Genomic DNA, 56690 nt, shown 5'->3' on the forward strand with positions numbered 1-56690 from the left:
GAGCGCCGGCCGTACGACCATCACGGTCGCCCACCGGCTGTCCACCGTCCGGGACGCGGACGAGATCATCGTGCTCGACCGGGGCCGGGTCGCGGAGCGCGGCACCCACGACGAACTCCTCTCGCTCGGCGGCCAGTACGCGACGCTGGTCAACCGGGACACCGAGATGGCGGTGGCGCTGCGCTAGGGACGCTCCCAAACACAAGCGGAACAGGATTGGCCGGAAACCTGCAGCCGAACTCGAGTACGGCGTGAGCGGACGTTCCTAGCTTCCCCGCATGGAACCGACACATCACGAAGGAATCGACCTTCCCGGACCGAACCGGCGTACCGTGCTCCGCTACGGCTCCGTCGCCGGCCTGGCCGCGATGGCCGCCGCGGTCCCCGCCTTCACCAGGTCGGGGGCCGCGGCCGTGGCCGCCCCCGGCGCGCCCGAGCCGTCGGCCGCCGGGCTGATGCTGACCAAGTTCAGGGACCCGCTGCGGATACCGCCGGTGCTCCGGCCCCGCGAGCGCGGCGACCACGACGAACTGACCGTGCGCATGCGCACCGCCGACGTCACCCTGCACTCCGAACTGCCGCCGGTGACCATGTGGACGTACGAGGGCGTCTACCCGGGGCCGACGATCGAGACGGTCAGCGGCCGGCCGCTGCGGGTCGCCTGGGAGAACCACCTGACCGGCGACATACCAGTGACCGCCGTCGACTTCGGCCAGGCCAAGGGCCCGATGACCGACCCGCTGTCCAACTACCCGGGGGCGGAGGGCTGCCAGGAGGTTCCCGGGGTGGCCGCGATGCCGCCGTGGGGCGCCGCGCACCTGCACGGCATGCTGACCGGCGGCGGCAACGACGGCTGGATGGAGAACCTGATCGGCCCGGGTGACGTCCAGCTGTCGGCATACCCGAACGACCAGGCGGCCACCACGCTCTGGTACCACGACCACACCCACCACCTCAGCCGCTTCAGCGTGTACGCGGGGCTCGCGGGCCTGTTCGTCTCGCGCAACGCGGAGGAGAAGGCGCTCGGCCTGCCCAAGGGCGCGCACGACGTGCCGCTGGTCCTCAGCGACCGCAACTTCGTGACGGACGCGTCGGGCGCCCTCACCGGCCGGCTGCTCCACAAGGTGGAGATGGTCGGCGCGCAGCGGCTGATGCGCCCCCACGCGGCCCCGTACACCCTGGTCAACGGCGTGATCTGGCCCTATCTGGAGGTCGATCCGCGCTGGTACCGCTTCCGGATCGTCAACACCGCGAACTCCCGGATCTACCGGCTGATGCTGCTCGCGGACGGCCTGCCCGTGCCCGGCGCGCTCCAGGTGATCGGCACCGACCACGGGCTGATCGACCGGCCGGTGGCGGTCGACGGGGCGATCAACCTCTCCCCCGGCGAACGCGTCGACGTGCTGGTCGACTTCAGCGCGTTCCGCGGGCGGGCGGTGAAGCTGGTCAACACCCTCCAGGGCGTCACGCCCGGCGCCCCGGACCGGCGCAACGACCTCCTCGAACCCGACGTCATGCAGTTCCGCGTCGCCGACCGGAAGCCCTCGAAGCGGTTCGCGCTGCCCGAGGTCCTCTCCCCCACCTTCAAGCGCCTCACCCACGACGACCTGCCGCACGGCCACCGCCCGCGGTGGATCGTGACGGTCGGCCCCGGCACGGGGAACATGCCGGAACTGTGGGAGATGGAGGAGACCGACCCGGCGGGCCTGTCCTTCCCGGCCGCCGGCGTCGTCCAGGTCCGCGACGCCGGGGGGACCGTCACGACCCTGCGCAGGACGTCGATGGCGTACGACGACGGCAACACGATCACCACGGCGCACGGCGGCACGGAGATCTGGAAGTACCTCAACCTCACCGCCGCGCCCCACCCCATGCACATCCACCTGGCGCACTTCCAGGTGATGTCCAGGGAGAGCTACGACATCACCGGCTTCGACCGGATCGCCCGCGGTTCGGCCCGGCCCATCGCGTTCAGGGCGGCGTCGGCCCTGGAACCGCACGAGCTCGGGGAGAAGGACGTCGTCCGGGTCGGCACGGCGGGCCAGATCGTGCCGGGGCCGAACGGCACCCCGGGCGAACTCGTCACCGTCGCGGTCCGGTTCCCGGTCGTCGGCAGGGGCGTCCACCACTGCCACATGCTGGAGCACGAGCAGCACATGATGAGGCCCCTCGTGGTGACCCCGGCCGCGCACCTGCACGGCGGCGGCCACCACTGAGGAGGCACCGCCCGCGGGGGCGGGGGGACATGCCGGTGCCCGCGCCGGGGGAAGGACGCGGGCACGGGCGGACGGGGACGGCTCAGGGGTTCAAGACCCAGGCCGACTGGTGGGCGGTGAAGCCGATGTGCGGGTAGTACTCGGTCGCCGCGGGAGCCGACAGCAGGACGATCTTGGCCTGCGGCGCCTCCTTGCGGGTCGCGTCGATGAGCTCCCGGCCGATGCCCGAGCGCTGGTGGTCGCGGACGACGGCGATGTCGGACAGGTACGTCACGTAGGAGAAGTCCGAGATGCTGCGGGCGATGCCCACGAGCTCGCCGTCGACGCGGCAGGTGACGACCAGGTTGGCGTTCCGCACCATGGCCGCCATGCGCTCGGTCTCCTCGACGGGCCGGCGCTCGCCGAGGCCCGACTCGCGGTAGACCCGCAGAACGTCCCCGAGGTCGAGGTCGGGGCCGTTCTCCCGCTCAATGCTCCAGCTCACGAAGGTTCTCCAACCGCTTGTAGATGACGTCGTGGTGTACCAGGTAGCGCTCGGGTCCGACGGGATCGGCGTCGATGCCCTCGGTCCTGAGCAGGGTGAAGAAGTCCTCGCCGTTCGCGGCGTCCTGGATCATGCGGTAGGTGCTCTCCCGCTCGCTGCCGCTCTCCAGGAGGTCGGCGAGGACCGCCGAGCTGTAGGCGAGGCCGTTGGTCTGGTCGATCGCGGACCGCATCCGGTCCGGGAACACCTGGAGGTCCCGGACGAGGTCGGCGGCCGCGGTCACCTGGTAGTGCGCGACGGTGAACGCGTCGGGCAGGACGACCCGTTCGACCGACGAGTGGGACAGGTCCCGCTCGTGCCAGAGCGCCACGTTCTCCAGCATCGTCCCGGCGTGGCCGCGCAGCAGCCGGGCGAGGCCGGAGAGCCGCTCGCTGGTCGTCGGGTTCCGCTTGTGCGGCATGGCGCTCGACCCCTGGTAGGCGGCCGTACGGGGCTCCTCCACCTCGCGGACCTCGCTGCGGGACAGCAGCCGGACCTCGACGGCGATCTGCTCGACGCAGGCGCCGAGGGTCGCGATCGCCTGGACGAGCTGGGCGTGCCGGTCACGGGCCACGACCTGACTCGGCGCCGGCTCCACGCCCAGGCCGAGCGCGGCGCACACGTGCTCCTCGACGAAGGGGTCGATCAGCGCGTACGTGCCCACGGAACCGGAGATGGTGCCCACCGCGACCTGCTCACGGGCGTCCACGAGACGCCGGACCGAGCGGTCGACCGCGAAGGCGAAACCGGCGAGCTTGTGGCCGAAGGTGGTGGGTTCGGCGTGCATGCCGTGGGTGCGGCCGATGCACGCCGTGTCCCAGTGCTCGACCGCCTTGTCGACCAGCACCCCGCGCAGTCGCCGCGCCGCGCCGATCAGGAGGTCGCAGGCCCGGGCCAGGGTGTGCCCGAGCGCCGTGTCCACCAGGTCGTAGCTCGTCATCCCGAGGTGGACCCACCGGGCGGAGTCGTCCGGCAGGTCCTCGCAGAACGCGGCGAGGAAGGAGAGGATCTCGTGGTCCCGGTCCCGCTCCAGTTCCGCCACCCGCGCCGCCGCCGGCACCCTGGCCCGCCGGATGTCCTCCAGGGCGGCCTCGGGGACCCGCCCGAGGAGCGCCTGGGCCTCCGAGGCCAGCACCTCGACCTCGGTCCAGGTGGTGTAGCGGGCCTGGTCGGACCAGAGTTCCGCCATCTCGGGCAATGAATAACGGGCGATCACGACCGTCGTACCTCCTCAGGATCGGCCGCGGGCCCGCCGGGAACGACGGCGCGGCGCACCGGATTTCAGGCGACCTTGCGGACGATCTCCACGACGCCGGAGTCCACCAGGGTCCGGATGTCGGCGTCGCCGCCGGCGAGGGCGAGGTCCATGTCGTGGAGGCGCTCGACGATGGAGTGGACGACCTTCTCGGTGTGGGTCTCCTCGGTGCCCTCCCAGATCAGGTCCGGGAAAACGGTGAGATACACCTTGTCGTTGCCCTGCGTGTAGATGTTGACTTCCATGATGTCCCGGAGAGCCATACGGGCGTTGTAGATCAGCGTGTTCATCTGGGCCACCGCTTTCTGTATCCGCTTTAAAGAGGCTTTCTCGCCTGCACGTCCTGACCATATGGTGGTCAGGACCCGGTGCGGCGGCAACAGGGTCGAGTGTTCACCGTGTTCAACTGCGCGGAATCCGCAATCGAACGCCCTTCTCCTTTTCGCGGTCGATTGACAGAAAAAGCGCGCCCTGGGGAACATCGGTGCTGTTCACAAATACGTCAGGCCGCGTCTCTCGAAAAGCATCCGGAGTGCCATGAAAATCCTGTTCATCACCACGGGCAGCCAGGCCACCTTCTACGCCGCCGCACCGCTGGCGACGGCCGCACGGAACGCGGGTCACCAGGTCATGCTGGCCGCCCACGAACCGTGGGTGGATACCGCGGAGGCCATCGGAATTCCCACCTTCTGCTACACGGTCGACCCGATCCGGCACTTCATGCGGATCACGAACCCCGGCAAGGGCCTGCGGTTCCCCCGCGAGCTCGGTGACGAGGAGATGTTCGGCCAGGGCCGCGGCTTCGCCCGCATGGGTCTGGCCGGCGTCGAGTCCCTCCTCGAGCTGTCGAAGGACTGGACCCCGGACGTCGTCGTCGGCAGCTCGCAGAGCTACGCGGCGATGCTGCTCGCCGCGCACCTCAAGGTCCCGTACGTCCGCCAGGTCGAGTACCTGGGCATCCCCCTCACCGGCATCGACCCGGGTGCGGAGGAGGAGCTCCGGCCCGAGCTGGAGCGCCTGGGCGTGGACGGGCTGCTCAAGCCCGACCTGCTCCTCGACTCCACCCCGCCGTCGCTGCGGCCGTCCCACGACCCCACGGCCCAGCCGATCCGCTGGATCCCCAGCAACCCGCAGCGCCGCCTGGAGCGCTGGATGTACACGAAGCCGGAAGGCCGTCGTCGTGTGCTGGTCACCTCGGGCTTCCGCAGCCTGATGTTCCGCGACCCGGGCTGGTCCATGCCGCTGCTGGTCAGCGAGCTGGACAAGCTGGGGGCCGAGGTGCTCATCGCCGCCTCCCCCGGTGCCGCCGAGCGCTTCGGCGGGCAGCTGGGCGACGCCCGCGTCGGGTGGATCCCGATGGACGTCGCCGCGGCCACCTGTGACCTGGCGGTCCACCACGGTGGCGCGACCACGGCCACGACCCTGATGGCCAACGGCGTGCCGCAGCTGATCATCCCGGAGAACCCCCCGGAGTTCCCCCCGAACTACCACCGGGAGTCGATCGCCAAGGCGATCACCGGGTTCGGCGCCGGCAAGACGCTGTGGCCGGTGCAGGAGCAGCCCGACCAGGCGCCCGGCGCGACGATCGCGGCCGCCTGCAAGGAGCTCCTGGAGAACCCGAGCTACACCGAGCGGACGCAGTTCCTCGCCAAGGAGATCTCGACGCTGCCGACGCCCGCCGAGATCGTGCCCAAGCTGGAGGCCCTCGTCTCCCGCTGAGCATGCCCCCGGCCGGCGCCCGTCGCCCCGGGACCACGGAGAGCCCCTCTCCTCGGTCCCGGGGCGATCGGCGTTCCCGGGCACCCGCCGCCGGGCCGCGCGGACACACGGAAACGCGGCCACGCGGAATGCGGGCACACGGGCACACGGGCACACGGCCCACACGGCCCACACGGACATGCGGACACACAGGCACGCAGACATGCGGGCACACGGCCGCGCAGACAGACGGGCACGGGCACTTCGCTGCGCGGACACACGGAAGGGCCGGACGGTCAGCAGACCGGCCGGCCCTTTCCGGTGGGGGGTCAGGCGGCGACGAGCGCCTCGAGTTCGCGCAGCACCTCGTCGGGGGTGGGGAGCGTGGCGGCCTCCGCGGCCAGGAGCCGGGTCCGCTCGGCGTAGCCGGGGTCCGACAGGATCGTCCGGCACGCCTCGACGATCACCTCGTCGGCGTCGCGGCCGGCGAGGCGGTGCTTGTCGACCATCAGGGCGGCGCCGAAGCCCGCCACCGACTCCGCGACGGCCTTGCCGTAGCCGTTGTCGGGGATGATCACCTGCGGCACGCCCGCGTTGACCAGCGACATCGCGGTGGTGGCGCCGCCGTGGTGGACCGCCAGGTCGCAGGTGGGGGCGACGACGTCGAGGGGCAGCCAGCCGATGCGCACGTCGCCGAGCTCGGCACCGTACTTCTCGGCGGCCTCGGGGAGCGCGGCGATGAGCACCTCGGCGCCGGTCCCGGTCAGTTCGTCCACCAGCTTCCGCAGCGAGCTGCCGGGGGTGTCGAGCATCAGGTTGCGGGTGCCGGCGGTGATGAGCACGCGGCGGCGGCCCTCGGGCTTCGTGTACATCCACGGTTCGAGGCGGCGCTGGCTGACCCGCGGGACCCAGCGCATCGACCGCGCGGCGGGGGCGCCCTCGGGGCGGACCGGCGGCGGGCAGAGGTCGATGAAGAGGTCGGGGTCCGGCAGCGCGGTCAGGCCCAGGCGCTCCAGCTCCGGCTGGAGTTCCGCGACGGCGGTGCGGTCGCGGCGCGCCATCGGGGCGATGTGCCAGATGTGGCGGACGTACGGGACCTTCAGGCGGGCGGCGAGCAGCCGGGGGACGTGCGAGAGGCCGCCGACGACGAGGTCGGGGGTCCAGGACCCGGCGAGCTCCAGGAGGGCGTCGAGCCGGACGGTGGCGGTCATGGACTCCTGGCCGTACCGCATGCGTTCGGGGGTGATGCAGACGGCGGGGAGGCCGACGGAGGCCGCGGCCTCCATCAGCGGCTCGTCGGCGGCGAGGAGGATCTCGTGGCCCGCGTTCCGCGCGGCCGAGGCGAGAGGGGCGACGCCGAAGACGGCCGCCTGGCTGCCACCGACGGTGAACAGTATTTTCATGGAGGTCGTACCTCTTCCGTGAGAATGCGGATCAGTTGATTCCGGTGCTCGTCAGGGGTCAGCCCGCCTCGGCCATTTCCATGATGTATCGGCCGTAGGACGACTTCGCGAGGCGGCTGCCGAGCCGGTAACAGGTCTCGCGGTCTATGTAGCCCATGCGCCAGGCGATCTCCTCGAGACAGGCGATGCGGACGCCCTGCCGGTGTTCGAGGACCTGGACGTAGTCGCCGGCCTCCATGAGCGCGTCGTGGGTGCCGGTGTCGAGCCAGACGAAGCCGCGGCCGAGCGGGATCAGGGTGGCCTCGCCCCGCTCCAGGTAGACGCGGTTGAGGTCGGTGATCTCCAGTTCGCCGCGTTCCGAGGGCTTCAGCTCCCGGGCGATGTCCACGACCTGGTTGTCGTAGAGGTAGAGCCCGGTGATGGCCAGGTTCGTCTGCGGCTTGGCGGGCTTCTCCTCCAGGCCGATCAGCCGCCCCTGGGCGTCGAGCGTGCCGACGCCGTACCGCTCGGGGTCGCGCACCGGGTAGCCGAACAGGACACAGCCCCGCAGGTCCTGGGAGGCGCGCTGGAGCATGGGGCCGAACTCGTAGCCGTGGAAGATGTTGTCGCCGAGGACCAGGGCGACGGAGTCGTCGCCGATGTGGTCGGCGGAGACGAGGAAGGCGTCGGCGAGACCGCGGGGCTTGTCCTGTTCCGCGTAGGTCAGGTTGATGCCGAGCCACGAGCCGTCGCCGAGCAGCCGGCGGAACATCTCCTGGTCCTCGGGGGTGGTGATGATCTCGATGTCGGTGATCCCGGCCAGCATGAGGGCCGACAGCGGGTAGTAAATCATCGGCTTGTCGTAGACCGGGAGCATTTGCTTTGATACACCGAGGGTGATCGGGTGGAGCCTCGTACCATTGCCGCCGGCCAGGATGATGCCCTTCACCGTGGCGCCTCCTCAATCTATTCGGTGCCAATGTGGCGGATGCCCGCACTTTATAGCGGAAGAACGCGCCGCCGAAAGTCACCTCGCTCGCGGGCGGGAAGAGCGAATACCGGCGGCATTGACGAACAATGCACCCCCTCTCCATCCTTGCCTCATCCCGGTTCAGGCACGCGAATTCCTCTTGTCGTTTAGGTGGATCTGTGAAAATGGAAGCTCTGACACCCCTTCAGGAATCCGACCGGAAGCCCGGCGTCGGCATCGGCGTCATCGGCTGCGCCGACATCGCCGTACGGCGGGCCCTTCCGGCCGTCCAGGAGTCGCCGTTCCACCTGGTGGCGGTCGCGAGCCGGGCCCTGGAGAAGGCCGAGCGCGTCGCGGCGCCGTACGGCTGCGAGGCCGTCGCCGGGTACGACCGGCTCCTCGAACAGCCGGGCGTCGACGCGGTCTACATCCCGCTGCCCAACAGCGAGCACGCCGAATGGGCGCGCCGGGCACTGAAGGCGGGCAAGCACGTCCTGATCGAGAAGCCGGCCGTCTCCACCGAGGAGACCGCGCGGGAGCTCGTCGCCCTCGCCGAGGAGCGCGGGCTGCTCGTCATGGAGAACTTCGCGTTCCTCCGCCACCCCCAGCACGATCTGGCCCAGTCCCTGGTCGCCGACGGGGCCATCGGTGAACTCCGGGCCTTCAACGGCGTGTTCGGCATCCCGCCGACCGACCCGAACGGGATCAAGTACCAGGCGGAGCTCGGCGGCGGGTCCCTGTGGGAGGTCGGCTGCTATCCGGTGCGCGCGGCCCAGGCGTACCTGGGCGCGGCGCCGACGGTGCTGGGGGCCGGTCTGGAGTTCGCGCCGGAGCTCGGCGTGGACGTGTCGGGCGTGGCGCTGCTGCGCGACGACGCCGGCGTCACCGCGAACTGTTCCTTCGGTCTGTCGCACAGCTACCGGTCGACGTACGACCTCTGGGGCACCGAGGGGCGGCTGACCCTGGAGTGGGCCTTCACCCCGTCCCGCGAGGCCCGCCCGGTGCTGGCCCTGGAGCAGCGGGACCGGGTGACCAGGATCGCGGCGCCTGCCTCGGACCAGTTCCTGGGTGTGTTCTCGGCGTTCCACGACGCCGTCGTCGATCCGGCGGCGCGCGCGGCGCACCACCAGGACCTCGTGCGGCAGGCCGAGTTGATGGCCCGGATCCGCGCCCACGCCACCGCCGCCGCCACCGCTCGCTGAGCGGGGGCCGGCGGAGCCGGCGGGGGCCGGAGGACGAAGGAGCGGCAGCCGGTGTCCGAGGACACCGACTGCCGCTCCTTCGTACGAGCCGCCTTACCGAGGGATCATCTTGACGATCGGGTACTGGCGCTCGGACTTGCTCTGGTACTTGATCATCCGGGGCTGCGCGGTGGAGATGAGCTTCCACGCCGCCTCGCGCTCCTCGCCCGTGAGCTTGACGGGCGTGATCTTCACCGGGTCGCCGCCGGGCAGCTCGACCGTCGCCCGCTCCGGGTTGGCCATCAGGTTCGTGTACCAGTCGGGGTTCTGGGTGCCACCGCCCGAGGCGATGCTCAGCCAGGCGTCCTTCCCGTCACCGAACCAGGCCACCGGCGTGACCCGCGGCTGGCCGCTGCGGCTGCCGACCGTGTTGAGGATGAGCACGTCCATTCCCATGAACGTGGCCTTGCCGTCGCGAACCTTGCGGATCATCCGGGCGTTCATTCGCTTCTGCATCCACCGGGAGAACGCCCCCGGCGTCCCCGGCTTGCGCTTGGTCTCCGCCATCGCCACCTCCACACATTTCCCGCGCCTCACGGCGCGATCATCAAATCCGAATTCTTGCGTTCATCCGCCGCGCACGCCACCCGAATCCGATGTTCACAGGGCGAGGAAGGGTCGCGGCAGGCACTGCTCGTAGGTCGGCAGCAGGCCGGCGGCCGCGGCCTCGGCCAGGGTGGGGGCCACCGCGTCCTTGTCCGAGCGGATGGGGGGTTCCGTCAGGTTCCACGGCAGCGCCAGCTCCGGATCGAGCGCGTCGACGTCGATCATCGTCCCGGGCACGTACTCCTGCGAGCAGAGGTAGCTCATGCACGTGTCGTCGGTGAGGGCGAGGAAGGCGTGGCCGACCCCGTCGGGCAGGTAGACCGCCGTCCCCGACTCCGGGCTCTGGTAGGTGACGTCGTAGTGGCCGAACGTCGGGGAGCCCACGCGGAGGTCGACGGCGATGTCGAGCGCGCTCCCCCGGACGCACGTGACGAACTTCGCCTGGCCGGGCGGGACCTTGGTGCCGTGGATGCCCCGCAGGGTGTTCCGCCTCGACACCGAGTAGTTGACCTGGCGGACCGAGAACTCCCAGCCGCTGTCGGCCAGCAGGGCGCTGGTCTTCACCGACTCGAAGAAGTACCCGCGCCGGTCACTCAGCGGCTCGGGCTCGACGCGGTACGCGCCGGGGACCGCCATTTCCGTGATCAACACCGCTTGCTCCTCGCTGACTCAACCGGCGGAGACCGGGCCGGCTCCGGCCGCCGCGGCGATCCGCTGCCGCATGGCCGCGGAGTCGTTGGCGTGCGGGAACTCCTCCTGGGGGACGTCGACACCGAGGAAGGCGCACAGCGGCTCCCACCCCTGCCTCACGTCGTAGACGAGGACGTTGTCCGCGCCGAGGGCGCGCACGACCTCCTCGTTGTGGCGGTGGTACGCCGCGATGGCGTGGTCCTTGTCCTCGAACCGGCCGTCGAAGACGCCGTCCCACACCATGGTGCTGGTGAGGTCGAGCAGCCGCGCCTGGCGGGAGCCGGGCTCCGGCGGGTGCTCGGCGCTCTTGAGCACGAACTGGTAGAGCGTGTCGTACGTGCTCCGGTACCAGCCCTCGGCGTCGCGCACCGTGAGGATCACCTTGGCCTCGGGGAACGCCTCGCTGATCTGCCGGTAGTAGACCGCGCAGGGCCCGTCCACCGCGGAGGTGTAACCGTCGTACAGGGCGGCCCAGTCGGGCTCCTCGCCGTCACAGACGATCTTCGCCCACTGTTCGAGGCGCTGCCCGTCGCCGACGATGTCGAACATGTGGAAGCAGGTGCCGAGACCGAGCCGGTCGAGGGCCACCTTCAGGGACGTCGTGCCGGTCCTGCCGAGACCGGCGTTGATGAGCTTCAGCACGGTGCCGTGTCCCCTTCCTCAGCGAAAGGCCGCGGGTTCCTGGTGGGTGGCCACGTTCACGCGGTTCCAGAAGTTGACCAGGCCGATGTGCATGACGATGGCGCCGAGCTGCTCGTCGTTGTAGTACTTGGCGGACTCCTCCCAGACCTCGTCCGGCGCCATGTCCACCGGGTCCGTCATCAGGGTGACGGCCTCGGCCATCGCGAGGGCGGAGCGCTCGGCGTCGTCGAAGACGGTCTGGTTGCGCCAGTCCGACACCTGGGCCAGACGCTTGTCCGTCTTGTCCGCGATGTCCTCAAGGGTGTAGACGCGGCCGTTGATCTCGCTGACGAGCAGCCGGACCAGGTCGAGCGTCGTCTGCGGCACGCCGACCTTGCCGATGACCTCGGTCAGGTCGAGCAGGGGCTGCAGGGCGCCGGGAACGACCAGCGAAGGGTTGTCCATCCGTGGACTCATCGGGTCTTCTCCTGTGCGATTAAGTAGCGAGTGAGTACGTGTCAGTACGTTGAATTACCTCGGAAACATGCTGCTCCCCGCCCTTCCCCTTCGCAAGAAATCCCGTTCAAGTGCGGAATGCAGCAGATGCAACGCGGCGACAATCCATAAGTTGCCAGAAATTCAACCGATGACTTGTAGTGGTCTCGTGTCTGAGTCCACCGCAACGAAGAGCAGGCAGCCGATCTGCCTCGGCATTCAGGAAACACGCCAATTACTTCTCGAAGGTCATTCCACGGTCTCCGGGCACGTCGAGGACGTGCTCGGCGCCATCCGCGGGACGGACCCTGAGCTCGGTGCGTACGTCGAGGTGGCCGAGGCCCGCGCGCTGCGGGAGGCCTCGGCGGCCGACCGGCTGATCGCCCGGCTCGGCCCGGCCGCCTTCCGCGGCCGGCCGCTGCTCGGCGTCACCGTGTCGGTGAAGGACCTCATCCAGACCGAGGAACTCCCCACCCGGCGAGGCTCGTTGCTGCCCAACCACCGTACCGCCGCCGACGCGCCCTCCGTGGCGCGACTGCGTGCGGCGGGCGCGATCGTGGTCGGGAAGACGACGACCTCGGAGTACGGCTGGAGCGCGAGCACCGTCGGACGGCTCGGCTCCGCCACCCGCAACCCCTGGGCGCCCGACCGGACGGCCGGCGGGTCCAGCGGCGGGTCCGCCGCCGCGGTGGCGGCCGGTCTGTGCACCGCCTCGCTCGGCACCGACGGTGCCGGGTCGGTGCGCATTCCCGCCGCGTTCTGCGGCGTCGTCGGGTTCAAGCCCTCCTACGGGCGGATTCCCTACGTGCCGGCGTGTGCCGAACGGCTGTCCCACGTCGGGCCGTTGGCCCGGAGCGTGGCGGACGTCGCCGAACTGATGGCGGTGCTCGCGGGACCCGACCACCGCGACCCCGACTCGGGCGTCGCTCCCCCGGGCCCCGCCGCCCCGCCCGTGCCCGCGACGGCGCTCGCGCCGCTGCGCGTGGGCTGGATCGAGTTCCCGGGCACGTCCGGGCCCGTCCGTGACGTCACCGAGGGCGTCCTGCCGGTGCTGACGGCTCTCGGGCACCGCGTGGACCGCATCGAGGTCCCGTTCCCCGACCCGTACGGCGCGCTGGTCGACATCCTCGCCGCCGCGGACGCGCACGGCACGGCGCCGGAGGACGAACCCTGGTGCGACGAGGGCCGGCTGGCCGTCGTGCGGTACGGACGCTCGCTGAGCGGCGCCGCCGTGGCACGCGCCGAGGCGACCCGGCTCGCGCTGCGCACCCGGCTCGCCTCGGTGATGGAGACGTACGACCTGCTGGTCATGGCGACCGTGCCGATCGAGGCGTTCGCCGCCGACGCCATCGCCCCGCCGTGGGCAGCCGACCCCGCGGACCTGCGGTGGCTGTCCTGGGCCCCGGCCGCGTACCCCTTCAACCTCACCGGTCAGCCCGCCCTGTCGCTGCCCGTCGGCCTCACCCCGGCCGGGCTGCCGGCCGGGCTCCAACTCGTGGGCCGCGTCGGCGACGACGGCCTCGTCCTCTCGGCCGCCGGCCTCCTGGAGACCGCGCTCGGCCTCACCCTCACTCCCCCCGGCAGCACGACGGAAGGAAGACGACCATGACGCCCAGGACGCTCGACGACGACCTGATGTCCTCCGCCGCCGCACTTCTCCGGACGGCCCTCGCCTCGCTCCCGAAGGACGCCGGGCGGCCCTTCCCCGCGCCCGCCCCCGTCCCGGCCCCCGCGCCCGCGGACCCGGCGGACGACGACCTCTTCGCCCTGTCGGCCGCCGGGCTCCTCTCGACGGCGCTCGGCCTCACCCTGACCCGTCCCGGTGTCACAGCGAAAGGCAACTGATCATGGCTTCGAGATCGTGGTCCCGGATCGGCGGTGAGAGCGGCGTCGGACGCCCCTCGTTCGTGGCCGAGTTCGGGCTCTGGGACGACCGGCAGGCCGCGGCGGCCGAGCAGGTCGAGCTCCAGCTGGACGAGGTCGACCTCGTCCGGGTGGTGTTCTGCGACCCGCACGGCCTGGCCCGCTCCAAGACCGTGCCGGCCGACGTCTTCCGCTCGGTGCTGCGCAACGGCATGGACTTCAGCGCCGGGCCGTTCCTCTTCGACACCGGCCACGCCGTCGCCGTCGACTTCCTCGCCGACGCCGGCGTGGGCGTCGGCGAGCTCCTCGGCGCCGGCGACTTCGTCCTCGTCCCCGACCCGCGGACCTTCCAGGTGCTGCCCAGGGACGGGGCCAGGACCGCCTGGGTGGTCGGCGACGAGTACCTGCGCGACGGCACCCCGCACCCGCTGTCCGCCCGCAACGTCCTGCGCCGGGTCTGCGCCGCGTACGAACGCGAGGACCTCGCGCCGGTCATCGGACTCGAACTCGAGTGGTACCTCACCCGGCTGACCGGTGGAGGCCCGGTCGGGAACGCCGGCAACGGCTTCGGACTCCAGGGCGCGGCGCCCGAGGTGACGGCCGTGAACCCCGGCTACCAGTTCAACCTCGACAGCGCCTACGACTCGGTCGCCGACATCGCCGACCCGCTGGCCGCGCTGCTCATCCGCCTCGGCCTGCCGCTGCGGTCCTTCGAGCACGAGTCGGGCCCCGGCCAGCTGGAGACGACCTTCAACCCGATGCTGGCGCTCGACGCCGCCGACGCGATGCTGCTGCTGCGCACCCAGCTCAAGCAGGAGTGCCGCCGCCGCGGCCACCACGCCTCCTTCATGACCCTGCCGCGGCTGGAGAGCTTCGACCCCAGCGGCTGGCACCTCCACCAGTCCGTCAGCAGCACCAAGACCGACGTCAACCTGTTCGCCGAGGGCGACGGCCTCCAGGACGCCATCTCCGCCGAGGGTCAGGCCTACATCGGCGGCCTGCTCACCCGGGCCCGCGAGCTCTGCCTGCTGTCCGTACCGACCGTGAACGGATACCGGCGGCTCTCCCCCGAGTTCACGCTCGCCCCGACCTCCGTCGACTGGCGCTTCGAGGACCGCAGCGCCATGGTCCGGGTCCTCAGCGGCGGCAGCTCGACCCACGTCGAGAACCGCATCGGGGAACCCTGCGCCAACCCGTACCTCGCCATCGCCTCCCAGCTGCACGCCGGCCTCGAAGGGCTGCTGTCCGGCGTGCCCGCCGACCGCGTCCCCCGGCCCCCGCTGCCCGGCACCCTGCCCGAGGCCATCGAGGCCTTCCGCGCGAGCGAGAGCGCCGAACGGCTGCTCGGCGCGCCGCTGAAGGAGTGCCTGGCGAAGCTCAAGGAGAGCGAGGCCGCCCGGTTCGACGCCTGGTGCGCGGCCGAGCTCCCCGACGGCCCCACGGCCGAGGTCACCGAATGGGAGCACCGCGAGTACTTCGGCGCCTTCTGACCGGCCACCCCACGGACATCCCGCACGCCCTGCCCGCACGCCCGACATCCCGCCCCGATCCGATCCGATCCGAAGGAGAAACGCCATGTCGCGCTACGAATGGGATGGCACCCACCCGGCCATCGAGACCCTCAAGGGCGCCATCGAGCCGGCCCGCCTGAAGGTGCTGAGCCACCCGGTCTACCACCAGTTGGACTCGGTGGACGCGGTCGTCACCTTCATGGAGCACCACGTCTTCGCGGTGTGGGACTTCATGTCCCTGCTCAAGTCCCTCCAGCGGCGGCTGACGTGCGTCGAGGTGCCGTGGCTTCCGTCGGCCTCCACCGGCAGCCGCCGGCTCATCAACGACATCGTCCTCGTCGAGGAGAGCGACGAGCTCGGCGAAGGCTTCATCAGCCACTTCGAGCTGTACGTGGACGGCATGCGACAGGCGGGCGCCGACACCACGCGCATCGACGCCTTCATCGGCCTGCTGCGCGCGGGCCGCCCCGTCCCCGCCGCCCTCGACGAGGCGGGCGTGCCGCGCTCGGTCGCCGAATTCGTCGGAACCACCTGGGACTTCATCGACAACGCGCCGGTGCACTGCCAGGCCGCGGCGTTCGCGTTCGGCCGCGAGGACCTGATCCCGGACATGTTCGACCAGGTGGCCGCGCTGGACGCCGGCCACGGCACGCTGTCCACCTTCGTGGACTACCTCCGCCGCCACATCCAGGTGGACGCCGAGGAGCACACCCCGATGGCCATGCAGATGCTGGCCGACCTGTGCGGCGACGACGCCGCCAAGTGGGCCGACTGCGAGGACACCATCGACCGCGCGCTCGCGGCCCGGACCCGCCTGTGGGACGGGATCTCCGACGCGATCGCCGCGAACACCCGTTGAGGACAGCACTCTTGTGAGGGGAGCACATTCATGGCGAGGGTGAAGGAAACACCATCCGTCACCGGTACCGGACGCGCCGAGCGGATCGCTTCGCGGACCCGGGACGAGAACTGGAAGAAGGCTCCGCGTCGCATCGAGACGTCGGAGTGCATCACGTGCGACACGTGCCTGCGCAGCTGCCCGTCCGAGTTCGGGGCGATCTTCGACGACGGGCTCAACGTCGTCATCGTGCCCGAGCTCTGCTCCGGCTGCCCGGTGTGCGTGATGGTCTGCCCCGTCGACTGCATCTACGTGGACGAGGAGTGGACCGCGACCGAGGCCCGCATGTGGGAGCACATCGACCTGACCGCGGGGGGCACGGCATGACGTTCCCCACCGAGCGGGACGGCACGCTGCCCCGCCGGGCGGCGCTGGCGAAGGCGCGGCAGAGCCGCCGGCCGAGCCGGCTCGGCCGGCCGGCCGGGGCAGCGGACGAACCCGACTACAAGGTGCCGCGGGACGCCGGCTTCCCGGGGCTGCTGCGGCAGACCTGGCAGCGGGCGGTCGACGCCCCCGACCTGGCCACGTCCGTCGACACGCTGCTGACGCTCGCCGGGCACGTCCCGGCGGACATCCAGCTGCGGGCGCTGCCGGTGGCGGACGAGACCGCCCTGAAGGTGCTCGTCGGCCGGTCGTGGCGGGACGACGCCCGCACCACCGACCGGGCCGACGGCGCGGCGACCGCGTTCCTGGGCGAGATCGGCCTCGACCGGAGCGGCCGCCTGGTCGTCCGGGTCCCGTCGAAGGGCCCGCTGAGCGGCGAGACCGACCTGGTCGACGGCGTCCTGCGGGTCCCCTGGTCCGCCGAGGACCTCGCGGACTACCAGGTCGAGCTGGCCCTGGCCGAGGAACGCTGGCACGCGTCGGTGGCCGACTGCCGCCAGTACCTGCTCGCGGCGGGCTCCGAAGGCCGTCGCGGGCTGCTGGAGGACCTCACCGAGGCGGCGCTGCGGACCGCGCCGTTCATCCTGTACGCGGGTGAGCGGCAGTACACCAACTTCCGCGACCGGAACACGCTGACGGGCAAGACGCTGCGGCCGGGGCACCCCGACTGCGCGCTGAGCACGCTGGCGTCGGTGCCGCTGGAGCTGTGGTCGGACAGCGACGTGCTGCTCGTGGTCTGCCTCACGCTGCTGGTCCGCTCCTCCGGGTACGGACGGATCGAGGAGGCCAACGGGACGCAGCTCACGCTCGACCACGTGGCGCTCCTCTTCGAGCGGACGCGGACCGCGTACAACGCGGCCGACGCCTCCCTCCCCCCGGTGCCGGCCCCGGCCTCGCACGGGGTGGCGGCACTCGGCGAGCTGGCCGACGCGCTGGCCGCCCGCCGCCGCGAACTCATGGCGACCGGCACCGTCCGGCTCTACCGGGAGATCTACGGCCCGCTGATGCACAAGATCGAGCGGGTCGCCGGCCCCGTCAAGGACGACGCGGAGCAGCTGGAGGCCGCGCTGTGCGCCCGTCTGCGGGAGCGGCTGCCGCTCACCGGCGACACGCTGGCCGGGCTGGGCGCGGACCTGGAGGCGGCGCCCGGCTGGCTGGCCGAGCCGCACGGCGGCTTCGGCTCGGGCCTGGAGTCCCTGGTGTACGAGGCGGTGCGGGCGGCGACGGCGGTGTTCGACGCCGACTTCGCGATGAGCCGCGGGATGCGTTCGCTGCCGGCGCTGATCGAGGCGCTGCGCGCCGAGGAGTACCCGAAGATCGCCGCGTGGGAGATCCCGCACTTCTTCTGCTGCGTCGTGCCGTCGCCGGAGTCCCGGCGGCTGTTCGGCGGTTCCGCCTCGCACCTGGCGGACACCGCGTGGGCCATCTCCTCGCGGATGCAGTACAACTCGTGGCACTTCCTGGTGGGGAACCTGCCGAAGGTGCCGGAGATCGCGGCCCGCGACCACTTCGTGCCGCCGGCGATCCCGGACATCGCGTACTACTCCGACCAGCACCACAACGGCCACGTCGCGGCCAAGGTGCGCTTCACCGTCCGCAGTCCGCAGGCGGTGGAGGTGCTGGGCCGGCGGTTCAACGGGTTCATGGACCTGCGGCTGCTGCGCTGCGAGGGGCTGCCGTTCGACGAGCAGGACCTCCTGGCGGCGGACCGGGTGTCGGCGTTCATCGCGCGGGCGACGAGCCTGGCGGCCGCGCTGGTCGCCGGGGGCGCGCACATCGAGGTGGCGTCGTTCGACTCGCAGTGGCACTGGGACGAGATCGCCTCCTGAGCCGGAGAGCGCGGACACCACGTGGGGCCCCTGGCGAAAGCCAGGGGCCCCACGTGGTTGCGGCGTCCGGGAGGTCAGACCGTCGCCGGCTCGGCGGAACGGGTGTGGACGGCGCGGTAGCTGTTCCAGTCGATGCTGGTGATCAGGGAGTACTGCTTGCTCTGGAAGGCGCTCCGGGCGGCGGACCAGTCGGCCTCGGCCTGGTTGCGGTGGGCGTCGTAGGACGCCTTGTCGGCCCACTGGGAGTAGGCGATGACGAAGTCGTTGTCGGTGCCGACGGTCGCCAGGGTGCCCTCTCCGCCGTCCAGGTTGCGGGAGCGGATGCCGCGCAGGATGCTCTGCGAGCGGTAGCCGGGGACGTCCACGAGCCAGTCGTGGGCGGTGCCGAGGGCCTTGACCAGGGCGCCCTGCTGGGCCGGCTTCACGCCGAGGATCTCGACGACCGTGTAGTCGTCGCGCTCGGGCGAGACCTCGGTGACGTCACCGAGCTCGGGGTGGCGCTGGGTGAACTCCACCTCGTTCTGCATGAGGCGGACGTAGGTGGTGATCTCGCGGAAGACCGGGACGGTGTGGTGCTTGAACTCGCTGTCGTTGTAGCGGGACTCCAGGTCGTCCATGCCGCGCCACTGGATGAAGTTCAGGGTGCCGGGGTTCTGCTCGCCGCGGTGCACGGTGCTGGAGATCCAGCCGGGGTAGGCGGCGACGTCGACGATCTTCTTCATCTCCGTGACGAGCGTGTCCACGCGGTCGCGGGAGTCGGTCTTGAACAGGTTGAGGACGGTCAGGTGCCCGGCCTCGGGGCTGATGATCGGCATGGTCGCTCCTTGGGTAAAAGGTGGACGCCCCGCGGTGGCGGGGCGCCGGGGTGGCTGTCCTAGAGGTCGTCGCCGGGGGCGCCGAACCAGCGGTTCAGGGCGTCGGTGAGGCCGGCGGCCCCGTCGGTGGCGATCCACGCGGTGTAGCCGTCGGGGCGGACGAGGACCGCGTCGACGTCCGCGAGCGCGCCCTCGGGGCGGACGGCCGCGGTGACGGTGTCGACCCGGTCGCGCCACGGCCCGGCCGCGGCGGTCACGGCGGCGTCGCCGCTCAGGTCGAACAGGACGGCGCGTCCGCCGTGCAGGGACTTGTACGCGGTCGCCCCGCCCTCCGCGGCGTCGAGGGGGAAGTCCGGCAGGCGGCGGCCGAGCAGCGGGTGGTCGCCCGCGCCGGCGTCGTAGGTGATGTCGAGGCCGGTGACCATGCCGACGAGGTGCTTGCGGACGTCGTCGTACGCGAGGAGCTCGGCGAAGACGGCCCGCATCGGGTCCATCTCGGGGCCGCCGAGGTACAGGCTGCGCTGGGTGAGCGTGTTGGCCAGGATGCGGGCCGCGACGGTGTGGCGCTCGGTGTGGTACGTGTCGAGGAGGCCCTCGGGGGCGGTGCCCTTGATCTCCGCGGCGAGCTTCCAGCCGAGGTTGACGGCGTCGCCGAGGCCCGCGCTGATGCCCTGCGCGCCGATCGGCATGTGGGTGTGCGCCGCGTCGCCGGCGAGGAAGACCCGGCCCTTGCGGTACTGGGCGGCCTGGCGGCTGGAGTCGGTGAAGTAGCTGAGCCACACCGGCTTGCCGGTGCTGATGTCGTCGCCGGTGACCCGCTTGAAGGCGTCGGCGACCTGCTCGAAGGTGGGTGGCTCGGTGGTCGGGCGGACGCCGGCGCCGCGCTCGAAGACCACCACGCGCGTGGTGTTCGGGCCGACCGGGAGGACGACGACCATGCCCGCGTCGCCGAGCTCGCCGGTGGGGCGCAGCCGGACCTGGACGTCGGTGACGTCGGCCATCAGCATCTCGAGGGTGGCCTCGTGGCCGGGGAAGTCGATGCCGGCGAGCTTGCGGACCGCGCTGCGGCCGCCGTCGGCGCCCACCGCGTAGCGGGCGCGCAGGGTGCGCGGGCCGTCGGGGGTGTCGGCGGTGACCTCGACGCCGTCGGCGCCTTCGGTGAGCCCGGTGACCTCCCAGCCGCGGCGGACGTCGGCGCCGAGGCCGGTCGACCACTTGTTGATGATGGCCTCGGTGAGGGCCTGCGGCACGCCGCGGACGCCGAAGTTGCCGCCGGGTATGACGGTGTAGTCGAGCGGCATGCCGCCGAAGTGCCCGAACGGGATGACGCCCATGTCGCCGAAGGCGCCGAGGAGTCCGCGCTGGTCGAACTCCTCCATGGTGCGGGCCGAGAAGCCGAGTGCGCGCGACTGGCGCATCGGCTCGGTGAGCCGCTCGAGGACGATGGCGTCGATGCCCGCGAGGCGCAGTTCGCCCGCGAGCATGAGGCCGGTGGGGCCGGCTCCCACGATGATCACGTCAGTGTCGAAGTCGTGCGCTGTCACTGTCTTTCCCTGCCTTCCATGCGTGTCCGTACTTCCCGTGTGTTCTTCAGGTCCGGTGGTCGAGGTTGCTCGCCCTGGCGGTGAGGTGGGCGCGGACCCGGTCGAGGCCGATGAGTTCGGAGAGCACCGTGCGCAGCGGCTCGATCCCGGGGCCGTCGAGCATCAGCTGTTCCTGGGCGGCGACGTGCCGGAGCACCCGTGCGCCGACGGGGTGCCGGGTGTCGTGGTAGGGGTCGAGGGTCCGGGGCGCGGTGCGGTCGCGGACGGCCGCGGCGAGTCGGGGGCCCAGGTCGGCGGCGTCCTGGAGCCCGGTGTTGAGGGCCTGGCCGCCGACGGGCGGGTGCCAGTGCGCGGCGTCGCCGGCGAGGAGGACCCGGCCCTTGCGGTAGGTGTCGGCCTGGCCCTTGGCGTTGTCGAAGGCGTCGAGCCAGACGGGGGTGCCGTGGGAGACGTCCTCTCCGGTGACCCGTCGCCAGGCGTCCACGACCTCCTCGAAGGCGGGCGGTCCGGAGCGTGGGGTGGGCTCCGTGCCGAACGCGTGGACCATGAGGCGGGTGACGCCGTCGCGGGTGGCGGCGACCGCGAAGCCGCCGGTGAGCCGTTCGAACCGGCGGTCGCGGACGGTGAGTCCCGTGATGTCGGCCCGGAGGAGTTCCTTGGTCGCCGGTGTGGAGGTGGCGGGGATGCCGGCGAGGCGGCGGACGGTGCTGTGGGAGCCGTCGCAGCCCACCACGTAGTCGGCGCGGAGGGTCAGCGGCCCGTCGGGGCCCTGGATCCCGCAGCGGACGTGGTCCTCCTCCTCGGTGAGTGCGGTGAGTTCGTGTGCGCGGAGCACGGTGGCGCCGAGCTCGGCCGCGCGTTCGCCGAGGGCGGCCTCGGTGCGGTACTGCGGGACCTTCCAGTTGCCCGCGTACGCGCTGTCGACGGGGGTGAGCGCGAACCCGAGCCCGCCGAAGTGGGTGCGCGGCTCGTGCGCGGCCCCGGCGAGCAGCGCGTCGAAGCCGCGCTCGTGGAGCAGTTCGGCGGTGCGGGTGCTGAGCTGGCTCGCCCGGGACTCGGTCATCGGACGGGCCAGCCGCTCCACCACGACGGTCTCGACCCGGGCCCGCCTCAGCTCGCAGGCCAGCAGGAGCCCGACGGGGCCCGCGCCGACGACGACGACCCGCGCGTCCGCCCGGGACGGGCTCACTGTGCCGTGCGCCCGCCGCCGACGCCCTCGGCGTACGCCTTGGCGAGGCGCAGGGTGGCGAGGCTGTTGCCGCTCAGGGCGTTCTGGACGTACTCCCGGGCGGTCCGGACGGTGACGCCCTCGCCGAGCACCGTGGTGATGTTGTCGGTGTTGATCCGCACGGTGTGGCGCGAGGTCACGCTGACGCCGCCGCCGGGGCGGTCCTCGATGAGCCAGCGGCCGGTGTGCAGGGTCATGAGGGCGGGCAGGACGATCTGCTTGTACACGATGGTCGTGGCGCTCTTGCAGACGCGGACGGACCGGGTGGTGTGGGTGGATCCGTCCTTGGTGCGGGTGTCCATCTCCAGGATCTGGAGGCCGGGTTCGTCCTCGTCGAGGGTGACCCGGGCGACGTGCGGGAGCCGCTCGCGCCAGAACTGGGCGTCGTTGAGGAACTCGTAGACGTCCTTGCCGCTGCCCTCCACGGTCACGGTGTCGTCGAAGGTGAGGAGGTCGTCGGGGCCGGCGGCCTCGGCGCTCGCCTTCAGGGCCTGGAGCTCGGAGGCGCTGTTGCGGTCGACGGCCTGGCTGATCCAGTCGAGGTCGGCCGGGTCGTCGGTGGCGGCGTGGAAGTCGTGCAGCAGCCGGACCCGGCAGGAGTCCGCGGTGACGGGTTCGACGATCCAGGCGCCGCCCATGGCGCCGACGGGGTGCTGCGAGCGCTCCTGGCGGAAGGTCACGCTCTTGTTCGCGGCGTCGTGGACGCGGCGGGAGGTCCAGGTCTTGGCGGTGCCGTTGGCGGTGGCCCAGAGCTGGATCAGCTCGTCGTCGCCGTCCCGCTCGACGACCTCGGCGTGGACGGTCGGGGGGAAGGTCTCCGGCCACCTGGTGACGTCCGCGATCAGTGCGTACACCAGTTCGGCGGGGGCGGAGACGTTGATCTCGTGTTCCGTTTCACGTACCGCGTTCTCGGTCACGTTTCTTCTCCTCTCGGTAGACGGGGCCGCTAGCCGGCGTCGCCGAACCAGTGGTGCAGGGCGTCCTGGAGGTCGCCGCCGTCGGGGGCGGTCCAGGCGATGTATCCATCGGGGCGGACGAGGACCGACTCGGTCGGGGCGTCGCCCTCCTCGGGACCCGCGGGGAAGCTCTTCACCCGGACCACGTCGACCCGGTCGGACCAGCCGGCGGCGGTCCCGGCGGCCGCGCCGGTGGGGTCGGCGGTGATGAGGACGCCGCGGGCGGTGTGCAGCAGCCGGGCGGTCCGGTCGTGGCCGCCGTCGGCGAGCTCCAGGTCGCGGTCGGCGAGGCGGGTGCCGAGCAGCGGGTGCCCTGCGCCGCCCTCCGCGCCGATGGCGTACCGGATGTCGAAGCCGCTGACCATGCCGGACAGGTGCCGGGCCACCGGCCGGAGCGCGATGAGCTCGGCCATGACGGCCCGCATCGGCTCGACCGACTTGCCGGTGAGGTTGAGCGTCCCCTGGGCGAGGGTGTTGCGCAGGAGCCGGGCCCCGACCGGGTGGCGTTCGGCGTGGTACGTGTCGAGCAGGCCCTCGGGGGCGGTGCCCCGGACGGTCGCTGCCAGCTTCCAGCCGAGGTTGAAGGCGTCCTGCACGCCGACGCTCAGCCCCTGCCCGCCGGCAGGCAGGTGGATGTGCGCGGCGTCGCCGGCGAGGAGCACCCGGCCGCGCCGGTACTCGGTGGCCTGGCGGGTGGCGTCGGTGAAGGCGCTGACCCAGCGGGTCTCGCCGTGGTGGATGGAGTCGCCGGTCAGCCGCTGCCAGGCGTCCGCGACCTGGGGGAAGGTCACCTCGCGGCCGCGGTCGGGGGACGCCCCGTTCTCGCAGACGATGATCCGGGTGTAGCCCTCTTCGAGCGGCGCGGCCATCACCATGCCGTTGGGCCGCAGTTCGCCGATCATGCGGGGCTTGATGTCGCAGCCGCGGACGTCGGCGAGGTACATCTCGCGGGTGGCGTCGGAGCCGGCGAACTCGAAGCCCGCCTGGCGCCGGACGGTGCTCCGTCCGCCGTCGCAGCCCACCAGGTAGCGGGCGGAGTGCTCCTCGAAGCCCTCCGGTCCGCGGACGGTGACGGTGACGCCGTCCTCGTCCTCGGTGAAGCCGGTGAACTCGTAGCCGCGGCGCAGGTCCGCACCGAGCTCGACGGCCCGGTTCTCGAGCATCTCCTCGATCTTGTACTGGGGCGCGCCGCGCACGCCGAAGTGCGAGCCTTCGAGCACCCCGTAGTCGATCGGGATGCCGCCGAAGTGGCCCTGTCGGGTGACCTCGATGTTCTCCAGGCGTTCGAGGATCCCGCGCTGGTGGAACATCTCGGTGGCGCGCGCGGTGAAGCCGATGCCGCGCGACTCCCAGCTCCGCTCCCCCCGCTGCTCGAAGACGACGACATCGGCGCCGCCTAGGCGGAGTTCGGCCGCGAGCGTCAGTCCCGCGGGCCCCGCACCGATCACGATCACATCGGTTTCCATGTTTTCCTGTCCTGAGCCTCGGCCTCTGCGATGGGGGAAGGGGGCGGTGCGCGGAATCAGACCGCGATCGCCTCGATGATGGAGATCGGCGCGCTGGTGGGGACGGCGCGGGTGACCTGGAAGCCGGCCTTGGCGAAGAGCTCGGTGTACTCGGCGAGCGTGCGGTCCTGGGCACCGAGCATCAGCATCAGCCAGAGGTCGATGGTGTGTCCGAGGTGGTTCTCGTTGTTCTCGGGGAGCACGTACTCGATGACGAGCAGCTTGCCGCCGGGGGCGATCGCCTCGCGCGCGTTGCGCAGGGCGGTCACGGCGTCCTCCTCGGAGAAGTCGTGGATGATGTGCTTGAAGACGTAGGCGTCGGCGCCCGACGGCAGCTTGTCGAGGTATCCGCCGTGCTCGATGGTGAAGCGGTCGGCGACACCGGCCTCCTCGAAGAGCGACTGCGAGTCGACGGTGGCGACCTCGGAGTCGTACAGCACGCCCTTGACGTCCGGGGCCTGCTGGAGGATGCCCGCGAGGAGGTTGCCGCGGCCGGCGATGACGTCGACGACGGTGGAGAACTGGGTGAAGTCGTAGGCGTCCAGGATCGGGCCGGTCTCCGAGAGGGAGAGGCCGCCGAAGGCCTGGAAGAAGACGTTCGCGTACTCGGGGGTGGCGTGGAAGAAGTCGAGCGCGCCCATGCCGCGCAGCTTCGGAAGGTTGGGCTCGCCGGTCTCGACGGTGGCGGCGAGGTGGCCCCACTCCTCGTGCAGGAGCGGGTGGCTCATCAGGACGGCGAAGCCGCGCATCGAGTCCGGGGCGTCCTCGCGGAGCTTGTCGGAGAGCGGGGTGTTCTCGTAGCGGCCGTCCGGGCCGGCCGCGAAGACGCCGTGGCCGGCGAGCGCGCGCAGGATGCGGTGGGTCGCCTTGGCGTCGGCGCCGACGCGTCCGGCGATGTCGGCGGCGGACAGCGGCCCGTCGGCGAGGACGTCCGCGACACCGAGCTTGGCCGCGACGGAAATGGCCTGGGTAATGACGGCACCCTGGATCAGGTTGAGCAGGGCATACGAGTCGGACTGGTCGCGGACCTCGGTCTTTTCGGACATGACTTTCCTTCCGGAGCGCCTTTTTCGTGGATTTCCCGACGATAGGTCGGCGCTTCTCGGACCCGCAACCAGACACTTTTGAAATTGTTGACTCGAACGTTCAACCGGCGAATCTGTGCGGTTGAACGGCGAGGAACCTCCACTGCTCCTCGACCGGGATTCCGGCCCTCCTTGTCAGATTGTCACGGCCCCACATACATCCCGAGAAGGAGCAGGCGGAATGGCCGACAACGGACAGCAGGTAGCGCTGATCACCGGCGGAACGAGCGGCATCGGCCTGGCCGTCGCCGAGAACCTCGCGAGCCAGGGGCACAAGGTCTTCCTCTGCGCGCGCAGCGAGGAGAACGTCCAGGAGACGGTCGCCAAGCTCCGCGCGGCCGGTCACGACGCCGACGGCCTGGCCGCCGACGTGCGCAAGCCCGCCGACGTCGAGCGCCTCGTCGACGAGGTCGTCGAGCGGTACGGCCGGATCGACATCCTGGTCAACAACGCCGGCCGCAGCGGCGGCGGCGAGACCGCGGAGATCGCGGACGAGCTCTGGTACGACGTCATCGACACCAACCTGAACAGCGTCTTCCTGATGACGCGCGCGGTCCTGAAGAAGGGGGACCCGGTCGGGCGCGGCTGGGGTCGCATCGTCAACATCGCCTCCACGGGCGGTAAGCAGGGTGTCGTCCTGGGCGCCCCCTACTCGGCGTCCAAGCACGGTGTCATCGGCTTCACCAAGGCGCTCGGCCTGGAGCTCGCGAAGACCGGCGTCACCGTCAACGCCGTCTGCCCCGGCTACGTGGAGACCCCGATGGCGCAGCGCGTGCGGCAGGGATACGCGGCGCACTTCGAGACCTCCGAGGCGGAGATCCTGGAGCGCTTCGAGGCGAAGATCCCGCTGGGCCGCTACTCCACCGCCGAGGAGGTGGCCGGCCTCGTCTCGTACCTCGTCTCCGACGCGGCGGCCCCCGTCACCGCGCAGGCCATGAACGTCTGCGGCGGCCTCGGCAACTACTGACCGAGCCGACGGACACGAGCACGGACACACCGAGGAGCCGACGTTGCCGCACCCCACCCCGACCCCGGTCGACTTCTGGTTCGACCCGACCTGCCCCTGGGCGTGGCTGACCTCCCGCTGGATCCACGAGGTCGCGCGGCACCGGCCCCTCGACGTGCGCTGGCACATCATGAGCCTGACCGTGCTCAACGAGGGGCGCCCCGACCTGCCCGAGCGCTGGCACCGGGACCTGGCCCTGCGCATGGAGCCGGTCAGGGTCCTGGCCGCGGCCGAGAAGGAGTACGGCTCCGAGGTGCTCGGCCCGCTGTACACCGAGCTCGGCACCCGGTTCCACCTCGGGAAGGCACCCAAGGAGCGGGCCACCTACGAGGCGGCGCTGGCCGCCGCGGGCCTCGACCCGGCCCTCGCCGAAGCGGCCGGGTCCGACGCGTACGACGCCGCGGTGCGGGCCTCGCACCAGGACGGCATCGGCCGCGTCGGCACCGATGTGGGGACCCCCGTCGTCGCGGTGGGGGACGTGGCGTTCTTCGGCCCCGTGGTGACCCCGACTCCGCGCGGCGAGGCCGCCGTGCGGCTCTGGGACGGGGTGCTCGCGGTGGCGGGGACCGACGGGTTCTTCGAGCTCAAGCGCACCCGTACCCGCGATCCGATCTTCTCCTGAGAGCTCCGCGAGCCATGTCGTCAGCGTCGGGCCCCCGCGAGGGGGGCGGTCCAGTTCTCGCTCAGCCATGCCTCCAGGGAGACGAGGTTCGGCCTGATCCGGCGCAGTTCCGGCAGGTCGGCGTGGTAGCCGTCGCGCTCGAACCAGTCGAACATGTTGGCCAGGTCCTCGCGGTGGGCGCGCAGCGGCTCGATGGGCAGCTGCCGGTAGCGGGTCGGCACCCCGGACGCGGCCTCGAACGCGGCCGCCATCTGCGGTCCCGTCAGGGACTCGCCGGCGATCTCGACCACCCGGCCGAGCCAGGCCTCCGGGTGCTCGAAGGCCTCCGCGGCGAAGACGCCGATGTCGCTGGTGGCGATGAGCTGCACGGACGTGTCCGGGTCCAGCCACATGGACAGGACCAGCTCGCCCTCGACCGGGCGCGGGGCGATGTCGAGGAGGATGTCGTGGAACATGACGGGCCGCAGCACCGTCGTCGGCAGGTCGAGCGTCCGCAGGTACTCCTCCACCTCCAGCTTGCTCTCGAAGTGCGGGACCCGGGTGTCCCGGTCCGCGCCGCCGACCGAGCTGTAGACGAAGTGCCGCACCCCGGCCAGGACCGCCGCGTCCGCGACCGCCTTGCCCTGCCGGACCTCCGCCTCGCACCCGCCGGGGCCGCGGAAGGTCTGGACGCTGAACACGCCGTCGACGCCCTCCATCGCGGCGGCCAGCGACGCCGGGTCGTCCAGGTCGCCCCGGACGAGGACCGCGCCCGCCTCCGCCAGGGCCCGCGCCTCCTCCTTGCCCGGGTCGCGGACCAGGGCGCGCACGCCGGCGCCGCGCCGCAGCAGTTCGCGGGCCACCGCCCCGCCCTGCCGGCCCGTACCGCCGAGCACCAGGATCGTTCCTTCAACCGCCACTGTCTTCCTCCGTGTGAGTCGCCCGCCGGGCGCCCGCCCGCCGTGACGTTCCGATGTGGTGGCCGCGAGCGGCCGCGATCCCCCGCGGGATCAGGCCGCCGACATGACCTTCAGCTGGAGCAGCGAGTTCACGAACTCGACGAGGTCCCCCGCGGTGTTGATCAGGCCGATCTCGTCCTCGTTGAGCTCGATGCCGAAGTCCCGCTCGATCCGGCTGTACGTCTCCAGGAGCGCGAGGGAGTCGTAGCCCAGCTCGTCGAAGGGGCTGTCGGGCGCCTGGTCGAGGGGAAGCGCGTCCTCGGCCTCGCCGGCGCACTGGCGCATGATGGTCTGGAGGTCGCCGATCGTTATCTGCAGCACAGCCGTTCCTCTTTCTCTGTGGGTGACTCTCGGTCGGAGCCGCGCCGCGTTACCACGGCACGGTTCCGTCGTCCGCCAGGCAGGCGCCCGACGGTCCGGTCTCGTCGAGCAGGGCGAGCCGGACCGCGATCCCCGCTCCCTCGGCGGGTGTGCGGTGACCGCGGTGATGGTTGATGTCGGTCGCCACCACTCCGGGGAGGGCGGCGTTGACCTTGATCGGGGTGCCGCGCAGCGCCTTCGCGTAGGCGACCGTCAGCGCGTTCAGCGCGGTCTTCGAGGACTGGTAGGCGATCATGTCGAGACCCGCGAGCGGCGAGCCCGGAGCGGAGTTCAGGGTCAGCGAGCCGACGTGGCTGGACAGGTTGACGACGCGGCCGGCCTCGGAGCGGCGCAGCAGCGGCAGCAGCGCGCGGGTCACGGTGACCACTCCGAAGACGTTGGTCTCGTAGACCTCCCGCAGGTCGTCCGCGGTCGCCTCGTCCGCCGTGCCGGTGAAGCCGCCCGCGACACCGGCGTTGTTGACCAGGATGTCGAGGCGTCCGTACCGCCGCTCGATCTCGCCGGCGGCCTCGGCCGCGGAGGCCGGGTCCGTCACGTCGAGGCGCAGCGGCACCGCGGTGATCCCGTCGGCGGCGAGCGCGTCGGCGGCCTGCTTGCCCCGCACCTCGTCCCGGGCGCCGACGAGGACGGTGACGCCCTGCTCTCCGAGCTGCCGCGCGACGGCGAACCCGATGCCCTTGTTGGCGCCCGTGATGAGCGCGACCTTCCCGTCCGGCACGTCGTTTCCTTTCCTCAGGGGCGTTCCACGAGAGGCGCGCCGAATTGCCGATGACCCGACGTTAGTAAGAGGCAAAAGCCGGGAGCACCTCCGACATTGCCATTCGATTCCGGTGTTCAAGCGTTCAATGGCGGCGTTCAAGCACGCCTATTCCTCGGTTGAACGCCGCTCCGGCGCGCCCGCATTCTTTTCATTGCAGTCGAACACGGCGCTGAGTAGCTTCACCATGGCCAACCGTCGCCACAGCGCAGAGGGTCCTAATGATGAAAACAACCGACGTCATCGTGGTGGGTGCCGGGCCCGTCGGCCTGTTCCTCGCCGGAGAGCTCCGGCTCGGCGGCGTGGACGTGGTCGTCTACGACAGGCTGCCCGCGCCGAGCGGCGAGTCCCGCGCCCTCGGGTTCAACCGGCGCGCCGCCGAGACCCTGGGGCAGCGCGGGGTGCTCGACCGGCTCGGCGAGTTCCGGTGGGGCCCGATGGGGCACTTCGGCGGCGTCCGCTTCGACCTCGGCATGCTCGACGAGGACCACAGCGGCGTCCTCGGCCTGTCCCAGGCCAGGACCGAGGAGGCGCTGGGCGGTTGGCTGGCCGAGCTCGGCGTCCCGGTGCGCCGCGGCCGCGAGGTGACCGGACTCCGCGAGACCCCCGACGGCGTCGTGGTGGCGTACGACGGTCCCGAAGGCCCCGGCGAGGAGACGGCCGGTTACGTGGTCGGCTGCGACGGCGCGGACAGCACCGTCCGGGCGCTCGCCGGCATCGCGGCCCCCGGCCACGAGGCCACCCGCGGCATGTACACCGCCGAGATCACCGGCGTCGCCCTGCGTCCGCGGCCCATCGGCGAGCGACTGCCCGGCGGCTGCATGGTGGTCTGCACCCCGGTGGGCCCCGGCCGCCTCCGGATCGTCGTCCACGACCCCTCGCTGCCGGCCCGCCCGGAGCCGGGCGCGCTGACCTTCGCCGAGGTCGCCGCCGCCTGGAAGCGGCTGACCGGCGAGTCCGTCGACGACGCCGAGCCCCAGTGGGTGTGGGCCACCGGCAACTCCACCGCGCACGCGGAGGAGTACCGGCGCGGCCGGGTGCTCCTGGCCGGCGACGCGGCGCACGAGATCCCGCCGCTGGCCGCCTGGGGGCTCAGCGCCGGACTCCAGGACGCCGCGAACCTCGGCTGGAAGCTGGCGGCGACGGTCAGGGGCTGGGCCCCCGAGGGGCTGCTCGACACCTATCACGCCGAACGACACCCGGTCGGCGCCGAGTTGATCCGCAACGCGCGTGCCGCACAGAAGGTCTACCTCGGCGACGACGCCATGGACCCGATCCGCGAGGTCATGGGCGAGCTGCTCGCCCACAAGGACGCGGCGGAGCAGGCCGCGGGCATCGTGAGCGGCCTCGGCATCCGTTACGCGTTCGGCCCGGGCGGCCATCCGCTGCTCGGCCTGCGCATGCCGCCGCACCGCGAACTCGCCCTGGCGGACGGGACCCGCGCCCGCGTCGGCGACCTGCTGCGCACCGGCCGCGGCCTGCTCGTCACCACGGACGGCGGCACGGCCGCGGAGCACGCGGAGGGCCTGACCGACCGGGTCGACGTCGTCACCGGCACCTGGGTCACCGAGCCGGACGCCGACACGGGCGCCGACGCCGTCGCCTCGCTCGACGCGGTCCTCGTCCGCCCCGACGGCTACGTCGCCTGGACCTCCCCCGGCGGCGCCGACGGCCTCGCCGAGGCACTCGGCCGCTGGTTCGGCACCGCCCGCGTCCCCCAGACCGCCGGCCGTTGACCGGCCCCCTCGAACCAAGGAGCTCAGGTATGCCCAGGGACACAGCCCGGGATGTCATCGTCGTCGGCGCCGGGCCCGTCGGGCTGATGCTGGCGGGCGAACTCGGCCTGCGCGGCGTGGACGTCGTCGTCTACGAGCGGCTGCCCGCCCCGGCGCGCGAGTCGCGCGGCGCGAGCTTCACCCAGCGCACCGCCGAGTGCTTCGACCAGCGGGGCCTGCTCGGCGCGCTCGGCTCGACCGAGCCGGCCGACAGCCACTTCGGCGGGGTCCCGATCGACCTGTCCGCGCTGGCCGAGGACCACTACGGGCACCGGGGCATCTCCCAGTTCCGCACCGAGCGGATGCTGGAGGAGTGGGTGACCGGGCTCGGCGTGCCGATCCTGCGCGGCCACGAGGTGACCGGTTTCGAGGAGGACGCCGACGGCCTCGTGGTGTCCCTCGAAGGGCCCGGCGGCGCCGCCGAGGCCACCGCCCGCTACCTCGTCGGCTGCGACGGCGGGCGCAGCTCCGTCCGCAAGCTGGCCGGCATCGGCTTCCCCGGCACTCCCGGCGGGCGCGGCTTCCTCACTGCCGACGTCACCGGCATCGAGACCCGCAAGCGGCGCATCGGCGAGAACCTGCCGGGCGGCAGCATGATCATGGCGATGGACCTGGAGAACGGCGTCACCCGCGTCGTCGTCCACGAGGCCGGGACGGCGCCGCGCGACCGCGACTCGCTCACGTTCACCGATCTCGCCGACGCCTGGCAGCGGCTCACGGGCGAGTCCCTCCACCACGGCGAGTGCCGCTGGATCAGCTGCTTCACCGACGCCTCCCGGGCCGCCGCCGCGTACCGCAGCGGCCGGGTGTTCCTGGCGGGCGACTCCGCGCACATCCAGCCCCCGGCCATGGCGCAGGGGCTCAGTGTGGGCGTCCAGGACGCGGTCAACCTGGGCTGGAAGCTGGCGGCGGCGGTCAAGGGCACGGCCCCCGAGGGCCTGCTCGACACCTATCACGCCGAACGCCACCCGGTCGGCGAGCAGTTGGCCCGAAACGCCCGGGCGGCGATCGAACTGCGGCTCACCGGCGAGGACATGGACCCCGTCCGCTCCCTCATGACGGAGCTCGTCGCCCACCCGGACGCCGCCGAGCACCTCGCGGGCATGCTGAGCAACCTCGGCGTCCGCTACGACCTGGCCAAGGGCGACCATCCGCTGCTCGGCCTGCGCATGCCGCCCGGCCGGGAGGTCGACCTGCCCGACGGCACCCGTACCCGGGTCGCCGACCTGCTGCGCACCGGGCGCGGCCTGCTCGTCACCACGGACGGCGCCCCGGTGCCGGCCGCGGCGGCCCTGGCCGACCGGGTCGACGTCGTCACCGGCACCTGGGCGGCCGCTCCGGAACCCGCGCTGGACGCGGTCCTGGTACGCCCCGACGGCTACGTCGCCTGGACCTCCCCCGGCAGCGTCGACGACCTCACCGAGGCCCTCGCCCGCTGGTTCGGGACGCCGGACGCGGCCTAGGGCCCGTCCGGTGCGGGACGCGGTCCGCAGCCCGTCCGACCTGGGGGCGGCCCGGAGCCCGTCCGACCTGGGACGCGGTCCGGAGCCCGTCCGACCTGGGACGCGGCCCGGGCCCCGTCCCGCGGACCAGGCCTGACGGCCTTGGTCCAGCCGCACTCGACCGGGGTTCCGGGGGCCCCGGTCAGACTGCCGAAGCCCGTCACGGCGCCGACCCGTCGGCGCCGGGGCGGGTCCTACGACACCGTATGCATCATTCATCAAGGAGCTGGTGGAATGGCCGGGAGCGAACGGGATCAGGCGAGCGGGAAGCCCCATGTGGTCATCGTCGGGGGTGGTATCGCGGGCCTTGCGGCAGCGTTCTACCTGCGTGACGAACCGGTCCGGGTGACGCTCCTGGAGAGCTCGGACCGGATCGGCGGCAAGCTCAAGGTCTCCGACGTGGCCGGGGTGCCGGTCGACGAGGCCGCCGAGTCGCTGTACGCCAACCGCCGCAAGACGACCGGCCTGATCAAGGAGGCCGGGCTCGGCGACCGGATCATGTCGGCGGGCGTCACCGCGTCGGCGATCCTCACCAAGGACGGCATACGCCACCAGCCGGACCGGCAGTTCATGGGCGTGCCCTGCGACATGGACGACCTGGCCCAGTCCGGCGTGCTGTCCGCCGCCGGTCTCGACCGGGCGCGCCAGGACCTGGCGCTGCCCTCGTTCGACCGGGAGGGGGACGTCTCGGTCGCGTCGTTCGTCGGCGGGCGCCTCGGCCAGGAGGTCGTGGACCGCCTCGTCGACCCGTTCCTCGCCGGCGTGTTCTCCGGCCGCGCCGAGGACCTGTCGTTCGAGGCGACGCTGACGCCGCTGGCGATGGCGTCCCGCAACCACGTGTCCCTCGCGGACGCGGCGGGTTCGCTGACGCCGGTGCTCGCGGAGGGCGAGAAGCCGCCGCCGGTGAGCGTCGCCACCCTGGAGGGCGGCTTCGGTTCGCTGCCCCCGACGCTGGTGCGGGAGGTGCTGGCCGCGGCGCCGGACGCCTCGCTGCGCACCGGGGCGTCCGTCCGGGAGCTCACCCGGACCGCCGACGGCTGGCGGCTGGCCGTGGGTCCCGTCACCGACCCGGAGTACCTCGACGCCGACGCCGTCGTCGTCGCCGTGCCGGCCGGGCCCGCGGGCCGTCTGCTGGCCGGGGTCCCCGGCGCCTCCGCGGCGGCCTCGGCGCTCGCCGAGGTCCCGTACTCCAGCGTGGCGACGGTGACGCTCGCCTACCCGCACGCGGCGTTCACCGGCGGCGGCCTCCACGGCCGCGGCTACGCCGCCTACCGGGTGCCGGCGACGGAGGGGAAGCTCGTCAAGGAGGTCACCTTCACCACCGTGAAGTGGCCGCACCTGGCCGGCGAGGTGGAGATCGTCCGCTGCGCGCTCGGCCGGTTCGGCGAGGACCACCTGCTGCGGCGCGACGACGCCGACCTGGTCGCGGTGGCGGCGGCCGAGCTCGCCGAGGCCATCGGCGTGACCGGCGTCCCGGTGGCGAGCCGGGTGAGCCGCTGGGAGGACGCCCTGCCGCAGTACACGGTCGGGCACCTGGACCGGGTGAAGCGGATCCGCGAGTCGGTGGCCACCCAGCCGGGCCTCGCGGTGTGCGGCGCGCTGTACGACGGCGTGGGCGTCGGCGTCTGCATGGCCACCGCGCGCAAGGCCGCCGACCAGGTCCTGGGCTTCCTGAAGAAGCGGGCCGCCGAGCGTTCGGTCGCGGTCGGCGTCTGACCCGGCCTTCGAGGCCCTGACGGCGACGAGAAGGGGCCGTGCCCGATCGGGCACGGCCCCTTCTCGTCGTTCCGGAAGCCGGGTCAGCGGTCCAGGACGGCCGCGAACACCTCGGTCAGGACCTGCTCCGGGTCCTCGGTGCCCTCCGTGGCGCGGTAGGCGACGTGCCCGTCCGGGCGGACCAGGAGCGCGCCGGTGCCGGTGATCTGCCGGACGGCCTCCCAGCCGCCGTCCACGTCCTCGTAGTCGCCGCCCTCGCCGATGCGGGCCGTGACGAGGGGGACGGAGTACTTCTCCGCCACGCGCTCGGCCGCCTCCGTCCACGGCGTCCCCTCGGGGCCGGTGATCAGCACGTAGCCGCTGGTGCCGGTGAGGTCGATCGTGGAGAGGACCTCGCCGTCGCGGCTGATCCAGGCGTGCGGCACCCGGTGCCCGGGACGGGACGTCGGCACGTGCACGTTCCGCATCGGGACGCGGGCCGGCCTCTCGGTGCCGTCGGGGACGAGCGCGCCCTCCTCGTAACCGAAGCCCACCTCCATGTCGAGCGACTGGCAGCCGCCCCGGTGGGTGTGGAAGATCTCCAGGGCCCGGGCCCGCACGGTGTCGCCGTCCGGGGACGGGTCGAAGTAGGCCTCCAGGCGCTGGCCGCGGCGGCCGGCCGGGATGTTGTGGCCGACGCCGACGGCGTCGATGACGACCTGGTGGTGGGCGGCGGCGGACACGGCCCAGTCGACGTTCTGCCGGCCCACGGGACGGCGCTCGGACTCGTAGGTGTCGATCAGGCTGTCGGGCGAGCCGCCGTTGACGACCGCGGCGAGCTTCCACGCCAGGTTGTGGGCGTCCTGGATGCCGGTGTTGAGGCCGAGCCCGACGGCGGGCGGCTGGCGGTGCGCGGCGTCGCCGGCGATCAGCACGCGGCCGACGCGGTAGCGGTCGGCGAGGTGGGCGTGCACGATCCAGTCGGTGACCTTGTGGACCTCGATCTCCAGTTCCGGCAGGCGCAGCAGCTCGCGGATGCGGGGGACGACGGTCTCGGCGTCCCAGCGTCCGGGCGGGCCGGGGGCGAAGTGCAGGCCCCACTGCTCGCAGGCCTTGCCCCAGCTCGGCCCCATCTCGATCAGGTTGCTGGAGAGGTCGGGGTCCTCCGGGCTGAGGAAGTGGGTGATGAGCGTGCCCTCCTCCCACCACTCGGACAGGTCGGCGGAGAAGTAGGCGGTGGTGGTGTTGACGAGTCCGGGCGGGCCTTCCAGCTTGATGCCGACCTCGGGGCCGACGAACCGGCCGCCGTCGGCGCCTATCAGGTACTGCGCCTTGACGGTGGTGACCTCCCCGGTCTCGACGTTCCGCACCTCGGCCAGGACGTGGTCGCCCTCGTCGGAGAAGGTGGTGACCTCGTGGTGGAAGAGGATCCGGCCGGGGCTGCGGTTCTCGGCGTGGCGGCGCAGGATCGGCTCCAGCCACATCTGCGGCAGCTTCGCCGGCAGGACGGGCCCGACCTCCTCGTAGCTCTCGCGCAGTTCGCCGCCGCCGAAGGCGTCCATCTCGTGGATCAGCCGGCGGTCCATCGGACCGTCGCCCGCGAGCGTGGTCTGCCAGCGCACCTTCCCGAACATCTCCAGCGGTGCCGCCTCGGCGAGGACGTCGTCGGCGATGCCGTGCTGCCGGAAGATCTCCATCGTGCGCTGGTTGAGATAGTGCGCCTTCGGAATCCTCGACGTGTCCGGGTGCCGTTCCACCAGCAGATGGTCGACGCCCTGGTCGGCCAGGAAGACGGAGGCGGACAGACCGCATCCGCCACCGCCCACGATCAGGACCGGAACCTCGATTGTCCCCATGTTCGCCCTTCCAGAAATATCGACGGATGCATTGCCGTCGCAGCCTGGCAAAGGGCTCTTCAGGGCCGGTCAAGAACGGCTGGACCCGGCCCGCCCGCACGGCCGCCGGCCGGTCACGGGGGTGTGACCGGCCGGCGGGCGGAGGGGGCGGGGTCGTGCGCGGGGTCAGCCGAGCCAGACCCCGTCGCGCATGAGGCCGCGGCCGGCCAGCTCGTTCGCCTCGCGCCAGGCCTGGGTGCGCTGCGGCCGGATGCGGAAGTACTGGTAGGGCTGCTCCAGTTCGCGCGGGTCGAAGCCGGTCTTGGCCGCGAAGGCGTCCCCGGCCTCCTGGCCGAGCTCGGCGACGTCCACCGGCTCGGCGACGCCGTCGACGATCACCACGTCGCGCGTCGGGCCGAGGCCGAGGCGGACCCGGCCGTCGGCGAGCAGGTTGCGGCCGGTGATCGAGGCGCGCGGCGTCGAGATGAGGAACGCGGTGCCGTCCCAGAGGTAGGAGAGGGGGATGAGGTGGACTCCGCCCTCGGCGCCGGAGGTGGCGACCCAGAGGTCGACGTCGTTCTCGAGCCTGGCGCGCGTGTCCTTGAGCCGCTCCTCCAGTCCACGCGGTGGCATGTCGGTCATGCTTCCTCCATCGATGTCGCGGAGCCGTCCCCGGCCGGGAACGGCTCGTTCGGTTGTCGGCCGGGCCTCGCGGGCAGCGTGGCCGCCACGGCCGCCACGGCGCTGACGGCCGCGCGCACACTGATCATGTCGTGTGACCGGTGCGCCACGAAGCGGACATGGCCGTTCGGCAGCGGAAGGACGCGAACTCCGTGCTCGGCGAGGCGTGTTGCGCAGTCGTCGGCCGTAAGGCCGGCGAGCCGGGCCATGACCATGTTGGTCGGTCGCGGCGGGCGCATCACCTCGGCGCCGGGCACCGAGGCGATGCCCGCGGCGAGGGCGGCCGCCTTGTCGTGGTCGGCGGCCAGGTCGGGCAGGCGCCCGAGCGCGACCAGGGCGGGCGCGGCGACGACTCCCGCCTGGTGCAGGGAGCCGCCGAGCCAGGTCCGCAGCTCGCGTGCCCGCGTCGCGTACGCGCGCGTGCCGCAGAGGAGGCCGCCGACCGGGCCGCCGAGCCCCTTGGAGACCGAGAAGGACACGCTGTCGGCGGGACCCGCGAGTTCGGCCGGCGGCACGCCGAGCGCCACGGCCGCGTTCGCGAGGCGGGCGCCGTCGAGGTGGAGGTGCGCGCCGTGGCGGTGGGCCAGGTCGGCCACGGTGCGGGTGGCGGCGGCGTCGAGGGCGTTGCCGGAGCGCATCATGCTGGTGTTCTCCAGGCACACCACGGTCGGCCGTCCCGCCGCGCCGGCGGCGAGCAGCGCGGTCAGGGCGTCGGGGTCGGGCAGGCCGTCGGGGCGCTGTGCCACGGTCACGAGGTCGATCCCGCCGAAGCGGCGCAGGCCGTCCGCTTCGAGGAACGCCATGTGGGTGTCGGCGCCGGCGATCACGCGGGGCGGCGGCGACCCGGGCGGGCCGGCCGCGGCGAGCGGGGCGATCAGGTTCGCCATGGTGCCGCTGGGCACGAGCAACGCGGCCTCGGTGCCCAGGAGTCCGGCGACCGTCTCCTCCAGGAGGGCGACGGTGGGGTCGTCGCCGTACACGTCGTCGCCGACCCGGGCCTCGGCCATGGCCGCGCGCATCCGGGCGTCCGGCAGGGTGCGGGTGTCGCTGCGGAAGTCGAGCCGCGGCGGGCCGGCGGTCGTCATCGGCCGCTGCCTCCCGGCCGGTGGGCGATCCAGACGGCGCGGGGCCGGGTGTAGCCCTCCACCGCGTGGAGGCCCAGTTCGCGGCCGTACCCGGACTGGCCCATGCCGGAGACGCTGACGGTCTCCTCGGTGTCGCCCCAGGTGTTGACCCAGACCATGCCGGCGCGCAGGTTCCGGCCGAAGTGCTCGACCCGGTCGGCGTCCGACGTCCAGACGGAGGCCGACAGGCCGTACGCGGTGTCGTGGGCCAGGGCCAGGGCCTCGGTGTCGGTGTCGAACGCGGCGACGGACAGCACGGGCCCGAAGATCTCCTCGCGCCAGGCGCGGCTGTCCGGCGGCGCTTCGTCCAGGATCGCGGGGTGGACGTGGAACCCGCCGTCGAGGTCGTGGCGGACGCCGGTGGCGCCGGGCGGCAGGACGACCCGCGCGCCCTTCGCCGCGGCCTCCTCGACCACCTCGGCCGCGCGGTCGGCGGCGGCCCGGCTGATCAGGGGACCGAGGTCGGTGGCGGGGTCCGCGGGCCGGCCGACCCGCAGGCCGGCGGCGAGCTTGGCCACGCGGTCGACGAACTCGCCGTGCACGGCCCGGTCGACGACCAGGCGGGAGGCGGCGACGCACATCTGGCCGGTGTTCCCGGTGAATCCGGCGACGACGGCCCGCGCGGCCGCGTCGAGGTCGGCGTCGCGGAAGACCACCACGGGGCTCTTTCCGCCGAGTTCGAGCGAGACGGGCTTGAGGCCGTCGGCGCAGCGGCGTGCGACGTCCCGCCCGGCGGCCGTCGAGCCGGTGAACGACACCGTGCCGACGGCCGGGTGCTCGCACAGCAGCCGGCCGGTGGTGGCGCCGCCGTACACGCCGGTGAGCACGCCCTCGGGGAGCAGTTCGCCGGCGCGGTCGACGAGGCGGCGCAGCGAGAGCGGGGTCTCGGGCGCGGGCTTGACCACGACGGTGTTGCCGTACGCGAGGGCCGCGGCGATCTTCCACACGGCGAGCAGCAACGGGTAGTTGTTCGGCGCGACGGCCGCGCAGACGCCGACCGGGACGCGGTCGGTGTAGGCGCGCAGGCCGGGGCCCGCCGGATGGGTCTCCCCCACCGGGTGGCGGGCCGCCGCCGCGAACCAGTCGAGCACCCGGGCGGCGAAGTCGACCTCGCCGAGCGCCCGTGCGGTGGGCTTGCCGGCGTTGCTGCGCTCCAGTTCCGCGAACACCTCGCGTTCGTCGCGCAGCAGGTCACCGAGGGCCCGGAGCGCCTCGCCGCGCCGGCTCGGCGAGGTGTCGGCCCACGCGCCGCGGAAGGCCGCGTCCGCGCGGGTCACGGCCTCGTCGACGCCGGACTCGTCGGTGTCCTTCAGGCGGGCGAGGAGGCGCCCGGTGGCGGGGTCGAGGACGGCCCGGCCGGTCCCGGTCATCCCAGCACCTCGGCGTTCCCGCCGAGGCGGAGGGCGGCGTCGATGCCGGCGACCAGGCCGAGGAAGGCCTCGCGGCCGAGGCCCTGTCCGGCGCTGCCGAGCAGGCGGAGGTCGTAGCCGTCGGGGTGCTGCCACCAGGCGTCGCAGGCGCCGTACCGGGCGTCGGGGTAGCCGAGGTGGAGGGGGCGGCCGCCGAGGTCGTGGAGTTCCTCGGTGGCGGGGTGCTTCTCGCGGGCGGGCGGGAACTCCAGGCGGCCGCCGCCGGTGCGCTGGGCCGTGAGGCGCAGTTCGCCGCCGGCCGGCGAGGCGTAGACGACCTCCAGTTCGCGGACGGCGGCGCCGTCCCCGAAGGTCGCGGCGCTCTCGGCGCGGAACGCGCCGGCCGTCACCGGGACGCCCTGGGCCGTGAGGAAGGGGGTGACGTCGGCGGAGGGGAGCCAGTCGCCCTCGTGCCTCCTGTCGCGCCGGTGGAAGGAGAAGACGCCGGTGGGCACGGACACCATGTCGGCCCGGTGCCTGGCCCAGTAGCTCAGCTCGGCGAACGGGGTGGCCAGGATCCGTTCCGCGGCCCGGGGCACCGCGGGGCGCAGCGCCGCGAACAGCGCGACGAGTTCCTCGTCGGTGAACTCTCCTTCGAGGACGGAGAGTTCGACGGTGGTACGGGCCATCCGGGCGCTGCCGGCCCGGTGTCCGAGGTAGTCGGTGCCGAGCCAGGCGACCCGGCCCTCGCCGATCTCGTACGGCCGGGTCTCGCTGCCCCACAGGCACGGGTGGTCCGCGGCGGGGAAGGCCCAGTCGTAGTGGAACTGCTTGAGGCGCAGGCGGCGGCCGCCGCCGGAGATCTCGGTGCGGTAGCCGGCCGGGTTGGCGTCGCTCCAGGGGGTGCGGCCCTCGGCCTCGACGCGCCCGGGGGGAGCCTCGCGGCGGAGGGTGCCGACGCTGGTGTCGCAGCCCGCGGGCAGTGCGCCCGGCCGCCACACCACGAAGTTGCAGCCGTCCTGGGCGACCGCCTCCGTGAGCACCGGCGGCACCGGGTCAAGGTCGGCGGCGCGTTCCAGGATCTGCCAGCGCCACGGGGGTACGGATCGGTTCAACATGGCTCCTCGGTTCGGTTCTGAACTCCGCGAGGTGGTCGAGCCAGGCGGAGGAGGACGCGAGAAACATCCATTCGCCGACGCCCAGTTCGGCGCGGAGCGCGTCCGGCAGCGGCGGCAGCCCGAAGGGGGTGCCGAGTCCGTCGGCGAGCTCGGTGAGCCGCCGCACGTAGCGGGGGTCGGTGGGGGTGGGGAAGCCCTGCTTGCGGCGGTGGCGTACCGACTCCGGCATCAGGTCGGCGAGCGCCGCCTTGAGCAGGCCCTTGTGGCTGCCGGGCTTGTTGGTGTCCTTCAGGTGCTCGGGGCAGCGGAAGGCCAGTTCGGTGAGGGCGACGTCCTGGAAGACGGGCCGGTCCTCCAGGGTGAAGGTCGACGAGGTGGCGTCGACCATGTCGTTGACGTAGACGAGGAAGCGCCGCATCAGGTGGTGCCGGCCGCGCTTGAGGGGCGAGGCCGTCTTGAGCGCCCGGTACTCGTCCATGGTGCGTTCCCACACCCGGTCGGTGACGACGCTCATGTCGACGTCGAGCTCGTGCGCCATCCAGCCGACGAGCCGCGCCCACACCGGCCGTTCGTCGGCGTGCAGCCGGTGCGTGAGGTAGTGCCGGCCGTGGATGTACGTGGGGGCGAGCGGGTCCACGACGGGGAAGTAGCGGCCGTCCTGGTAGCCCCAGAGCTCGTCGGCGCCGTGACCCGAGTAGACGACCACCTTCCGGTCGCCGGCGATGGTCCCGTAGAGGTGGTGCATGGCGAGTTCGGCGCCGTGCAGCAGCGGCCGCATCAGCCGGGTGGGGAGCACGGGGACGAGGTCGGCGGCGGCGTGCCGGTCCAGGTCGCAGACGGTCAGCCTCACCCCGAGGCGTTCGGCGACCTCGGTGGCGTAGGCGACGTCGTCGCCCGAGCCGCCGATGCCGTCCTGGTAGCGGAGCACGTATCCGTCGAGGGGCACTCCGGCGGCGGTCAGGCCGGCGGCGATGGCCGTGCTGTCGACGCCGCCGCTGAGCACCGCGGCCCGGGGGACGTCGGACACGGACCGCTGCCGGACCGCCCGGTCGAAGGCGGCCCTGATCTCCTCGGGCTCGACGACGCCGTCCACGGACGCCGGCTTCCAGTAGCGGTGGGTCCGCGTGCGGGTGGGCGTGCGCGTGGGGTCGACCACCAGGTACTCGGCCGGCTGGAGGGAGCGGACGCCGCGCAGCCAGGTGTGGTCGTCGGCCGCGTCCATCCGGATCCACGAGCGCAGCAGGTACTCCTCGGCGTCGACCTCGGGGGTGATCAGGCCGGTGCGGAGCAGGACCTGCTGCTCGGAGGCGAACAGCAGCCCCCCTTCGGTGAGGGCGTAGAAGAGCGGTTTGACGCCGAAGTGGTCGCGGGCCAGCACGACCCGGCCGGTCGAGGTGTCGTGCCAGGCGAGGGCGAACATGCCGTCGAGGGGCCGCAGGGCGTCCGCGGGGTCGTCCTCGCGGCAGACCTGCTGGAGGGCGAACTCGGTGTCGCAGCTGGTGCGGCGCGGCCACAGCGGCGGGGCGGGCGAACGGGAGCCGTAGACCTCGCCGTTGTGGACGAGCACGACCCGGCCGGTGGGGTCGGCCATCGGCTGGTCGCCCGCGTGGCTGCGGTCGCGGACGGCGAGCCGGGTCGCGCACAGCATGACGGTGCCGCACGCGGAGACGTACGGGGCGCGGGAGCCCTCCCCGCGGTGGGCCATGGCCCGGGTCATGGTCCGGCCGAGCGCGTCGAGCCAGGCGCGGTCCCGGCGGCCGTCGAAACTGATGAAGCCCGCTATACCGCACATGTGCCACTCACCCAACCCGCCTGACGTGTCCGGCTCTTCGGTGTCCCCGTCCGCTCCGAGAATGCCTCCGGTTCCCCCCAGACCCGCCGGAGTCCGGCCAGGGCCTCGGTGAAGACGTGCTCGATGCCGTGGTGGCCGCCCTCGTGCTCGCGGTAGACGTGCGGGACGTCGTGGGCCCGCAGGGCGGCGTGCAGGGCGCGGACGCCCCAGTGCATGCCGTACTCGTCGCGCTGTCCGACGTCGAGGTGGAGCAGCCCGAGCCGGGCCAGCCGGCCGGAATGCCCGGGGAGCATCCGCACCGGGTCGAGGGTGAGCCAGCGCTGCCACACGTCGTCGCGGAACAGGCCCGTCCCCGGGTCGCACGGCAGCGCGTCGGAGGCGCTGGTCCCGGGCTTCTCGGCGTAGCACATGCCCATCGCGACGATGCTCATCGCGACCATGAAGGGCACGTCGTGGGGGCCGGTGTCCCGGCGGGCGAGCAGTCCCTCGACGCCGCCCGCGGCGCGGATCGTGTCGAGGGTGCCGGGCAGCAGCGGCAGGTAGCAGTGCTCGAACCCGGCGTCGGGCGAGCAGGCGACGACCGCTCCGAACAGGTCGGAGGTCATGCCGGCGATCAGCGCGCCGTAGCCGCCGCTGGACTTGCCGCCGACGGCGCGCCAGGCCGGGTCGGGCCGGGTCGCGAACCGCCGGTCGACCTCGGCGACGACCTCGGCGAGGTAGCCGGCGTACGCGCCCGACGCGGCGGAGTCGAGGTACTGGGAGCCGCCGTAGGCGGTGGTGCAGTCCGGCACGACGAGCAGCGCGGGCGGCACCCGGCCGTCCTCCATCGCCTGCCGCAGCCGGTCGGCGACGGAGGCGCCGAAGGCGAGTGCCCGGCCGGTCAGGCCGGGGTGGGCGCCGAACCCGGGCAGCCAGTAGACGACCGGGAAGCGGCGGACGCCGTCGTATCCCGGCGGCAGGTGCACCTCGATGCTCCGCCGGTACGGGTCTCCCAGCGGGTTGCCGCGCAGGCGGGCGCTCTCGTGGTCGACCACGACGGTGGCGGGGAACGCGCCGGCGGGGCCGCTCACGAGCCGGCCTCCTGCCGCAGTGCGCGGTCGACGTGGCGGGTGTAGAACGACGGGTGGTGGAAGACCGCGGAGAGCAGCACCCCGTCGCTGGCCCACAGGCCGAAGGAGCTGCCGAACAGCAGGTCGGCGCCGAGCATGGCCTCCAGGGTGCTCGCCGCGATCTCGGTCCAGCCCTCGCCGCCGGCGACGTGGCCGCGGGCGGGGCCGGGGCCGAGGCGGGTGACGCGGCCGGCCACCGGGTCGAGCAGGAAGGCGGTCTCGCCGCCGCGGTTCCCCGCCGCGCCCTCGTCCTTCCCCGCGCCCGCGCCCCCGTCCCCGTCCTCGTCCTCGCCCTCGCCCTCGTACAGCGACACGACGTGCCGTCCGGCGCCGTCGTCGAGCGCCCGGTACCAGTAGTCGGTCGCCACGAGCCGGTCGAGCACCTCGCGGAGGAGGTCCTCGGCGGGGCGGGTCTGGCGCCCGTACCGGTCGAGGGAGGCGTCGAACGGCGGGACCGGTGTGCCGGGGTCGAGCCGCACCTCGGCGTAGACCTCGTCGAAGTCGTACGCGCCGGGCGCGACCGGCCCGTCGGTCAGGGCGGCCTTGCCGTCCGCCACCTCCATGACCTGGCCGGGGCCCCAGAGCAGGCCGTCGCGACCCAGCTCGTCGAGGCGCGCGAGGGCCTCGGTCGGGGTGAACGGGAACATCGTCCTGTTGCACCAGGAGTAGTCGCGCTCGCCGTCGCCGCTGACCCGCCAGCCGAACGACGAGGGCACGGTCACGGTGGCGGGCAGCGTCCCGACGTACCGGTCGAAGTTCGCGACGGCGCGGGCGCGGACCGCGTCCGGGTCGGTCAGCGCGCGGCGCTCGGTGAGCACGCCCGGCGGCGAGACGCTGTGCGCGGGGACGAACACGGCGTCGAGGCGCGGCGCGTCGTCGCGCTGGAAGGCGGCGACGGTCGCCTCGTGCAGGAGGGCGTCCCCGCAGAGCATGACGGAGGCGTCGGCGGTCTCCACGAGCACGCTCATCTCGGGGAACGACACCGCCGAGGGGAACGTCCGCAGGGTCGCCCCGCCCAGGGTGACGGTGTCGCCCGGCGTCACCGGGTGCAGGCGCTCGAAGCCGAAGCGGCGCAGCGTCCAGGCGATCGCCTGGTGCCCGAGCCCCGATGCGGTGAGCTGCGGCGGCACGGGGCCGGCGGGATAGACGCAGGTGACGCCGGAGCTCTGGCGCGGGCTGTCGTCGAAGTCCACGTCGGCGCCGTCGACGAGCCGGAGCAGCGACGGGAAGTGGTGGTGGTCGTAGTGGTGGTGGCTGAGGACCACGTAGTCGACGCCCTCGTCGAGCACCCGGCGGACCAGGTCGTCCGGCAGCGGCGGGTGGTGCTCCCAGAAGCGGTCGAGGCGCTGGGTGAGCCACGGGTCGAAGAGGATGCGTTCCGTGCCCGTCTCGACGAGGACGGCGGCGTGGCCGAGGGAGGTCAGGCGCATCAGCCGGCCGCCTCGTACACGCAGCGGAAGCCGACCTCCATGTGCCGGTCGGTGATCAGGTCCTTGCCCCGGTAGAAGGTGGTGAGGCAGGTGGGCGGGGAGGTCCACGTGCCGCCGCGCAGGACGTGGAAGGCGTCCTTGCGGTTCATGAAGTCCAGCGGGTGGCGGCCCTTGAAGAAGGGGTCCATGTCCTGGCCGGTGTAGAAGTTGGTCCGGGTCAGCTCCCAGACGTTCCCCGAGGTCTGGAGCACGCCGTACGGGCTCGCGCCTTCCGGGAGGGCGTCCGCGGCCAGCACCGGGTGGGCGGGGCTCTCGCCCTGCTCGACGGTGACGAGCAGCGCCTCCAGGGAGTCGAGGTCGGCGACGTTCTCGCCGAAGGCCCGCTCGACGTAGTTCACCCGGGCCGGGTCCCACTCGTCGCCCCACGGGTAGCGGCGGCCGTCGGTGCCGCGCGCGGCCTTCTCCCACTGGTGCTCGCTGGGCAGCGAGCCGCCGGCCCACTTCGCGAAGGCGTAGCCGTCGTACCAGTCGATGCCGACGACCGGCTGATCCGGCGCGTTGAAGCGCGGGTCGTGCCAGTGCGCGGGGCGGTGCGACCGCTCCACCGGCTGGTCGGGGTGGTCGAACTCGCCTGAGTCGCCGACCTCTTCGAGGAACTCCCGGTAGCGGGCGTTGGTCACCGTCGTGCGGTCGATGTGGAAGGCGGGCACGTCCACGGCGCTCAGCGTCAGGTCGTCGGTCAGCATGCGGAAGGCGTCGGCCTCCTCGACCGCGCCGATGATCGCCGGGCCGCCGGGCACCAGGACGACGTCGGCGTTGCGCCGGGGCCGCTTGCGCGCGGCCTCGATCCGGGCCCGCATGTCGGAGAAGTACTCGTCCTCGAGGCGGCGGAGTTCGGCCGGGTCGCGGGTGCCGAACACGCTGAGGAGGGCGCGCTTGGTGAGGGCCGCGCCGCAGCCGACCGGCTTGCGCGCCCAGCCCGGCTTGGTGAAGTTGCTGGGCCAGCCCGAGATGCGGATGAGGTCGGGGACGGCGGCCGCGATGCGGTACTCGGTGATGACCTTCAGGGCCGTGAAGGCGACCCAGTCGACGGTGTCGTGCGTCGAGGCGGCGACGGCCGTGTCGGCCGCGGGGTCGCCCGCGTGGTGCTCGGCGAGCAGCCGCACGGCGCCGGCGCGCACCGGCCACTCCGGGTGCGTGATGGCGAGGGTCGCGAGCAGCGGCACCCCGTCGGCGGCCCGGCCCTTCTCGCGCGCGAGGCCGACGACCCGTTCCACCGACGCCCAGTAGCGGTCGTCGGTGGAGTCGTCGATCACCAGCATGTCGGCGGGAATGTCGATGACGTGCGCAACGCGATTTCCTACCATCTCAACCTCTCTCTCGGGACGATGGACGACGAGCCGCCCGTACGGAATGCGAATCCGTACGGGCGGCGCAATTCGCTGGTCAGCGGATTACCACTTGCTGGTCTCCTGCTGCGCGTCACGGGTCTCCATGAAGGTACCGTCGCTCATTGTGAACTCCCTCCGGTATTCCGATTCATGCGGTCGGTCGACCTCATGCCGAGAAGCTTAGGCAGCGCCGATAAGGCGCTACAACGGAAAGGGCCGCGAACGCCGAAAGAGAGCATTCTGCGAGATATCCGGGGTAGGTTCGCGCCCACCCGTCATCAGGAGAGAGGACACGACGAATGGTCGACACCGAATACCGTGACCTGCGGGAGAACGGTTTCACCCGGCTCCCCTCGCTCGCGGCCGGCGACGCGCTCGACCGGCTCCGGCGGGCGGTCGGCCGGCTGGAGGAGCTGGCCCGCGACCGCACGGTCTCCACCGGGGACTTCGTCCTCGAAGCCCCCGGCATCGGCGGCTGGGCGGCCTGGCAGCAGGGGTCGGGGGCGCTGGCCGGGGTGCTCCGCTCGGCGGACCGCATCCACGAACACGTGCCGGAGTTCGACGCGGTGCAGCGCTCCCTCGGCCTGGCCGGCGGGCCGGTCGCCCGGGCCGCAGGCGGGCATCCGGGCACCCTGGTCAACGCGTTCCTGTGGGCCAAGCCGCCCGTGGTGGGCTCGGCGAAGCCCTGGCACCAGGACCTGGCGTTCGCGCCGCCCGGCTTCGGCGCGGACGAGCACGGCATCGTGACGGTCTGGATCGCGCTGGAACCCGCCACCCCGCGCAACGGCTGCCTGGAGTTCCTGCCCGGCTCGCACCTGCTCGGGCTGCTCCCGCACACCGGGGACCGCGAGCGGCTGCCGGGCGAGGCCCGGCTGGCGGCGGCGGTCGAGCCGCACGTCGCGGCCGCGCACCTGCCGGCGACGGATCCGGTGGCCGTGCCCCTCCCGGCCGGTTCGGCGGTCCTCTTCGACGGCCTGGTGGTGCACCGCTCGGCGCCCAACACGACGGCGGCGGAGCCCCGTACGGCGGTCAGTTTCGTCTACCGGGTGCCCCGCCCCTCCTGGACGCGACGCACACCGGCCGCCGCCCGCGCCTGATGTTCGACCGCGGATCGGCAGCGGTCGAACGGGGGCGCGGCCGACGGCCGGTCGGGTTCCGGTCGAACGGCGGTCAGGAGCCGTCGAGGGCGTAGAAACCGACGCCGTCGAGGTGCCGGATGGTGTTCAGGTCGCGCTGCACGACCTCGTCGAGGTCGTGCAGCAGCGTCACGATCACCGGGTACGTGAGGTCGTCGACGGTCCTGCGGATCTCCTGGCCCGGCTTCACCGGGGTCGCCAGGGCGTGGAAGCCCTCCAGCCGTTCGATCTCCTCGATGCCCCGGTACTCGCGGAGGACGCCCTCCACCGGCGAGACCATGCCGGCGATCGCGGCGTACCGCCTCACCTCGTACGGCGTCCCCGCGCGGGCGTGGAACCGCTCGGGCCGCAGATACGCCTCGACGGTCCACTCCAGCTGCGAGGCGCCGATGCCGAGGCCGGCGGCGGCCGGGATGCCGCCGCCGGCGATCCGGGCGCCGATCTCGACCAGGCACGGCCCGTCCGGGGTCATCCTGATCTCCAGGTGGGCGGGGCCGTGCCGGATGCCGAGGGCGTCCAGGACCCGGAAGCCGTACTCCGTGAGCGGCTCCACGGCCCTGCTGCCGGAGTCGACGAGGGAGAGGGCGTCGCAGAGGTCGACGACGCCGTTCGCGCTGACCCGGCCGGTCCGCCAGACGTCGCACACGTGGTGGCGGCCGTCCCTGCTCACGGTGTTGACCATGTACTCGGTGCCCGCCAGGTACTCCTGGGCCACGGCCCCCCGGTTGGGCTGGGAGAAGACGTCGTCCGCGTCGGCGAGGGACCGGTAGGCGGCGACGGACTCCTCCGGGGTGTCGCAGAAGGAGACGCCCTGGCTGCCGGCGCTGCGCGGCGGCTTCACCACGACCCGGCCGCCGAGCTCGCGGTGCCAGGCGGCGAGTTCGTCCGCGTCGGTGGCCCACAGCTGCCGGGCGGCGCGCAGTCCGGCGGCCCGCAGGGTCTCGATCATGAGGTGCTTGTCGCGGCGCGCTGCGCTCAGGGCGGTTCCGTTGCCGGGCAGGCCCAGGCGCTCCGCGAGCAGGTCCGCGAGCTCCACCCCGATCTCGCCGCCCGAGATCACCGCGATCGGCGCGAACGCCGCGACAGCGTCCGCGGTGGCCGCCGGGTCGCCGTCGTGGACGATGTCCGCGACGAAGTCCTCGGGGACGTGCGGGGCCGACCGGTAGACGAAGGGCACGTCACGCGTGCTCTGCACGCGGACGACGGAGCACCCCTGCTTCCTGAATTCCAGAACGAGCGAACGGACCGCGGCATAGGCATCGACCATCACGATGCACGGGCCGCCTTTTTCGGCTGCTGTCATGTGTTCAAGATAGACAGACTTCTCCTTGGCCGAAATCCGTTCAGCTCTGTCATCCTCCAGCCCTGGAGGGATACTTCATGACGTTATTTCCCGCGACTTTCCGGTCGCCTCACCTCACTCCCGCATTGCTGTTCGTCAACACGTGCGGGAGTTTTCTGGTGCTCGTGAGCCTGTCCACCCACGTCGGCTCCGTCACCGGTTCCGGCCTGCTCGCCGGCGCCGTGCTGAGCGCCCCGTGGCTGCCCGCGCTGCTGCTCGCCGCGCCGCTCAACCGCCTCCTCGCCCGGCGCGCTCCGGAGCGGCTGGTCCGGCTGGCCGAGGCCGCGAGCCTGCTGCTCACCGCGGCCGCGCTCGCCGCGCCGGGCTCCGCGCTGCTCGCGGTCGCCACCGGACTCGTCCTGGCCCGCGGGTTCTTCGAGGCGGTCACCCGCTCGGCCACCTCGGTCGTGCTGCGCGGCGCGGTCCCCGCGGAGCGGCTCGACCGGGCCAACACCGTCGCCGAGATCGGCAAGCTGACCGGCCTCAGCGTCGGCGCCGCGCTGGCGGGACCCGCCGGCTCCGCCCTGTCCCTGCGGGGTCTGATCGCGGTGAACGTGGCGACCCTCGCGCTCTCCGCGCTCCTCGCCTGGGCGTTGCCGGCCGCCGCGGGCGGGGCCGCCGGGGAGAAGGCCGAGGAGAAGGCCGCCGCCGACGGCCGGCTGCGGGTCGAGGACCCGGTGCTGCGCCGGCTGTTCGCCCGGTTCCTGCTGGTGGCGTTCTGGCAGGGCTTCCACACGGTGGCCGTCACCGTCGTCCCGCTGACCCTGCTGGGCGGCGGGACGCGCCTGGTGGGCGTGTTCGTCGCGATGTCGGCGGTCGCGATCTTCGCGGGTTCGCTCGCCGCCCTGCCGGCGCAGCAGTACCTCGACCGGGTCCCGTCGGCGGTCTGGGCGGTGCTGCCCATGCCGCCGCTGCTCGCCGCGGTGCTGGTCGGCCGTACGGCACCGACGCTCGCGCTGTACGCGGTGTTCCTGGTCCTGTTCGAGGTTGCCTTCGTCCACTTCAACAACCGGCTGCTCGCCGCGGCCTCCGCCCGGGACCTGTCGTCGGTGGTGACGCTCCGGGCGACGCTGCTCCCCTCGGGCGTGGCGGTGTCGATCCTGGTCATGGGCGCCCTCTGCGACCTGGCGGGCCCGGTTCCGGCGGCCCTCGTGGTCGCCGCCGTCACGTTCCTGGTCACCGCCGCAACCGGGGGCACCCGGCAAATCTGGAGAAGAACCGTGCCGGAGGCGTGAGCATGATGATCGGGACCGACAGGGGGCGGAGTACCCCCGCCCACTCCCCACGGCCCCGACCCGAAGGCGGTCCGTCATGCGTGTGCTCATCGTGCCGTTTCCCTTTAAGACCCACCTGTTCAACCTGATCCCGCTGGCCTGGTCGCTGCAGACCGCCGGCCACGAGGTGCGCGTGGCCGGCTGGCCCGACCTGCTCGACGACGTCACCGGAGCCGGACTCACCGGCATCAGCGTCGGTCCGGGCGAGACCGCCGAGGTGCGGAAGGAACGCGACCGGCGGGACCAGCGGAAGAAGGCCGCCGCGCCCCCCGCGGGCGGCGCCGGGCAGGGTCCGCGGCAAGGGGGCGGCCTCGACCCCCTGTTCGACGTGCGGCCGGACCGCGACCGGCTCGACTGGGAGCAGGCGACCCGGGTCTTCGAGGACCTGGTGCTCCCCCAGGCCCGGCGGTCCAACGACTCGATGATGGACGACGTCGTCGGCTTCGCCCTCGAATGGAAGCCCGACCTGGTGCTCTGGGGCGCGAAGGCCTTCGCGGGGGCGGTGGCCGCGGCCGCGGTCGGCGCCGCGCACGCCCGGGTGCTGTACTCGGTGGACGTCTACAGCCGCATGCGCGAGGACTTCCTGCACGCGCAGGAGCGGCAGCCGCCCGAGGACCGCGCCGACGGACTGCGCGACTGGCTGTCGGGCTGGGCGGCGAAGTACGGCGTCGACTTCTCCGAGGACCTGGTGAACGGGCAGTTCACGATCGACCCCCTTCCCGGTGACTTCCGTCCCGACCACCGGCCGACGACCCTTCCGATGCAGTTCGTGCCCTACAACGGGCCCACCGTGGTGCCTCGTTGGCTGGCCGAGCCGCCCCGGGCGCCGCGGGTCCTGATGACGTTCGGCGACGCCGTGAACGACGGACCGGTGCGGCAGCTGCTGCCCGTCGAGAAGATCCAGGAGATCCTCGACTCGGTGGGCGACCTGGAGATGGAGCTGGTCCTCACGCTGCCGCGGGAGTCCCAGGAGAAGCTGCGCCGGGTGCCGGACAACACCCGCCTGGTGGAGTCCGTGCCCCTCGCCGACGTCCTGCCGACCTGCACGGCGATGGTGCACCACGGCGGCACCTGGTCGTTCGGCTGCGCGCTGCGCTACGGCGTCCCCCAGCTGCTCGTCAGCCGGGCCTTCGACGTACCGCTGAAGCTCCAGTGCCTGGAGCGGTCGGGGGCGGGTCTCGCCATGAGGCCCGCCGACGTGGACGGGCCGGGCGTCCGCGCCGCGATCGTCCGGCTCATCGAGGACGAGGCCCTCCGGGCCAGTGCCCGGCGGCTCCGCCTGGAGGTCCTGACGATGCCCGCGCCCAACGAACTGGCCCGCACCCTGGCGCAGTTGGTGGACGCGCACCGGGCCGGAGCGGCCTCGGCGCGCTGACCCGGAGCGGCGCCCGCCGGGCGAAGCCTTCCCGGGGAGCGCCGCTTCCTGTCGTCACGGAGCCACGGGCCCCGCGTGTCTCGCTCACGCGGTGCCCGTCCGCGTCCCGCGTGTCTCGCTCACGCGGGACGCGTCCGCGTCCGGTCAGGCGCCGGCCGGCACCGGGTCCGGGGCCGCCGCGCAGGTGGCGTCCACACCCCACTTGGAGGCGGGCCGGGTGCCGTCCCTCAGGTAGTCGCTGAGGTAGGCGTTGAGGCAGGTGTTGCCGTTCGCCGACAGGGCCGCGCCGACGCTGTGGCCGCCCTTCTCCAGGATGAAGCGGGAGTTGGGGAAGCGCAGGTGCGTGTCGTAGGCGCCGATGACGCCGTGCGCGGTGTCGAACTCGGGCTGCACGATGAGGACGTCGACCGAGGAGTTGCCGACCTGCACGGGCGCCTGGGAGGCGGCCGGCCAGAAGGCGCACGGCGCGGTGTACCAGGCGTTGTTCCAGGTCAGGAACGTGGTGCCGGTGGCGTACTGGGCGGAGTAGGCCGCGCTGTACGGGTTCCAGTCGCGCGGCCACGGGCCGTCGGTGCAGTTGACCGCGTTGGTCATGGTGTGGCGGTTCTGGTGCGGGAAGCCCGGGTCGGAGAAGTTGGCCTTCAGCGACGTCGGGTCGTTGTGGACGACGAAGTCCGAGAGGATCTTCGCGCGGTTCAGCCAGATCCAGTGGCGGTAGACGACCGGCTCGAAGACGTCGGCCCACTCCGCCGGGCCTATCTTGCCGTCGACGGGTGCGGTGCGCAGGCTGTTCTGGGCCGCGTAGTACTTCGCCTCGACCTGGGCGGCCGTGGTGCCCAGGTGGTAGACCGAGTCGTACTTGGCGACCCAGGCGAAGAAGATGCCGGCGTTCTGCTCGGTCGTGAAGTTCTTCCCGAGCTGGTTCAGGAAGCCGACGCCGCTCGGGCTCGGCACGCTGTCGACGATCAGCCGCTGGACCCGGTTCGGGTACAGGGTGGCGTAGACGGAGCCGAGGTAGCCGCCCCAGTCGGTGCCGAAGTAGGTGATCTTCTCCTGACCGAGCGCGATGCGCATCTGCTCCAGGTCGCGCGCGGAGTCCTTGGTGGTGAGGTGGTTCAGGATGTCGCCGTACTGCTGGCCGCAGCTCTGCGCGTACGAACGTGCCCGGTCCACCAGGGCCTGCTCGGCGGCGGGCGAGCCCGGCACCGGGTCGGGAAGCGCGTGGCCCGGGTTGATGTAGGTCGGGTCGCAGACGACCGCCGGTTCGCTGGCCCCGACGCCGCGCGGGTCGAAGCCGATGAAGTCGTAGGCGGCGCCGACGTCCTGCGCGAGGCCGGTGGTGCCCTTGGCGTACCGGGTGGGCAGGTCCCGCGCGATGGGGCCGGGCCACTGGCCGCGGTGCAGGATCACGACGCCCTTGTAGTCCGCCTCGGCGACGGTGTGCTTGGCCCGGGTCAGTGCCAGACTGATCTTCTGGCCGTCGGGCTGGGAGTAGTCGAGCGGCACCTGGACCGTGCCGCACTCGAGGCCCTTGAGCATGGCTCCGAGGGTCGGGTCGTTTTCCGGACACGGCGACCAGGCCACGCTTGCGGCCGGCGTGACCGCCTCCACCGCCGCCACCGGGGTGACGGACGGACCTACCAGGCCGGTCACGATCACCGTCGTGACCAATGCGAGCTTCTTCACGTGATTCCCCTTCTGGATGCAACGCGCTCGCAGCCTGACAAGGCCCTCTGTAATTCGGGTCAAAGATGGCTGGAATCCCACTTGAGTGAGCAAGAACGGAGAAGCATCCGGAGGGGCCTTTTCCCTAGCATGCGGAAACACGATCCCGACCTAGGAGTGATCATGTCCCACCCCGCCACCCAGGGAATCAAGACGGTGCTCCACCCCGTCAAGGACCTGGCGACGGCCAAGACCGTGTACACCGCGCTGCTGGGTGTCGAACCCCAGACGGACGAGGACTTCTACGTCGGCTTCGACGTCGCGGGCCAGCACATCGGCCTGGTCCCGGGCGCGGGCACACAGGGCATGGCGTCCCCGGTGGCGTACTGGCACGTGCCGGACATCGAGGCGAAGTTGGCCGAGGTGGTCGCGGCCGGCGCCGTCGTGCAGAACCCCGCGGCCGAGGTCGGCGGCGGCCGTCTGGTGGCCACCGTCACCGACGTCGACGGCAACGTCCTCGGCCTCCTCCAGGAGCGCTGACGCCCGGCCCCTCCCCGCCCGGGACTCCTCCGCCCCGGCACACCCCCCCATACGGCTCGAATCCCCCTGGATTCCCGCTCGAATTCTCCTCAAGCCCCCCGCGAGGAGAATTCGAGCGGGATTCGAGGGGGATTCGAGCGTGTCCGCCTAAGCTCGCCGGATGGGGCCGGGCAAGGGCGGTCCCGTCCGGAGAGATGGAGAGACCATGAGCAAGGACACCGGGACGGACGCGAGCTCCTCCGAGCCGCACGTCGCCGACCGTCACGACCTGATCCGCGTGCACGGGGCACGGGTGAACAACCTCAAGGACGTCAGCGTCGAGCTCCCCAAGCGCAGACTGACGGTGTTCACCGGGGTGTCCGGCTCGGGCAAGAGCTCGCTGGTGTTCGGCACGATCGCCGCCGAGTCGCAGCGGATGATCAACGAGACCTACAGCGCCTTCGTCCAGGGCTTCATGCCGACGATCGCGCGCCCCGAGGTCGACGTGCTGGAAGGCCTGACGACCGCGATCGTCGTCGACCAGCAGCGGCTCGGCGCCGACCCCCGCTCCACGGTCGGCACCGCCACCGACACCAACGCGATGCTCCGCATCCTCTTCAGCCGCCTGGGCACGCCGTACATCGGCCCGCCCAGCGCGTTCGCCTTCAACGTCCCCAAGCGGGTCGCCAGCGGCGCCATGAGCGTCGACAAGGGCAAGGGCGAGAAGCTCGTCGTCACCAAGGCCGTCTACCACGGCGGCATGTGCGCCCGCTGCGAGGGCCGCGGCACCGCCTCCGACATCGACCTGACCCAGCTGTACGACGACTCCAAGGCGCTCGGCGACGGCGCGTTCACCATCCCCGGCTGGAAGCAGGACAGCTTCTGGACCACGCGGGTCTACACCGACTCGGGCATCCTCGACCCGAAGAAGCCGATCCGCGACTTCACCGCCGACGAGATGGCGGAGTTCCTCCACGGCGAGGCGCGCAAGGTCAAGGTCGACGGCGTGAACCTCAACTACGAGGGCCTGATCCCGAAGATCCAGAAGTCCATGCTCTCGAAGGACAAGGACTCCCTCCAGCCGCACATCCGGGCCTTCGTGGAGCGGGCCGTCACCTTCACCTCGTGTCCCGAGTGCGGTGGTTCGCGGCTCAGCGAGGAGGCCAGGTCGTCGAAGATCGACGGCCTCTCCATCGCCGACGTCTGCGCGATGGAGATCAGGGACCTGGCCGCCTGGATCCGCGGCCTCGACGAGCCGTCGGTCGCGCCGCTGCTCGCCAAGCTGCTGCACACCCTGGACTCGATCGTGCGGATCGGCCTCGGCTACCTCTCGCTCGACCGCCCCGCCGGCACCCTGTCCGGCGGCGAGGGCCAGCGCATCAAGATGATCCGCCACCTCGGCTCCTCGCTCACCGACACCACCTACGTCTTCGACGAGCCGACCACCGGCCTGCACCCGTACGACATCAGCCGGATGAACGACCTGCTCCTGGAGCTGCGGAACAAGGGCAACACGGTGCTCGTCGTCGAGCACAAGCCGGAGACGATCGCGATCGCCGACCACATCGTCGACATCGGCCCGCGCGCCGGCTCCGGCGGCGGCCGGGTGATGTTCGAGGGCACCCTCGACGGGCTGCGCGCCAGCGGCACCGTCACCGGGCGCCACTTCGACGACCGTGCTTCCGTCAAGGACACCGTGCGCAAGCCCCAGGGGCACCTGGAGATCCGCGGCGCCTCGACGCACAACCTCCGGGACGTCGACGTCGACATCCCCCTCGGCGTGCTCTGCGTGGTCACCGGCGTCGCCGGCTCCGGCAAGAGCTCGCTGATCCACGGCTCGGTGGCCCGCCGGGAGGGCGTCGTCTCCGTGGACCAGGCGCCGATCAAGGGCTCGCGCCGCAGCAACCCGGCGACGTACACCGGCCTGCTCGACCCGATCCGCAGCGCCTTCGCCAAGGCCAACGGCGTGAAACCCGCGCTGTTCAGCGCCAACTCCGAGGGCGCCTGCCCCACCTGCAACGGCGCCGGCGTCATCTACACCGACCTGGCGATGATGGCGGGCGCCGCCACCGCCTGCGAGGACTGCGAGGGCAAGCGGTTCGAGGCGTCCGTCCTGGAGTACCGGTTCGGCGGCCGGGACATCAGCGAGGTCCTCGCGATGCCGGTCGACGAGGCCAAGGACTTCTTCGGCGCCGGCGAGACCCGCGTGCCCGCGGCGCTCCGCATCCTGGAGCGGCTCTCCGACGTCGGCCTCGGCTACCTCGACATCGGCCGGCCGCTCACCACCCTGTCGGGCGGCGAGCGCCAGCGGCTCAAGCTGGCCACGCACATGGCGGAGAAGGGCGGCGTCTACGTCCTGGACGAGCCGACCACCGGCCTCCACCTCGCCGACGTGGAGAACCTGCTCGGGCTGCTCGACCGCCTCGTCGACTCCGGCAAGTCCGTCATCGTCATCGAGCACCACCAGGCCGTGATGGCGCACGCCGACTGGATCGTCGACGTCGGTCCCGGCGCCGGCCAGGAGGGCGGCCGGATCGTCTTCGAGGGCACGCCCGCCGACCTCGTCGCGAGCCGCTCGACCCGCACCGGCGAGCACCTGGCCGCGTACGTGGGCAAGCAGTAACACCGCCCCGAATCAAGGGGGTTGGTGCCGAAAAGCATTTCGGCACCAACCCCCTCCCTTTTTTTCAGCGGTTGAACCCGCAATCTGAAAGATGCCCCCCATCAGGCGTTTCCCTAGCGTGAATTGCATGCCATCCGTCCCCCTCATCGAAAAGGGTCAAGACACATGCCCCGACCGTGGAATTCCGACTGCGACGTGATCTCATGAGAATCCTCGTCACCGGCGGCGCCGGATTCATCGGCTCGCACTACGTACGGACCATGCTCGACGGGGGGTACCCGGGCTACGAGGACGCCCACGTCACGGTCCTCGACCTGCTGACGTACGCGGGCAACCGCGCCAACCTCCCCGCCGCCCACCCCCGGCTCACCTTCGTCCACGGCGACATCCTCGACCGCGAGCTGCTCCGCTCGGTCCTGGAAGGCCAGGACGCGGTGGTGCACTTCGCCGCCGAGAGCCACGTGGACCGCTCCATCCGGAGCGGCGCCGCGTTCGTCCGCACCAACGTCGAGGGCACCCAGGCCGTCCTCGAGGCCTGCCTGGCGGCCGGCGTCGAGCGGGTCGTGCACATCTCCACGGACGAGGTGTACGGCTCCATCGACGAGGGCCACTGGACCGAGGAGTCGCCCCTCCTGCCCAACTCCCCTTACGCCGCGTCGAAGGCCGCGTCCGACCTGGTCGCCCTCGCCTACTTCCGTACGCACCGGCTGAACCTCTCGGTGACCCGCTGCTCCAACAACTACGGGCCGTACCAGCACCCCGAGAAGTTCATCCCGCTCGCCGTCACCAACCTCCTCGAAGGCCGGCGCATCCCCGTCTACGGCGACGGGCAGCAGATCCGCGAGTGGCTGCACGTCGACGACCACTGCCGCGCCATCCAGCGGGTGCTCACCGCGGGACGGGCCGGCGAGGCGTACAACATCGGCTCCGGCTCCTCCGTGCCGAACCTGACGCTCGCCCACCGGCTCGTCGAGCTCTGCGGCGTCTCCCCCGACC

At 72.4% G+C, this 56690-nt stretch carries 50 protein-coding genes (2 of these 50 running past the window's edge); 21 read left to right on the top strand and 29 right to left on the bottom strand.

The features are described from left to right. Positions 1-187, top strand: partial view of an ABC transporter ATP-binding protein gene (locus AC067A_RS17395; protein WP_479243314.1) — the 3' end only. The gene continues 1598 nt to the left of window position 1, outside the view; the window shows 187 of its 1785 coding nt (coding positions 1599-1785); its start codon lies beyond the left edge, outside the window; the stop codon is at positions 185-187. Between the two features lie 91 nt (positions 188-278). Continuing rightward, positions 279-2216, top strand: coding sequence for a multicopper oxidase family protein (locus AC067A_RS17400; RefSeq protein ID WP_479243315.1), 1938 nt, complete (start codon positions 279-281; stop codon positions 2214-2216). A gap of 82 nt (positions 2217-2298) precedes the next feature. On the opposite strand, the gene AC067A_RS17405 is transcribed toward AC067A_RS17400, so the two are convergent. The 3 genes from AC067A_RS17405 to AC067A_RS17415 form a co-directional block, all read right to left on the bottom strand. Further along, a complete protein-coding gene (locus AC067A_RS17405) occupies positions 2299-2700 on the bottom strand; it encodes a GNAT family N-acetyltransferase (protein WP_017237277.1) in 402 nt (133 codons plus the stop codon). Next, positions 2684-3955, bottom strand: coding sequence for an adenylosuccinate lyase (gene purB / locus AC067A_RS17410; protein ID WP_479243316.1), 1272 nt, complete (start codon positions 3953-3955; stop codon positions 2684-2686). Before purB ends, AC067A_RS17405 begins: the two co-directional genes overlap by 17 nt. A 65-nt stretch (positions 3956-4020) precedes the next feature. After that, on the bottom strand, positions 4021-4284 hold the full coding sequence (locus AC067A_RS17415) for a hypothetical protein (RefSeq protein WP_367828023.1): 264 nt from the start codon (positions 4282-4284) through the stop codon (positions 4021-4023). Positions 4285-4531: 247 nt separating this feature from the next. Here AC067A_RS17415 and AC067A_RS17420 point away from each other — a divergent pair, with 247 nt between their 5' ends. After that, positions 4532-5713 (top strand): glycosyltransferase, encoded by a 1182-nt coding sequence (locus AC067A_RS17420; protein ID WP_479243317.1) that lies wholly within the window; start codon positions 4532-4534, stop codon positions 5711-5713. 308 nt (positions 5714-6021) lie between these two features. Here AC067A_RS17420 and AC067A_RS17425 read toward each other — a convergent pair whose 3' ends face one another. After that, positions 6022-7095, bottom strand: a complete 1074-nt coding sequence (locus AC067A_RS17425) for a glycosyltransferase (protein ID WP_479243318.1) — start codon at positions 7093-7095, stop codon at positions 6022-6024. 58 nt (positions 7096-7153) lie between these two features. Further along, a complete protein-coding gene (gene rfbA / locus AC067A_RS17430) occupies positions 7154-8023 on the bottom strand; it encodes a glucose-1-phosphate thymidylyltransferase RfbA (RefSeq protein WP_479243319.1) in 870 nt (289 codons plus the stop codon). Positions 8024-8229: 206 nt separating this feature from the next. On the opposite strand from rfbA, the gene AC067A_RS17435 reads away from it, so the two are divergent. After that, complete coding sequence (locus tag AC067A_RS17435) at positions 8230-9246, top strand: Gfo/Idh/MocA family protein (protein WP_479243320.1); 1017 nt, start codon at positions 8230-8232, stop codon at positions 9244-9246. A gap of 93 nt (positions 9247-9339) precedes the next feature. Here AC067A_RS17435 and AC067A_RS17440 read toward each other — a convergent pair whose 3' ends face one another. The 4 genes from AC067A_RS17440 to AC067A_RS17455 form a co-directional block, all read right to left on the bottom strand. Further along, positions 9340-9792 carry a nitroreductase/quinone reductase family protein gene (locus AC067A_RS17440; protein WP_479243321.1) on the bottom strand — a complete coding sequence of 151 codons (453 nt, stop codon included), beginning with the start codon at positions 9790-9792 and terminating at the stop codon, positions 9340-9342. 93 nt (positions 9793-9885) lie between these two features. Then, a complete protein-coding gene (locus AC067A_RS17445; RefSeq protein WP_479243322.1) occupies positions 9886-10482 on the bottom strand; it encodes a dTDP-4-dehydrorhamnose 3,5-epimerase family protein in 597 nt (198 codons plus the stop codon). A gap of 18 nt (positions 10483-10500) precedes the next feature. Continuing rightward, positions 10501-11163: a sulfotransferase family protein gene (locus AC067A_RS17450; RefSeq protein ID WP_479243323.1), complete on the bottom strand. Its 663-nt coding sequence runs from the start codon at positions 11161-11163 to the stop codon at positions 10501-10503. Between the two features lie 18 nt (positions 11164-11181). Beyond that, the gene (locus tag AC067A_RS17455) at positions 11182-11607 is read right to left on the bottom strand and encodes a carboxymuconolactone decarboxylase family protein (RefSeq protein ID WP_479243324.1); all 426 of its coding nucleotides are present in this window, start codon (positions 11605-11607) and stop codon (positions 11182-11184) included. A gap of 199 nt (positions 11608-11806) precedes the next feature. Here AC067A_RS17455 and AC067A_RS17460 point away from each other — a divergent pair, with 199 nt between their 5' ends. From AC067A_RS17460 to AC067A_RS17485, 6 genes are all read left to right on the top strand, one after another. Further along, positions 11807-13246: an amidase gene (locus tag AC067A_RS17460; protein ID WP_479243325.1), complete on the top strand. Its 1440-nt coding sequence runs from the start codon at positions 11807-11809 to the stop codon at positions 13244-13246. Then, positions 13243-13482 carry a hypothetical protein gene (locus AC067A_RS17465; RefSeq protein ID WP_479243326.1) on the top strand — a complete coding sequence of 80 codons (240 nt, stop codon included), beginning with the start codon at positions 13243-13245 and terminating at the stop codon, positions 13480-13482. The genes AC067A_RS17460 and AC067A_RS17465 overlap by 4 nt, the downstream gene beginning before the upstream one ends. A 2-nt stretch (positions 13483-13484) precedes the next feature. Then, positions 13485-14990 carry a glutamine synthetase family protein gene (locus tag AC067A_RS17470; protein ID WP_479243327.1) on the top strand — a complete coding sequence of 502 codons (1506 nt, stop codon included), beginning with the start codon at positions 13485-13487 and terminating at the stop codon, positions 14988-14990. An 85-nt stretch (positions 14991-15075) separates the two neighbouring features. Beyond that, the gene (locus AC067A_RS17475) at positions 15076-15870 is read left to right on the top strand and encodes a DUF3050 domain-containing protein (protein ID WP_479243328.1); all 795 of its coding nucleotides are present in this window, start codon (positions 15076-15078) and stop codon (positions 15868-15870) included. Between the two features lie 30 nt (positions 15871-15900). Further along, complete coding sequence (locus AC067A_RS17480) at positions 15901-16236, top strand: 4Fe-4S dicluster-binding protein (protein WP_479243329.1); 336 nt, start codon at positions 15901-15903, stop codon at positions 16234-16236. After that, positions 16233-18122 (top strand): hypothetical protein, encoded by a 1890-nt coding sequence (locus AC067A_RS17485; protein ID WP_479243330.1) that lies wholly within the window; start codon positions 16233-16235, stop codon positions 18120-18122. The genes AC067A_RS17480 and AC067A_RS17485 overlap by 4 nt, the downstream gene beginning before the upstream one ends. A 74-nt stretch (positions 18123-18196) precedes the next feature. On the opposite strand, the gene AC067A_RS17490 is transcribed toward AC067A_RS17485, so the two are convergent. Genes AC067A_RS17490 through AC067A_RS17515 form a run of 6 tightly spaced genes read right to left on the bottom strand, consistent with a single transcriptional unit; the run spans position 18197 to position 25216 of the window. After that, positions 18197-18937 (bottom strand): antibiotic biosynthesis monooxygenase family protein, encoded by a 741-nt coding sequence (locus AC067A_RS17490; protein ID WP_479243331.1) that lies wholly within the window; start codon positions 18935-18937, stop codon positions 18197-18199. Positions 18938-18996: 59 nt separating this feature from the next. Further along, positions 18997-20481, bottom strand: coding sequence for an FAD-dependent monooxygenase (locus tag AC067A_RS17495; RefSeq protein ID WP_479243332.1), 1485 nt, complete (start codon positions 20479-20481; stop codon positions 18997-18999). A gap of 46 nt (positions 20482-20527) precedes the next feature. Further along, positions 20528-21670 carry an FAD-dependent monooxygenase gene (locus AC067A_RS17500; protein ID WP_479243333.1) on the bottom strand — a complete coding sequence of 381 codons (1143 nt, stop codon included), beginning with the start codon at positions 21668-21670 and terminating at the stop codon, positions 20528-20530. Then, positions 21667-22626, bottom strand: a complete 960-nt coding sequence (locus tag AC067A_RS17505; RefSeq protein ID WP_479243334.1) for an aromatase/cyclase — start codon at positions 22624-22626, stop codon at positions 21667-21669. The genes AC067A_RS17500 and AC067A_RS17505 overlap by 4 nt, the downstream gene beginning before the upstream one ends. A gap of 29 nt (positions 22627-22655) precedes the next feature. Next, positions 22656-24131, bottom strand: coding sequence for an FAD-dependent monooxygenase (locus AC067A_RS17510; RefSeq protein WP_479243335.1), 1476 nt, complete (start codon positions 24129-24131; stop codon positions 22656-22658). Positions 24132-24187: 56 nt separating this feature from the next. Further along, entirely contained in the window at positions 24188-25216 is a 1029-nt protein-coding gene (locus tag AC067A_RS17515; RefSeq protein WP_479243336.1) for a methyltransferase, read from the bottom strand. Between the two features lie 220 nt (positions 25217-25436). Here AC067A_RS17515 and AC067A_RS17520 point away from each other — a divergent pair, with 220 nt between their 5' ends. Both AC067A_RS17520 and AC067A_RS17525 read left to right on the top strand, forming a co-directional pair. Continuing rightward, positions 25437-26222 (top strand): SDR family NAD(P)-dependent oxidoreductase, encoded by a 786-nt coding sequence (locus AC067A_RS17520; RefSeq protein ID WP_479243337.1) that lies wholly within the window; start codon positions 25437-25439, stop codon positions 26220-26222. Between the two features lie 43 nt (positions 26223-26265). Then, positions 26266-26883, top strand: a complete 618-nt coding sequence (locus AC067A_RS17525) for a mycothiol-dependent nitroreductase Rv2466c family protein (protein WP_479243338.1) — start codon at positions 26266-26268, stop codon at positions 26881-26883. Positions 26884-26903: 20 nt separating this feature from the next. Here AC067A_RS17525 and AC067A_RS17530 read toward each other — a convergent pair whose 3' ends face one another. The 3 genes from AC067A_RS17530 to AC067A_RS17540 all read right to left on the bottom strand — a co-directional run bounded on the left by AC067A_RS17530 (position 26904) and on the right by AC067A_RS17540 (position 28920). After that, on the bottom strand, positions 26904-27782 hold the full coding sequence (locus AC067A_RS17530) for an NmrA/HSCARG family protein (protein WP_479243339.1): 879 nt from the start codon (positions 27780-27782) through the stop codon (positions 26904-26906). 90 nt (positions 27783-27872) lie between these two features. After that, positions 27873-28142: an acyl carrier protein gene (locus tag AC067A_RS17535; RefSeq protein ID WP_367827999.1), complete on the bottom strand. Its 270-nt coding sequence runs from the start codon at positions 28140-28142 to the stop codon at positions 27873-27875. Positions 28143-28191: 49 nt separating this feature from the next. Then, positions 28192-28920, bottom strand: coding sequence for an SDR family oxidoreductase (locus tag AC067A_RS17540; protein ID WP_479243340.1), 729 nt, complete (start codon positions 28918-28920; stop codon positions 28192-28194). Between the two features lie 263 nt (positions 28921-29183). On the opposite strand from AC067A_RS17540, the gene AC067A_RS17545 reads away from it, so the two are divergent. The 3 genes from AC067A_RS17545 (at position 29184) to hemG (ending at position 33952) form a co-directional block, all read left to right on the top strand. Further along, positions 29184-30695 carry an FAD-dependent monooxygenase gene (locus AC067A_RS17545; protein ID WP_479243341.1) on the top strand — a complete coding sequence of 504 codons (1512 nt, stop codon included), beginning with the start codon at positions 29184-29186 and terminating at the stop codon, positions 30693-30695. Positions 30696-30724: 29 nt separating this feature from the next. Beyond that, positions 30725-32197 (top strand): FAD-dependent monooxygenase, encoded by a 1473-nt coding sequence (locus tag AC067A_RS17550; protein ID WP_479243342.1) that lies wholly within the window; start codon positions 30725-30727, stop codon positions 32195-32197. Between the two features lie 273 nt (positions 32198-32470). After that, entirely contained in the window at positions 32471-33952 is a 1482-nt protein-coding gene (gene hemG / locus AC067A_RS17555) for a protoporphyrinogen oxidase (protein ID WP_479243343.1), read from the top strand. Positions 33953-34035: 83 nt separating this feature from the next. On the opposite strand, the gene AC067A_RS17560 is transcribed toward hemG, so the two are convergent. From AC067A_RS17560 to AC067A_RS17600, 9 genes are all read right to left on the bottom strand, one after another. After that, complete coding sequence (locus AC067A_RS17560; protein ID WP_479243344.1) at positions 34036-35787, bottom strand: FAD-dependent monooxygenase; 1752 nt, start codon at positions 35785-35787, stop codon at positions 34036-34038. A 165-nt stretch (positions 35788-35952) separates the two neighbouring features. After that, positions 35953-36408 (bottom strand): pyridoxamine 5'-phosphate oxidase family protein, encoded by a 456-nt coding sequence (locus AC067A_RS17565; protein ID WP_479243345.1) that lies wholly within the window; start codon positions 36406-36408, stop codon positions 35953-35955. Next, positions 36405-37532 (bottom strand): threonine aldolase family protein, encoded by a 1128-nt coding sequence (locus tag AC067A_RS17570; RefSeq protein WP_479243346.1) that lies wholly within the window; start codon positions 37530-37532, stop codon positions 36405-36407. The genes AC067A_RS17565 and AC067A_RS17570 overlap by 4 nt, the downstream gene beginning before the upstream one ends. Next, positions 37529-38941, bottom strand: a complete 1413-nt coding sequence (locus tag AC067A_RS17575) for an aldehyde dehydrogenase family protein (RefSeq protein ID WP_479243347.1) — start codon at positions 38939-38941, stop codon at positions 37529-37531. The genes AC067A_RS17570 and AC067A_RS17575 overlap by 4 nt, the downstream gene beginning before the upstream one ends. After that, positions 38938-40038, bottom strand: coding sequence for a hypothetical protein (locus tag AC067A_RS17580; RefSeq protein WP_479243348.1), 1101 nt, complete (start codon positions 40036-40038; stop codon positions 38938-38940). The genes AC067A_RS17575 and AC067A_RS17580 overlap by 4 nt, the downstream gene beginning before the upstream one ends. Continuing rightward, positions 39977-41830 carry an asparagine synthetase B family protein gene (locus AC067A_RS17585; RefSeq protein WP_479243349.1) on the bottom strand — a complete coding sequence of 618 codons (1854 nt, stop codon included), beginning with the start codon at positions 41828-41830 and terminating at the stop codon, positions 39977-39979. The genes AC067A_RS17580 and AC067A_RS17585 overlap by 62 nt, the downstream gene beginning before the upstream one ends. After that, positions 41818-42900, bottom strand: coding sequence for an alpha/beta hydrolase (locus AC067A_RS17590; protein ID WP_479243350.1), 1083 nt, complete (start codon positions 42898-42900; stop codon positions 41818-41820). Before AC067A_RS17590 ends, AC067A_RS17585 begins: the two co-directional genes overlap by 13 nt. After that, positions 42897-44369 (bottom strand): MBL fold metallo-hydrolase, encoded by a 1473-nt coding sequence (locus tag AC067A_RS17595; protein WP_479243351.1) that lies wholly within the window; start codon positions 44367-44369, stop codon positions 42897-42899. Before AC067A_RS17595 ends, AC067A_RS17590 begins: the two co-directional genes overlap by 4 nt. Continuing rightward, positions 44369-45736 (bottom strand): SUMF1/EgtB/PvdO family nonheme iron enzyme, encoded by a 1368-nt coding sequence (locus AC067A_RS17600; RefSeq protein ID WP_479243352.1) that lies wholly within the window; start codon positions 45734-45736, stop codon positions 44369-44371. Before AC067A_RS17600 ends, AC067A_RS17595 begins: the two co-directional genes overlap by 1 nt. Before the next feature lie 323 nt (positions 45737-46059). On the opposite strand from AC067A_RS17600, the gene AC067A_RS17605 reads away from it, so the two are divergent. After that, a complete protein-coding gene (locus AC067A_RS17605) occupies positions 46060-46857 on the top strand; it encodes a phytanoyl-CoA dioxygenase family protein (RefSeq protein WP_479243353.1) in 798 nt (265 codons plus the stop codon). A gap of 73 nt (positions 46858-46930) precedes the next feature. Here AC067A_RS17605 and AC067A_RS17610 read toward each other — a convergent pair whose 3' ends face one another. After that, complete coding sequence (locus AC067A_RS17610; RefSeq protein WP_479243354.1) at positions 46931-48199, bottom strand: ATP-grasp domain-containing protein; 1269 nt, start codon at positions 48197-48199, stop codon at positions 46931-46933. A 77-nt stretch (positions 48200-48276) separates the two neighbouring features. Here AC067A_RS17610 and AC067A_RS17615 point away from each other — a divergent pair, with 77 nt between their 5' ends. Then, the gene (locus AC067A_RS17615; RefSeq protein WP_479243355.1) at positions 48277-49473 is read left to right on the top strand and encodes an MFS transporter; all 1197 of its coding nucleotides are present in this window, start codon (positions 48277-48279) and stop codon (positions 49471-49473) included. Between the two features lie 76 nt (positions 49474-49549). Beyond that, on the top strand, positions 49550-50887 hold the full coding sequence (locus tag AC067A_RS17620) for a nucleotide disphospho-sugar-binding domain-containing protein (RefSeq protein WP_479243356.1): 1338 nt from the start codon (positions 49550-49552) through the stop codon (positions 50885-50887). A 144-nt stretch (positions 50888-51031) separates the two neighbouring features. Here the strand turns inward: AC067A_RS17620 and AC067A_RS17625 are convergent, their stop codons facing one another. Continuing rightward, the gene (locus tag AC067A_RS17625; protein WP_479243357.1) at positions 51032-52573 is read right to left on the bottom strand and encodes an alpha/beta fold hydrolase; all 1542 of its coding nucleotides are present in this window, start codon (positions 52571-52573) and stop codon (positions 51032-51034) included. 162 nt (positions 52574-52735) lie between these two features. Between AC067A_RS17625 and AC067A_RS17630 the strand changes: the two genes are divergently transcribed. The 3 genes from AC067A_RS17630 to rfbB all read left to right on the top strand — a co-directional run. After that, positions 52736-53092 carry a VOC family protein gene (locus tag AC067A_RS17630; protein ID WP_479243358.1) on the top strand — a complete coding sequence of 119 codons (357 nt, stop codon included), beginning with the start codon at positions 52736-52738 and terminating at the stop codon, positions 53090-53092. Positions 53093-53297: 205 nt separating this feature from the next. Next, complete coding sequence (locus AC067A_RS17635; protein WP_479243359.1) at positions 53298-55694, top strand: ATP-binding cassette domain-containing protein; 2397 nt, start codon at positions 53298-53300, stop codon at positions 55692-55694. Positions 55695-55897: 203 nt separating this feature from the next. Further along, on the top strand, positions 55898-56690 hold the 5' portion of the coding sequence (rfbB, locus tag AC067A_RS17640; protein ID WP_479243360.1) for a dTDP-glucose 4,6-dehydratase. Its footprint extends 188 nt past the window's final position; the window shows 793 of its 981 coding nt (coding positions 1-793); the start codon lies at positions 55898-55900; its stop codon lies beyond the right edge, outside the window.

The organism is Streptomyces sp. NPDC043176 (assembly GCF_056436715.1).

Excerpts from the sequence above, each read along its gene's own strand:
- AC067A_RS17485 (WP_479243330.1), top strand. The coding sequence starts at position 16,233 with ATGACGTTCCCCACCGAGCGGGACGGCACGCTGCCCCGCCGGGCGGCG.
- AC067A_RS17415 (WP_367828023.1), bottom strand. The coding sequence starts at position 4,284 with ATGAACACGCTGATCTACAACGCCCGTATGGCTCTCCGGGACATCATG.
- AC067A_RS17400 (WP_479243315.1), top strand. The coding sequence starts at position 279 with ATGGAACCGACACATCACGAAGGAATCGACCTTCCCGGACCGAACCGG.
- AC067A_RS17465 (WP_479243326.1), top strand. The coding sequence starts at position 13,243 with ATGACGCCCAGGACGCTCGACGACGACCTGATGTCCTCCGCCGCCGCA.
- AC067A_RS17425 (WP_479243318.1), bottom strand. The coding sequence starts at position 7,095 with ATGAAAATACTGTTCACCGTCGGTGGCAGCCAGGCGGCCGTCTTCGGC.
- AC067A_RS17560 (WP_479243344.1), bottom strand. The coding sequence starts at position 35,787 with ATGGGGACAATCGAGGTTCCGGTCCTGATCGTGGGCGGTGGCGGATGC.
- hemG (WP_479243343.1), top strand. The coding sequence starts at position 32,471 with ATGGCCGGGAGCGAACGGGATCAGGCGAGCGGGAAGCCCCATGTGGTC.
- AC067A_RS17420 (WP_479243317.1), top strand. The coding sequence starts at position 4,532 with ATGAAAATCCTGTTCATCACCACGGGCAGCCAGGCCACCTTCTACGCC.
- AC067A_RS17455 (WP_479243324.1), bottom strand. The coding sequence starts at position 11,607 with ATGGACAACCCTTCGCTGGTCGTTCCCGGCGCCCTGCAGCCCCTGCTC.
- AC067A_RS17470 (WP_479243327.1), top strand. The coding sequence starts at position 13,485 with ATGGCTTCGAGATCGTGGTCCCGGATCGGCGGTGAGAGCGGCGTCGGA.
- AC067A_RS17475 (WP_479243328.1), top strand. The coding sequence starts at position 15,076 with ATGTCGCGCTACGAATGGGATGGCACCCACCCGGCCATCGAGACCCTC.
- AC067A_RS17490 (WP_479243331.1), bottom strand. The coding sequence starts at position 18,937 with ATGCCGATCATCAGCCCCGAGGCCGGGCACCTGACCGTCCTCAACCTG.
- AC067A_RS17435 (WP_479243320.1), top strand. The coding sequence starts at position 8,230 with ATGGAAGCTCTGACACCCCTTCAGGAATCCGACCGGAAGCCCGGCGTC.
- AC067A_RS17440 (WP_479243321.1), bottom strand. The coding sequence starts at position 9,792 with ATGGCGGAGACCAAGCGCAAGCCGGGGACGCCGGGGGCGTTCTCCCGG.
- AC067A_RS17615 (WP_479243355.1), top strand. The coding sequence starts at position 48,277 with ATGACGTTATTTCCCGCGACTTTCCGGTCGCCTCACCTCACTCCCGCA.
- AC067A_RS17515 (WP_479243336.1), bottom strand. The coding sequence starts at position 25,216 with ATGTCCGAAAAGACCGAGGTCCGCGACCAGTCCGACTCGTATGCCCTG.
- AC067A_RS17585 (WP_479243349.1), bottom strand. The coding sequence starts at position 41,830 with ATGTGCGGTATAGCGGGCTTCATCAGTTTCGACGGCCGCCGGGACCGC.
- AC067A_RS17550 (WP_479243342.1), top strand. The coding sequence starts at position 30,725 with ATGCCCAGGGACACAGCCCGGGATGTCATCGTCGTCGGCGCCGGGCCC.
- AC067A_RS17605 (WP_479243353.1), top strand. The coding sequence starts at position 46,060 with ATGGTCGACACCGAATACCGTGACCTGCGGGAGAACGGTTTCACCCGG.
- AC067A_RS17600 (WP_479243352.1), bottom strand. The coding sequence starts at position 45,736 with ATGGTAGGAAATCGCGTTGCGCACGTCATCGACATTCCCGCCGACATG.
- AC067A_RS17635 (WP_479243359.1), top strand. The coding sequence starts at position 53,298 with ATGAGCAAGGACACCGGGACGGACGCGAGCTCCTCCGAGCCGCACGTC.
- AC067A_RS17510 (WP_479243335.1), bottom strand. The coding sequence starts at position 24,131 with ATGGAAACCGATGTGATCGTGATCGGTGCGGGGCCCGCGGGACTGACG.
- AC067A_RS17565 (WP_479243345.1), bottom strand. The coding sequence starts at position 36,408 with ATGACCGACATGCCACCGCGTGGACTGGAGGAGCGGCTCAAGGACACG.
- AC067A_RS17570 (WP_479243346.1), bottom strand. The coding sequence starts at position 37,532 with ATGACGACCGCCGGCCCGCCGCGGCTCGACTTCCGCAGCGACACCCGC.
- AC067A_RS17620 (WP_479243356.1), top strand. The coding sequence starts at position 49,550 with ATGCGTGTGCTCATCGTGCCGTTTCCCTTTAAGACCCACCTGTTCAAC.
- AC067A_RS17630 (WP_479243358.1), top strand. The coding sequence starts at position 52,736 with ATGTCCCACCCCGCCACCCAGGGAATCAAGACGGTGCTCCACCCCGTC.
- AC067A_RS17575 (WP_479243347.1), bottom strand. The coding sequence starts at position 38,941 with ATGACCGGGACCGGCCGGGCCGTCCTCGACCCCGCCACCGGGCGCCTC.
- AC067A_RS17610 (WP_479243354.1), bottom strand. The coding sequence starts at position 48,199 with ATGACAGCAGCCGAAAAAGGCGGCCCGTGCATCGTGATGGTCGATGCC.
- AC067A_RS17545 (WP_479243341.1), top strand. The coding sequence starts at position 29,184 with ATGAAAACAACCGACGTCATCGTGGTGGGTGCCGGGCCCGTCGGCCTG.
- AC067A_RS17520 (WP_479243337.1), top strand. The coding sequence starts at position 25,437 with ATGGCCGACAACGGACAGCAGGTAGCGCTGATCACCGGCGGAACGAGC.
- AC067A_RS17480 (WP_479243329.1), top strand. The coding sequence starts at position 15,901 with ATGGCGAGGGTGAAGGAAACACCATCCGTCACCGGTACCGGACGCGCC.
- AC067A_RS17595 (WP_479243351.1), bottom strand. The coding sequence starts at position 44,369 with ATGCGCCTGACCTCCCTCGGCCACGCCGCCGTCCTCGTCGAGACGGGC.
- AC067A_RS17580 (WP_479243348.1), bottom strand. The coding sequence starts at position 40,038 with ATGTTGAACCGATCCGTACCCCCGTGGCGCTGGCAGATCCTGGAACGC.